Genomic DNA, 55,455 nt, shown 5'->3' with positions numbered 1-55,455 from the left:
AGGCGTCGATGGCGTGTTCCGAGGCGTCGACCCCGGGCGCGGCGGGCGCCGAGGCCGCCTGCTCGAACAGCCGGGCGCGTTCGACCTCGATATAGGTGACGGCCGATTCCACCAGCTCTTCACGGCTCGCGAAATGATAGAGCATCGCGCCCCGCGTCAGGTTCGCGGCGTCCGCGATCATGGCGTTGGTGGCGGCGTGATAGCCGACCTCTGCGAACAACCGCATGGCGGCGTCGAGGATGCGTGCTCGGGTACGCCGGGACTTCGGCGTCTCCTTCGCAGGATAGGTACGGGCGTCCATCGGGACCTGATTTTGGGGTGACCTGGGGAGGGTCGGCCTGGGAATCCCTTACCCCGAAAGGCCCCGCTTCGAAAGGGGCGCGATCGGTTTCATGAGACTGACATGCAATCAGCCTAACCGGCATGCGTTGGTTGCTCGCCATGAGGCCCTTGATGTCCGAATTCGGAATCCGGCGTTATCGCACCGTGTTCATTTCCGATGTCCATCTCGGGACCAAGGGGTGTCAGGCGGAGCTGCTGCTCGATTTCATCCGTCACATCGAGTGCGACCACCTGTTCCTGGTGGGCGACATCATTGACGGCTGGAAGCTGAAGTCGGGGTGGCACTGGCCGCAGAGCCACAACGACGTGGTCCAGAAGGTGCTGCGCATGGCCCGCAAGGGCGTGAACGTCACCTATGTCCCCGGCAACCATGACGAGGGCGCCCGCGAGTTCATCGGCGTCCACTTCGGCGGCGTGGTGGTGGCCCGCGACGTGATCCATGAAACCGCCGACGGCAAACGCTTCCTGGTTCTGCACGGCGACGAGTTCGACGGCGTGGTGCAGCACGCCCGCTGGCTGGCCTTCGTCGGCGACTATGCCTACCGGACGTTGATCGCGGTCAATACGATCTTCAACCGCGTCCGCCGGCGGCTGGGCTTCGGCTACTGGAGCCTCTCGGCCTTCCTGAAGACCCGGGTGAAAAACGCCCTGCAGTTCGTCGAGAACTTCGAGGCCGCCGTGGCCGACGAGGCCCGGCGGCGCGGTGTGGACGGGGTGATCTGCGGCCATATCCACAAGGCCGAGATGCGCGACATCGACGGCATCGCCTACATCAATGATGGCGACTGGGTGGAAAGCTGCACGGCGCTGGTGGAACACAGCGACGGCCGGCTGGAGATCCTGGAGTGGGCCAAGATCCGCTCCTGGTCGGCGATAGACCGGACCCTGCCGGATATGCTGCCCTCCCCTGCGGCGGCGGCGGCGTAACGGCGTTTTCTTGACAGCTCGCCCGAACTGACGACAGTGCCGCTGTCATGACCATGCCCCCCACGCGATACGTCTCCAATCTGCGCGATCGCCAGAAGGCCGAGACCCACGACCAGATCCTGCGCGCCGTGGCCACCCGGCTGGAGTCCGGCGGGCTGGAGGAGCTGAGCTTCGCCGAGATCGCCGCCGAGGCGAAGGTGGGCGAACGCACGGTCTATCGCCACTTCCCCACCCGCGAAGCCTTGATGGGCGCCTTTTGGGCCTGGCTGCAGACCCAGGCGCTCACCCCGCCCAGGCCGTCGCGCACCCGGGTCCGCGACGCCATCACCGCCCCGCGCGATAGCCTCAAGCCCATGCGCATCATGGTGGTGACCGACGCCTGGGAGCCGCAGGTGAACGGCGTGGTCCGCACCCTCACCCGCGTCATCAAGGAGATGCGGGAGATGGGCCACTCGGTCGAGGTGATCAGCCCCGACCAGTTCAAGACCTTCCCCCTGCCCACCTATGCCGAGATCAAGGTGGCCGTGGGCACCTACGAGCCGGTGCAGGAGCGTTTCAAGGCCTTCGAGCCCGAGGCCATCCACATCGCCACCGAGGGGCCCCTGGGCCTGGCGGCGCGCCGAATTTGCGTGGAATGGAAGCTGCCCTTCACCACCAGCTACCACACCCGGTTCCCGGAATATGTCTCGGCCCGCCTGCCGCTGCCCCTGGCCGCCGGCTACGCCTACATGAGGTGGTTCCACAAGCCGTCGGGCCGCCTGATGGTGGCCACGCCGACCATGCGCGACGAGCTGGAGCATCATGGCTTCCGCAACATCACCGCCTGGTCGCGCGGCGTCGACACCGAGGCCTTCCGCCCGCGGGGCGAGGGGGAACCCGACGTCTACGAGGGTCTCGCGCGGCCGGTCTTCCTGTCGGTGGGCCGGGTGGCGGTGGAGAAGAACATCGAGGCCTTCCTGGGCCTGGACCTGCCCGGCACCAAGGTGGTGGTGGGTGATGGCCCGCAGACCGAGGAGCTGAAGGCCAAGTACCCGGAGGTGGTGTTCCGCGGCTTCAAGATGGGCGAGGAACTGGCCGCCCACTTCGCCTGCGCCGACTGCTTTGTCTTCCCCTCGCTCACCGACACCTTCGGCCTGGTGATCCTGGAGGCCATGGGCGCCGGCACGCCCGTGGCGGCCTATCCGGCGCCGGGGCCTATCGACATCATCCCGGGCAGCAACGCCGGCGTCCTGGCCGGCAGCGCCACCGAGGGCCTGCGCGAGGCCTGTCTCGAAGCCCTGAAGCTGGACCGCAAAAAGGTCCGCGCCTTCGCAGAGGGCTTCTCCTGGCGCGCCTGCGCCGAGGACTTCGTGCGCAACCTCCAGCCCTACCCCGAGCCCGAGAAGACCCGGTTCTGGCGACGGCTGCGCCGTCTGGCGCGGGTGCGGCGGCGCAGGCCCGAGGCGGCCTGATCTAGGCCGAAGGCTTCAGGCGCACGATCTCGCCGTCCTCCTTGGTGAAGCTGTCGGGCTGATTTTCTAGGAGATCGAGCACGACCTCGGACGGTCGGCAGAGCTTCACCCCCTTGGGGGTGACGACGATCGGGCGGTTCACCACCACCGGATGATCGATCATCGCTTGGAGAATGGTCTCTTCCGGGACGTCTTGGCCAAGAAGCCCGAGTTCAGCGGCGGGCGTGCCCTTCTCGCGAATGAAAGCGCGGACCTGAGATCCGGCGCGATGAAACAGGTCAAGCAGCTGCGACCGCGTCCAGCCCGCGTCCAGATACTCCACCACCGTGGGCTCGTATCCAGCCGAGCGGATCATCGCCAGAGCGTTGCGGGACGTTCCGCACGCCGGATTGTGGAAGATGGTGATCGGGAAATCGTCGGTCACGGCCGTTTCGTCTCATTGAGAAGCCACCCGAACAGGAGGGCGGCAAGGGCCGCGCCAACAAGCTGAGCGGCGATGAATGCGGGGGCGGAGCTTGGCGCGATGCCCGCGAAGGTGTTGGACAGGCTGCGCGCCACGGTGACCGCCGGATTGGCGAAGGAGGTCGAGGCGGTGAACCAATAGGCCGAGGTGATGTAGAGCCCGACCATCATCGGCGTCGCCTCCGGCTTGAACCGGATCGATCCGAGTATGGTGGCGACAAGCCCGAAGGTTGCGACAGCCTCCGACAGAGCCTGGGCAGGGCCGTCGCGGAGCTTCTGGGAAAGTTGCAGCACCTGCTCCCCAAACATCAGATGGGCCACCCACGCGCCAGCGATCGCGCCGATCACCTGGACGGCGATGTAAGCGGTTGCGGAACTCCAACTCAGTTCCCGGCGTGCGGCGAACACCAGGGTCACGGCCGGATTGAAATGCGCACCGGAGAGCGGGCCAAACACCGTGATCAGCACGACAAGCCCGGCGCCGGTGGAGAGCGTGTTTCCCAGAAGGGCGATCGCATCATTGCCGCCCGCCAGCCGCTCTCCCATGATCCCGGAACCGATGACGATGGCCAACAGCAGGGCCGTGCCGAGCAGTTCGGCCACGAGCCGGCGAGAGATGCTGATGGGCTCCAGTGGCGGCTCCAGGCTGGCGTCAGTCATAGCGCGGTCTCGGTGTGCTCTCTCGGTTCGCCGGATCGGGGTGGCTCATCCAGCGCTCGGCTCGGGCGCACCTTGGGTCTTTCCGATCTGATCGAGGTGCTTTTGCAGCGAGAGGCTGTCGAGAGAGGTGATCGGTAGGTTCACGAAGATGCTGATCCGGTTGTTCAGCATCCGATATGCATCGGCAAAGGCGATAGTCTTCTCCGCATCCGAGCCCTCAACCGCCGCCGGGCCGGCAGGCCCCAATGGGCGCTCATCGGCTGGCCGGGCCAAATGGGGCAGACCTCCCCAGCGGCGTTGTCACAGACGGTGAAGACGAAATCGAGATCAGGCGCATCTGGATTGGTCGGGCGCGAGAACTCCTCCCAGGCTTTGGATCGCAGGTCGCCGGTCGGATAGTTCAGGCGCTGAAGCAGGGTGAGCGCGAAGGGGTTGACCTTGCCCGCCGGCATCGAGCCTGCCGAGTAGGCTTTGAATTTGCCGGCCCCGACGCGGTTCATGATCGATTCCGCGAGAATGGATCGGGCCGAATTCCCGGTGCAGAGAAACAGCACATTGAAGGGTTTGGTCGGATCAAGACGGGTCATGAGAGCGTCTCCAGGGCTTTGGTGTTCTCATTCGCGCAGCAGGCGGCTCGCTCCACGATCTCCGAGAGCGGACCGCAGATTTCCGGCGAGCCGTCGCAACAATCCTCCATGAGGAAGGCCAGCAGGCCACGCATGTTGTCGTAGTTGGCGGTGTAGATGATCGACCGACCGTCCCGCCGCGAATTGATCAGGCCTGCATGGCTGAGGATGTTCAGGTTGGCCGAGAGGGTGCTTGGCGACACCTCCATGCGCCGGGCGATGTCGCCGGCCGCTACGCCAGGCGCACCCGCCTGAACCAGCATGCGGAAGATCGAAAGCCTTCCCTCATGGCCGAGAGCGGAGAGGCTTGCGGTGGCGGACTTCAGTTCCATATTTCCAACCTAGTTGAAATATACGACGATTGAAAGAGATGGGCGCCGTGGCGACCCCGACAAGAGGACCGTTTTCAGAGTGACCGATTTGCCCGCCCTGCAGCCGCAGTTTCTTGACCTTCCTGATTGGCGAAAGCTGGAGCCGGCGCCGTCGCGCCATCCGCCACGAATTCTGCTGCTCTACGGCTCTCTGAGGGAGCGATCCTTCAGTCGGCTCCTGACCGAGGAAGCCGCGCGCATTCTCCAACAATTGGGCGCGGAGACCCGGATTTTCGATCCGCGCGACCTGCCCCTGCCCGACGCCGTATCGCCCGACCATCCCAAGGTGCAGGAGCTGCGCGCGCTCTCACTCTGGTCGGAGGGTCAGGTCTGGTGCAGCCCTGAGCGGCATGGGGCGATCACGGGTATCATGAAGGCGCAGATCGACTGGATCCCGCTGGAGATCGGCAGCGTCCGCCCGACCCAGGGCCGCACCCTGGCCGTGATGCAGGTGAGCGGGGGTTCGCAGTCGTTCAACGCAGTGAACACGCTGCGCTTGTTGGGCCGCTGGATGCGGATGATCACCATCCCGAACCAGTCCTCGGTGGCCAAGGCCTATCAGGAGTTCGACGAGGCCGGGCGCATGAAGCCTTCGGCCTATTATGACCGTGTGGTGGACGTCATGGAGGAACTTGTGAAGTTCACCCTCCTGACACGTGATCGCTCCGACTACCTCGTGGACCGCTACAGCGAGCGGAAGGCCGACGGCCGGGTTACGGCGGAGGTGTCGGCGATTCTGAGCGGCGCCCTGCAAGCGTCCGACGCCTAGAGCACGATGCGATCAGACAGAATCGTCTGATCGTTGAATCGTGCTCTAGATTCAATAGTTTAGAGCCTGATTCAGGCTTCGAGAGAAGCCATCAGGCTCTAGGCAATGAAGTTACCGCGACCCCCGAAGGGCTGAGGAGGCGTCCACGTTCCGCCTTGGCGCGATCACGCCAGGTTCCCCGGTGACGGAGCTATCGCGCTGGCGCTCAGGTCGAAAAAAAGGGCGGCGCCTTGCAGCGCCGCCCTTCGCTATTTCAGGACCGTGGTCAGGCCCTAGTACTTTACGCGCAGTTCCAGGCCGTAGGTACGGGGCGTATTGAGGTTGCCGTAGTCACCGATCGAGCCGCGGTTGGCGACGGAGACGCGGTAGACATAGGTCGTATCAAACAGGTTACGGCTCCAGACCGAAAGCGCCGCAGTCGCTCCGCTGCCACCGATATTGATGTCCGCCAAGGTCGCACTGGCGTTGACGATGAAGCTGGAGTCACCCTTCTGAGCGACGTTCTGGAACAGAACCGCGGTCGGGGAGGTGTCCGCAAACTCCGTCTGGAAGGAGTACTGGGCGTCGGCATAGTTGGCGTCGAGGTGGGTGCGGAGGGTCATTTCACCCACCGGCATTTCATAGTCGATATAGGCCGAGGCCGCGTTCGGGGGCGTATAGACCGCCTTCACGGGGAAGGGCACGCCAAGGGCGATGAAGTTGTTGCCGGCGAAGGGGAACGGAGCCGAAGGAATTTCCACGTCGGTATAGGCATAGGAGAAGCCGATGGTCATGGCTTCGGAGACCCTGGCGGTGATGTCGGCTTCAAAGCCCTTGATCTTGGACGTGCCCGACGAATTCTTGGTTTCCTCGGTGTGAGCGCCCTGGGTCGGACTTCCAGGCGTTGTATCAACGCTGTCGAAGTCGATCTGGGTGTTGTCACGATCCATGGCATAGGCGGCCAGGTTCACGCGAAGGCGACGGTCCAGAAGGTCCATCTTGGCGCCGAGCTCGTAAGCCTTGACCTCTTCGGCGTCGAAAGCCTGGAAGGTGGCCGAGCGGCTGTTGGCCCCACCCGCGCGGTAACCGGTGGAGTACTTCGCATACAGGCTGATGCCGTCAGCGGCGTCATAGGAGATGTTGATCAGCGGGTCGAAGCGGGACTTGTCGTAGGTGAACGGGAAGTTCGTCGCCTTGCCGGCGACGGTGTAGAGCGTGCCATCCCGCTTGTCCTTGGTGAAACGGCCACCGACCGTCACATGCAGGGCATCCATGGAGGGCGGCGTGTAGGTGCCCTGGCCGTAGATCGCGAAGCTGGTGGCGTCCGCGAAGCTGGCGCGCTGAATGAACCGCGTGCCGCGTTCCCAGCCAGCCGTGGTCGAACCGGCCTTTGAGGTGCCGTAGGGGTTGCGGATCACGTAGTTGGTGCCGTCGGCGTTCCAGGTGTTGGTCAGCGGCGTAGCGGCCGATTCCTTCACGTGTTCCTTGAAATAGTAGAGGCCCCCCACGTAGGTGAGATTGTCACCGAAGTTGCCGACGGCCTGGAATTCCTGGCTGAACTGGCGCTGATAGAGGTCCGACAGGCTGTAACGGCCGAAGTTGCCGTTGGGCGCGAAGACGTTGCGGGATTCGATGCCCGAGTTGTCCCACTGGTTGGTGCCGACGGCGCGGCCCGCGGTGATCGAGCGAAGCTCCAGGTCCGGAGAGACCTTGTACTTCATGATGAGCGAGGCGCCGCCCGTCTCGTCGATGCTGGGCTGTTGGATCGTGCCGATGTCGGACACGGACTGGCGATCGGTGTGGACCTTCACCAGGGGCGCAAGCGGGTTGATCGTGCCGGCGGGAGCGCTGGACGGGCCAGCCGTCACTTCGGCAAGGGTGCGAACGCGCTTGCCGTAGGGGTTGTAGCTGATCAGTTGGCTGAAAATCGGGGTGTTGGCGTCGTGAGCATAGTCGGCGGTGAGCTCAGCGCTGAAGGCGTCGGTGGGATTATAGAGCACCGAGATGCGGCCGCCCTGGCGATCATACTGACCCCAGCCGGCCTGGCCGCTCAGGGGGTTCTTGGTGATCGGCCCTTGATGCTGGATCAGGCCGTCAACCTTGACCGAGATGCCGTTGAACTCCTCGAAGTCCTGGTGGACTTCGGCGTTGTAGGACCCAAGGTTTCCGGCGCCCATGGAGAAACGACCGCCGAACTTGCCCGACGGGAGCTTCGTGACGATGTTCAGAGCGCCGCCTTCGGTGTTGCGGCCAAACAGCGTGCCCTGAGGACCGCGCAGAACTTCAATGCGCTCAAGGTCGAACAGGGCGGCGTTCAGGCCCTGCTGACGGCCGAGATAGACACCGTCGATATAGACGCCAACGCCCTGGTCGCGAGCGGTCTGGTTGGCGTCGAAGGGCACGATGCCCCGAATGCCGACGGTCAGAGCCGATTGACGGGCCTCAAAGGTGGCCACGCGCAGCGAGGGAATGGCGCCGTCCTGGAGGCTGAGCAGGCTGTCGGCGTGACGGTCGTCCATGGAGGCCGCGGTCACGACGGAGATCGCGATCGGCGTCTGCTGCAGATTGGTCTCGGTCTTGGTGGCCGTGACGGTGATTTCCTCCAGGGTCGGTCCCTGGTCAGCCGCTTCCGCAGCGAATGCGGGGGCCGCGATGACGGCTGCGAGACAGGTCCACGCCACGGTGGACATCAGATTTTTCATAGACTTATCCCCTTGATTTCTCGGCCGTCCGGACATGCTCACGGGCCGGCGCGGCCGGCCCGGAGGACGTCTCAGCGCCCGAGGGAGTTCTTAAGGTTGGATAATGACGGCAAGGACGCGGATTTGTGACAGTTCAGAATTGCCCAATACCTGTGGCAAACCGGCAATCCCTTCCCCTCACGGGGGAAAAAGGCCGGCAATCCGCGCCACCTGACACTATAGTCTGGACGGTCTGATCGCGGGCGAGCGCGGCAGGGGGAATCCCCGGCGCCTGAGCCTAGAGCAGGCGGGCGCGGATCGTCTGGCTGAGCATGTCGATCAAGGTGACCGCCACGACGATGACGATGGCGATGGCGGAGACCTGCGGATAGTTGAACCCGTTCAGGGATTCAAACAGGGTCTGGCCGATCCCGCCCGCCCCGATCAGGCCCAGCACGGTCGCCGAGCGGGAGTTGGATTCGAACCGGTAGAGCGCGTAGGAACTCCACAACGGCGCAACTTGTGGAATGACCCCCCAGATGACTTCCTGCAGGGGTGTGGCGCCGGTGGCGCGCACCCCCTCGACCGGTCCGCGGTCGATGGACTCCACGGCCTCGGAGAACAGCTTGGCCAGCACGCCGCCGGTGTTCAGCGCCAAAGCCATGACGCCGGCGAAGGGACCCAGGCCCACCGCGACGATGAACAGCAGGCCGATCACCAGGTCGGGGATCGAGCGCAGCAGGTTCATCAGCAGGCGCATGGGCTGCTGAATCCAGGACGGCGAGATGTTGCGGGCGCAGAGCAGGCCGAAGGGAATGGCCAGGAACACCGCCAGGCAGGTGCCCCAGAGCGCGATCTGCACCGTCAGCCACATCTGGGCGACGTAAAGCTTCCAGTTGGTGAAGTCGGGCCGCAGAAGGTCGCGGCCGAACTGCTGCATGTTCTCCGAATTGCTCCAGAGCATGGGCAGGCGGTTGATCTCCACCGGGCCGAAGCTGATGGCCAGGAAGACAATCACCCCGCCCCAGACCAGCAGGTCGGGCAGTCGCTGGGCCAGGGTGCGGCTCGGCGGCCGCAGGGCGAGATCCTTAAGAGTCATCAGACGTCCGGATTGACGGCGCGGCGCTGAGCGGCCTTGGCGCGGATGTCGTCATAGGCGGCCTGGGCCTTGGCGATCTTGGCGGCGTCGCCGCCATGCTTGGCGTCGGCCAGCGCCTCGGAAGCCTCCATCTCGCGGATCGGATCGAGGTAGCTGTCGTCGGCCGGGCGGAAGCCGCCATAGGCCAGGCCCTTGAGGACCTCGCGCTGCTTGTCGGCCTTGGGGCCGGTCCCGGTCCCATAGGTCAGGAAGAACTGGCGCAGCTTTTCGCGGATCGCGGGGTCCAGATCCTTGCGGGCGACGATGGAGGATTCCGGCAGGGGCGGAGAGCGCCAGATCACCTCGATCTTGGCGGCGACCTCGGGGTTCTCGCGGCCGGCGAAGACCAGGCCGACGGAATTGTTGGTGGCCACGTCCAGCACGCCATTGGCGACCGAGAAGACATTGGTCTGGTGGCTGGCGGAGCGAACACCCTTGAAGCACTCGGCCGGCACGATGCCGCGCGGCGAGAACAGATAGGTCATGGGCGCCAGCGTGCCGGAGGTCGACTTGGCGTCGCCGATCCCGAACGAGTAGCGCTTGCCGCACTTCAGCACGTCGTCCAGCGTGATGCCGCTGCCCTTCTTCACGATCAGCACGGACTCATAGGAGTCGACGCCGCCGGAATCGATGACCCGGCCCAGCACCTGGCCATCGGCGCGGCGCACAGCCTCCAGGGCCGGCAGGGCGGAGAACCAGCCCACCTGCACCTGATTGAAGCGCATGGCCTCGATCAGCGAGGTGTAGTTGGTGGCGAAGTAGGGCTTCACCTTGATGCCCAGCTGCTCGGACATGTCGTCCAGCATCGGCTGCCATAGGGGCTGCATCGAGGCCTGGTTCTCGGCCGACAGGATCGAGAAGGTCAGTTCCTTGGGCGGGCCGGCCTTCTGCGCGGGCTTCTCACCGCAGGCGGCCAGGGCCAGGGCCGCGGCTAGCGCGGTAAGAACATGGCGACGGATCATTTCGGCGCTCCTTCCCAGAAGGCGTCTTCGAATTCGGGACCGTAGATGTCGATCAGGCGGGCGCGGTCGAGGCCGTCGATCGGGCCGTCATAGACCACCTTGCCGGCCTTCAGGGCCACCACCCGTTTGCAGTAGCGCAGGGCGTAGTCGACCTGATGCAGGGTGACGACGACGGTGAGGCCGTCGGTGGCGTTGAGGTCGGCCAGCAGTTCCATGACCTTGCGGGCCGAAACAGGGTCGAGGGAGGCGACCGGCTCGTCGGCCAGGATGATCTTGGCCTTCTGCACCAGAGCGCGCGCGATGGCGCCGCGCTGCTGCTGGCCGCCCGAAAGGGTGTTGGCGCGCTGGGCGGCGTAGTCGGCGACGCCGACCCGGGCCAGCGCGGCCATGACCGCGTCCTTGGTCTCCTGCGGCCAAGCGCCGAAGGTGCCCCGCAGCATGGGGATGCGGCCCAGCGAACCGAGCGCCACATTTGTGAACAGAGTCAGCCGGCCCACCAGGTTGAACTGCTGGAAGATGAAGCCGACCCGGATGCGGGTCTCGCGCACCTTGCGGCTGATCTTGCCGCCGGACTGCACGGGACCGCCGAAGGCCTCGATCACGCCGGGGCCCTGGTCGATGGTCTGCAGCCCGCTGATGGAGCGCAGCAGGGTCGACTTGCCCGAACCCGAGGGCCCGATCAGGGCGATCATCTCGCCGCGGGAAACATTGAGGGACACGCCGTCGAGCGCCTTACGAGGGCCAAAGCTCTTCGAGGCGTTCCGTACGGACAGAACGGCGGCGTCAGACATGAATGCAGAAGCTTCCCAGGTTCGGCGCGGGCCAGGGCCGAAGATGCGTCATCGCCGACCGTCGCGACGACTTCATGACACGGCGCCCGCCGTCCGGTCTAGCGTCCGTTAACGCAGAGGTGAGCCTTGGGCGCGGGGAGCCAAGGAATGGGTAGGGAGCGGGCAAATCCATCCCCCGCCGACTGTCACAAAACTCGCAGCGCAACCCCCTCTGCAAGCCTTGGCCCGGTCAGGGTTTGCGCGCGATTTACCGCAGCGGAATCAAACCGCTTTACACAGGGGTGATATGCCCCTATTTCACCGCGCTCCGGCGGACCCGAAGTCCTCAAAAGCGCTGCTAACGCCGGCTAGGTTCAACAATCCAATGGGGGTTACGTGAATTGCACACGTATCACACACCCCTGGACCTGGTCCGTCAGCGGTCCCCCGAACGTCCTGTCGCAATAGCGCGACCGGACGCGGTGGCCACGGCGGCGCGCTGGTTCCAGGAAAATTTTCGCGGCGACGTCTTCTACGCAGTTAAGGCGAACCCTTCGCCATGGGTCATCGAGACCCTGGCGGCCAATGGGGTGACCTCCTTCGATGTGGCTTCGATCCCGGAGATCGAACTGGTCAGCCAGTTCGCGCCGGGCTCGCGCATGGCCTTCATGCATCCGGTCAAAAGCCGGTCGGCGATCTCCCAGGCCTATTTTGATCACGGCGTCCGCACCTTCGCGCTCGATACGCACGAAGAGCTGGCCAAGATCATGGACGCCACGGGCGGCGCCAAGGACCTGAACCTGATCGTCCGTCTGGCGGTCGCCGCCGAGGGCGCGGCCTATTCCCTGTCGGGCAAGTTCGGGGTCGACACCTTCGAGGCGCCGGGCCTGTTGCTCGCCGCCCGGCGGGCGACCCAGGATCTGATGGGCGTCTCCTTCCACGTCGGCAGCCAATGCATGCGTCCTACCGCCTACCAGGCGGCCATGACCCAGGCCTCCCGCGCCCTGGTCCGCGCCGGCGTCTTCGCCGACGTTGTGGACGTGGGCGGCGGCTTCCCGTCGGTCTATCCCGGCATGGTGCCCCCGGACCTGGCCGACTATGTCGACTCCATCGACCGCGGCTTCGCCGAAATGATGGTCCACGAGACCACCGAACTGTGGTGCGAACCCGGCCGGGCGCTGGTCGCCGAGGGCTCCTCGATCCTCACCAAGGTCGAGCTGCGCAAGGGCGACGCGCTCTATCTCAATGACGGCTCCTACGGCTCGCTGTTCGACGCCGCCCACACCAAGTGGCCTTTCCCGGTCAAGCTGATCCGCAACGAGGACGGCGAGGCCCGGGAGGTGGAAGGCGCCCTGAAGCCCTACCGCTTCTGGGGTCCGACCTGCGACAGCCTCGACCACATGCCGGGCCCCTTCTGGCTGCCGGAAGACATCCGCGAGGGTGACTATGTGGAGATCGGCATGTTGGGCGCCTATGGCGTGGCGATGAACACCCGCTTCAACGGGTTTGGCGACGCCGAGACCATCCAGGTCAACGACGCCCCCATGGCCTCCATGTTCGGCCTGGCCAAGCGTTCGATCTCGGTGCCGAAATCCGACACCGCCAACGTCGTGAAGCTGTCAAAGGCGCGCGGGAAGAAGCGCCGGCGGAAATAACTGTCGCGTTTACGTGTTGATGGTCCAGCCGGTCGCTCCGTCCCGGCTGGGCCCCTTCTCCATGGACGGGCGCTCAAACTCTCAAGGATCAAGAGAATGAACGCTGACGTTCAGAACACGAACCGCAAGGCCGAGCTGCTCTCGACCACCGTCGAGCACGTGGCCATCGACCAGTACGACGCCCGCCCGATCATCGACTCGATGCGGCAGATGAGCTTCACCAGCCGCGACACCGCGCGCGCCGCCGACATCCTGACCATGGCCCTGGAAGACGAGGGCTGCTCGACCTGGCTGACGCTGGCCGGCTCCACCAGCGCCGGCGGCTGCATGCACATCTACCGGGACATGCTGAAGTTCGGCCTGATCGACTGCGTGGTCTCCACCGGCGCCTCGATCGTCGACATGGATTTCTTCGAGGCCCTGGGCTTCAAGCACTACCAGTCCAAGCCCCAGGATCCGGTCGACGACCGCGACCTGCGCGCCCTCTATATCGACCGGATCTACGACACCTATATCGACGAGGAAGAGCTCCAGAACTGCGACGAGGTGATCTTCCAGCTCTGCAACATGCTGGAGCCGCGCCCCTATTCCAGCCGTGAGTTCATCTGGGAGATGGGCAAGTGGCTGGCCGACGGCAACGCCAAGAAGAAGGGCTCGCTGATCGAGACGGCCTATGAGCTGGACATTCCGATCTTCTGCCCGGCCTTCACCGACTCTTCCGCCGGCTTTGGCCTGGTGAAGCACCAGGTGGAGAACATGAAGGCGGGCAAGCCCTACCTGACCATCGACTCCGTGGCCGACTTCCGGGAGCTGACCGATGTGAAGATCGCGGCCGGCACCACCGGCCTGTTCATGGTGGGCGGCGGCGTCCCCAAGAACTTCGCCCAGGACACCGTGGTCTGCGCCGAAATCCTCGGCCACGAGGTCGACATGCACAAGTACGCCATCCAGATCACGGTGGCCGACGTGCGCGACGGGGCCTGCTCGTCCTCGACGCTCAAGGAGGCCTGCTCCTGGGGCAAGGTCGACGTCACCTGGGAACAGATGGTGTTCGCCGAGGCCAGCACCGTGGTGCCGCTGATCGCGTCCGACGCCTGGCACCGGGGCGCCTGGAAGACCCGCACCAAGCCCCGCTGGGCCAAGCTCTTCGAGAAGATCGCGAAGTAAGACCAAGATCGGCCGTCGTCGCGCGCGCGGTGACGGCCGTCACGGCCGCTGGTCGCCTATTCCCGGCGGCGCGCGCTCGTCGGACCCCACGCCGCTCAGGGCCATCATCACCCGGCCCATGTTCACCATGAGCGTCGCCGGATTGAGGCGGAAGGGCGGGGGCAGGAAGATCGCGATCCCGGCCGCCAGCAGCAGGGCCGGCGACAGCAGAACCAGGACGGGGAGCAACGGTAGCCAGGGGCTGAGCCGCCGCCGCTGACCGGGCTTTCGCACCCGCGGTACGATCCGCCAGCGCAGCAGTTCTGCCCGCGCGCGCATCAGCGCAAGCCTGCGCGGCGCCGTCTCGCGCGGCGGATTGGCCACCTCGGAGGGCGGGGCTGGGGTCGGAAGCGGATCCACCTGTCGGCCTTACGTTTCTCCGACCCTACCCCAGGACGCCCGGGCGACGCACTTCCAGAAGCGCCTCAGGCTTCGACATTGCGCCGTCATTGGGTATGCACATGATGGTCGACACATGAGGGACCGGAAATGCAGCGCATATTGATCGGACTGAGCCTGACGGCCGTCCTGGCCGCCACGGGCGTCGCCATCGCCCAGCCCGCCCCCGCGCCGGCGGCCGTCTCCGCGCCCGCCCCCAGGCCCCTGCCGTCCGGCTACCTGAACCCCCAGACCTGGCCGGACGCGGCACTCATCCTGCCGCCCGCGCCCGCCTCCGGCTCTGCCCGGGAGGCCCAGGACCAGGCGGTGTTCAAGGCCACCCGCGCCCTGGAGGGCGGTCCGCGCTGGTCGCTGGCCCAGAACGACGTGCCGTCCCTGCCCGCCAACATGCTGAAGGACTTCAGCTGCGCGGTGGGGACGCCGATGTCGCCGGAGGCCACGCCCAAGCTGATGGCCATGCTGTCGAAGATGGGAATCGACGCCAGCCGCGAGGTCTCCGCCGTCAAGGACGTCTTCAAGCGCCAGCGGCCCTACATCATCGCCGGGGACGGCAACATCTGCACGCCCAAGAGCGACTCCCTGGCCGCCAGCCCCGACTATCCCTCGGGCCACGCCACATGGGGCTGGGCCGTGGCCTTGTTCCTGGCGGAGATGGCGCCTGACCGCGCCACCCCGATCCTGGTGCGCGGCCGCGCCTTCGGGGAGAGCCGGGTGGTCTGCGGCGTCCACAGCGTCAGCGCCATCGAAGCCGGCCGGACCAATGGCGGCGCCCTGCTGGCCACCTGGCGCGGCAATCCGACCTTCCGCGCCGACATGGAGGGCGTGCGGGCCGAACTCGAGGCCCTGCGCAAGACCGGCGCGACGCCGGATGCGGCCATGTGCAAGGCCGAGGCGGAGCAAACCGCCAAGACCCCGTGGTAAGGCGAGGTCAGATCCCCGCGTACCACTCGTAACCGCGGTCTTCCCAGAAGCCGCCCTTGCCCGCGCCCAGGTGGGCGAAGTCGGCGACCGCCTCGATGCGCATGACGTACTTGGCGTGTTTATAGCCGAGATGCCGTTCGACCCGCAGCCGCAGGGGCGCACCGTGGGCCACGGGCAGGACGGCGCCGTTCATCTCGTAGGCCATGATGGTCTGCGGGTGGTAGGCGTCGATCAGGTCGATGCTTTCGTAATACCGCCCGGTGGGACCACCGCCGCCCAGACTGTCGGCGCAGTGGAAGACGATGTATCGGGCGCCCTCCTTCAGGCCGGCCATGTCCAGCAGGGGGCCCAGGCGCGCGCCCTTCCACTTGCCGATGCTGGACCAGCCCTCGACGCAGTCGTGGCGGGTGATCTGGGTGCGGGATTTCAGGGCGTGGATCTGGGCGAGGTCGAGGGAGAGCGGCCTGTCCACGAGGCCGTCCACCACCAGCCGATAGTCAGCGAAGCCGCTGGTCAGCAGCTTGCGGTATTCCGGATCGCCCGGACTGATGGAGCCGTTGGCGCGGAAGTCGCGGGAGATATCGGCCTCGGTGAACTCCTGGGCCAGGGCCTTGCGGCTGATCAGCAGGCGTTGGGCGCGCCGCGTCAGGCCCTCGGCGCTCTGCAGGGTGGCCTGGACATGGCTGTTGTCGTTGACCTTGTTGCAGGCCGTCAGCCAGAGGCCCGCGGCCCCGGCGGCCACGCCCTTCAGCCATCCGCGGCGGGTGTCGGCGCTCATTGGGCGTCTCCTTCGACGTCTATGGCGTAACGGCCGGTGATCATGGACCGCAGGTTGTTCCAGACCCCTGACAGCAGGACCATGGCGAGGTGAACCAGGACGAAGGCCGTGATCAGGCCTGCGCAGATGAAGTGGAGGGTGCGCGCCGACTGTCGCCCGCCGAACACCGCCGGCAGCCAGGGCTGGCCCGCGTCGACGGCCGGCGACATGGTCAGTCCCGTCAGCACCATCAGCGGCAGGATGATCAGCACGATGCCGCCATAGGCCAGCTTCTGCAGGGCGTTGTAGGACCGCGCCTCCTCGCCTTTCGGGAACTGCAGCCGGGCGTGGGTGATGATCTCGTGCCAGAGATTGCGCGGCGCCAAGTCGTCCTTGGTGGGCACCAGGTCGCGTCGGATATGGCCGCTGAGCGTATTGGCCGACAGATAGACCAGGCCGTTCAGCACGAAGAGCCAGGCGAAGAAGAAGTGCCAGTGCCGCCCGTCGGCCAGGCTGCGGTAGTTGGGCGCCGTGGCCCAGGCGGGAAAGCCACGCTTCTCACCGCCGGAAAACCCGAACAGGCCGGTGGTCTCCAGGGTCAGCGGACCCACCTTGGTCAGGCCGATCATCCGGTCGCCGCGCTCTTGCGAGGTCATCGAGACCCAAGGTTCGGCGAAGGTGGATTTCTTGCCCCAGTAGAGGGCCGGGTGGGCGTTGAAGATCTGCAGGCCGCTCATCAGCAGCAGGGTCAGGGACACGACATTGATCCAGTGGGTCACCCGGGTGACCACGCTGTGGCGGTAGACCAGCACCTTCATCGTCGGCGGCATATGGCGTTCCTCCCTGCAGCCTTCAGCTTCGCACAGGGCCGACACGTCGGCGAGATGCGCGCGACGACCCCGAGAGCTTGAGCGTAATGGGGAATTCGTCGCCCACCCCCTGTTGGTTACAGGGCGCCTCCCATAAGTTCGCCGCCGGTAAGCAAGGGATGGACGCGTGATCGAGGTCTGGGGCGGCGGGGTCAACACCTGGGAATGCGACGAGATGGGGCACCTGAACGTCCGGTTCTGGGTGGCCAAGTCCTTCGAGGGGCTCGCCGGCCTGGCCGCGCGGCTGGGCATGCCGCGCGCCTTCACCGCCGGGACCGAGTCGACCCTGGTGGTTCGAGAGCAGCATATCCGCTTCCTGCGCGAGGCCCGGGCCGGAGCCGGCCTGATCATGACCGGCGGGGTGGTGGAGATCGGCGAGACCGACGCCCGCCTGCTGCTGGTGATCCGTCACCTGTCGGGCGAGCCCGCCGCCAGCTTCCAGGTGGTGGTCTCCCACGTCACCAGCGCCGACCTGCGTCCCTTCCCCTGGCCCGCCCGCATCCGGGAAGCGGCGCAGGCCCTGCTGGTCGAGGTCCCGACCTTCGCCGCCGCGCGGGGGCTCGACCTGTCGCCGGTCGACGCCATGGCCAGCCACGCCAAGGCCCTGGAGCTGAACCTGACCCGCATCGGCCTGGGGGTAATCGCCCCTGCGGAGTGCGACGTGTTCGGCCGGATGAGAGGCGAGGTGTTCATCGGCCGGGTGTCGGACGGGGTGAACCGGCTGTTCGGCGAGACCCGGCCTGGGCCGGAGCCCCTGCCCGGCGCGGCCCCTGCAAACATCGGTGGGGCGGTTCTGGAATACCGGGTCCTGCACCTGGGCTGGCCGCGGGCCGGGGACTCCATCGAGCTACGGTCCGGATTCGCCGCGGTCGAGCCGCGCACCCGCCGCGTGATGCACTGGATGGTGGACCCGGTCAGCGGCCGGCCTTGGTGCAGCGCCGAGGCCGTGGTGATCAGCTTCGACCTCGACGCCCGCAAGGTGGTGGACATCAGCGCGGCGGCCCAGGAGGCCTACCGCGCCCAGCTCACCCCCGGCCTAAGGCTTTGACGCCGCGGTCCTGAGCGCGGTCTCCACCACCTCGGGCCGCTCCATGGGCAGGAAGTGGGTTGTCCCCGGCACGGTCTGCAGGGTGATCCGGCCCGAGGCGGTGAGCTCCGCCTCATGGCCCTCCACCCGGCAGGTGGAGCCATTCTCGGCGCGGAAGATGGTGATGGGCGCCGTCGACCGGGCGAAGGCGTCCCAGGTGTCGTGGGCCTGGGAGGTGAAGTTGGAGGCCTCCCACTCCGGCGCGCAGGTCAGCTCCACCTCGCCGTCGGGGCGCTCGCGGAAGCCGTCGGCGACGTAGTCGGCCAGCATGGCCGGCGTCCAGCTCTTGAAGGCGCCGCGGCCCGTATAGGCCTCGATGACCGCCGCGCGGCTGGGGAACACCGCCCGGCGGCGCAGGGCGCCCTGGACCAACGGCGATTCGATCGGTCCGCCGCCCGTATTGGCGGTGATCGCCTCAGGCGACAGGACAACGGGGTCGAACATCACCAGGCTCCTGACCCGTTGCGGCGCCTCGGCGCTGGCCAGGATGCTGGCGGTGCCGCCCATGGAGTGGCCGGCGAGCACCACATTCTTCAGGTCCAGCGCCTCCAGCAGGGCCAACAGGTCGTCTCGCAGGCCGTACCAGGAGGTGCGCCCCTCGATGTCCGGCGTCAGGCCCGAACGGCCATGACCGCGCTGGTCGATGGCCAGGATGTGGAAGTCGGCGGCCAGGGGGGCGAGGAGACTGGCATAGGTGCGTGCATTGAACCCGTTGGCGTGGGTGAAGACGATATCCACCGGCCGCTCGGCGGGCCCGAACTCCAGCGCCGACATCTCTCCGCCCCGGCTGGGCAGGTTGATCCGCACTGCGCGAGGCTCGCGCGCGACCGCAACAGTCATGGGTGTTCTCCTCCGACGGCTCCATATAGCGGCTGAAACGGGCCCGGCCACACCGAAGCCTTCACGCGAGCCGTGATCGCCAAATTGGGGAATTTCAAGAGGTTGAGGGCTTGGTGGTGAAAAGTGATCACGAGAGCGTGAATTAAAGTCTTGCCCTCGGCGCGAACCACGGCATATTCGTCTCTCGCGCTTGCGACGTTCCCATCCGGGGGCGAGTCGGGCGCGTCTTCACTCCGTTTCCTAGGGGACCAGCATGACCTCCGAACTCCTTCGCAAGCTCCTCGTCGCCGGCGCCGCCGTCGCCGCCCTCTCCGTCGCCGCCTGCGGCAAGCCCGCTGAAAAGGCCGACGCCGCCGCTGCTGAAGCGACCGACGCCGCCGCCACCGCGACCGACGCCGCCGCCACCGCCACGGACGCCGCCGCCGCCGCTTCGACCGACGCCGCTGCCGCTGCTCCGGCCGCCGACGCTGCGATGGCTCCCGCCGCCGCCGCCCCGGCCGCCGACGCCGCCATGGCGCCGGCCGCTCCCGAGAAGAAGTAAGACTTCTCGAGCGCACCGCGTTCTACGAAGGGCCGTCCCTCGGGGCGGTCCTTTTCTTTTCGCCTGATCAAGTTCTGGTGAAGCTGAGCCTTGCCCTCACCGAGAACCCAGGCATATTCCCCTCTGTTGGGGCCTTCCCGTCGGGGGGCGCCTCGTTGGGTGCTTTCAACAACTTATCTAAGGATCTGGGACATGACCTCCATCATTCGTAAGCTGCTCGTCGCCTCCGTCGCCGTCGCCGCCCTGTCGGCCGCCGCCTGCTCCAAGCCCGCCGAAAAGGCCGCTGAAGCCCCCGCCGCCGCCGAATCGGCCGCCACCGCTGCTGACGCCGCCGCCACCGCGACCGACGCCGCCGCCACCGCCGCCGGCGCCGCCGCCGACGCCGCCGCTGCTCCGGCCGCTGCTGACGCCGCCGCCATGGCTGCTGCTCCCGCCGCCGCCGCCGCCGCCGCCCCGGCCGCCGCCGCCGCCGAAGCCGCGAAGCACTAAGCTTCTCGACGCATCTGCGTTTACGAAGGGCCGTCCCCATCCGGGGGCGGCCCTTTTCGTTGCCCGGTCCCATGAGCGATCCAACCACGCCTTCACCGCTTGTCTGGGCCGATGACGGCCAGCCGCGCTCGCGGCTGTACGGAGATGTCTATTTCTCCACGGAGGATGGCCTGGCCGAGTCGCGCGCCGTCTTCCTGGCGGGCTGCGGCATGCCCCAGGCCTGGGCTGCCCGAGATCGGTTCGTCGTGGGAGAACTGGGCTTCGGCACCGGCCTTAACATCCTGGCTCTGCTGCACCTGTGGCGCACGAGCGCCAAGCCCGGCGCCCATCTGCACATCTTCAGCCTTGAGGCCCACCCTCTCCGTCCCGACGAGGCCCGCCGGGCGCTGGACGCCTGGCCGGAACTGGCCGATCTCGCGAAGTGGCTGACCGACCGCTGGCCAGGCCAGGCGCGGGGTTTCCACCGGATCGACCTGCCGGAGGTCTCCGCCACCCTGGACCTGGCGGTGATGGACGCCCACCAGGCCCTGGAGGGTTGGCAGGGTCAGGCCGACGCCTGGTTCCTCGACGGCTTCTCCCCGGCTCTCAATCCCGGCATGTGGGACGAGGCGCTGCTGGCCCTTGTCGCGGCGCGTTCGGCGCCCGGCGCACGGGCGGCGACCTTCACCGTGGCCGGCGCCGTGCGGCGCGGCCTGCAGGCGGCGGGCTTCACGGTGGAGAAGCGCCCGGGCCACGGCCGCAAGCGCGAGCGGCTGGAGGCCGTCCTGCCCGGCGAACCCGATCCGGCGCCCGCGCGGCGGGTGGCCATCGTCGGCGCGGGGATCGCCGGGGTCAGCGCGGCCCGCGCCCTGCGAGCGCTCGGCGGCGAGCCGCTGCTGATCGAGGCCGATCAGCCCGGGGCCGGCGCGTCGGGCAACCCCGCCGCCCTGGTGACCCCCCGGCTGGACGCCGCCCTCGGCCCCCTGGCCGCCCTGTTCGCCCAGGCCTACGCGCGCGCCGTGACTCTGTACGGCGGCGTCCCAGGCGCGATCGTGACCCGGGGCGTCCTGCAGTTGGCCGACGGCGACCGGGACCTGGCGCGGTTCGCCAAGATCGCAGCCGCCGACCTCTTCGAGCCCGGCGCCCTGATCCTCAGCGACGCCGAGGCGATCACGGCCCGGATGGGGGAAACCGCGCCGGCCGCTCTGGATCTCACCGGCGCCCTGGTTGTCGAACCCGCGGCCGTGCTCGCCGCCTGGTGCGGCGAGGTCAGGCGGGCCACCGTCGCGGCCGTGACCTGGCAGGACGACGTCTGGCGCCTGATCGGCGCTCAGGGCGAGACCATCGCGGAGGCTGAGGCGGTGATCCTCGCCACCGGCCACCAGACTCTGTGGCCCGAACCGGAGATCCGGCCCGTGCGCGGCCAGGCCAGCTGGACAATAGGTGGCGAGCAAGCCCCGGCCGCGGCCTGGGGGGGCTATGTCCTGCCGACCCGCGACGGCCTGCTGTTTGGCGCCACCCACGACCGCGACGATGTGGCGACCGACCTGCGGGCCGCCGACCACGACCGCAACCGCGCCGCCCTCGCCGCCGCCTTGCCAAGCCTCGCCGCGCGGATCGCCGACACGCCGCTGGAGGGCCGCGCCGCCATACGCGCCACCACCGCCGACCGCCTGCCCCTGGCGGGCGCGGCGCCGGGGGCCGAGCCGGGGCTCTTCCTGCTGGGCGGCTTCGGGTCTCGGGGGTTCAGCCTCGCCCCCCTGCTGGCCGAGCATGTGGCGGCCCTGGCGCTGGGCGCGCCGTCCCCCCTGCCGGCCAGCCTCTCCGAACTGGTTGATCCGGCGCGCTTCAGCCGGCGCGCGGCGCGGCGTGGCCGCAATTCCGTCCCGGGCGTTAACGCATAGTCGCCCAAGGGACGGCCGCTAGAGCATGATCGTTTTAGACGGCACCGCGTAGCGGTCCCGGCTGAAGCGTGAATCATGCTCTCGCTTAAATCTGGAGCCTGATTCACCGCATCGGCGGAATCGCGAAGCGATTCCACCTCAACGGATCAGGCTCTAGAGGACCCACACCATGACGCCCCACGCCCTTCTGCTGGCGACAGCCGCCCTGATCGCCCTGGCCGCCGGTCCGGCCGGCGCCGCGCCTGCGGCCAAGCCAGCCAAGGCCTGCTTTTCGGCGCGAAACGTCTCCAACTACGCGGTGGTCGACGACAGGACCCTAAACATTCGGGTTGGCGGGCGCGACGTCTATCAACTGGACCTGATGGGCGTCTGCCCCGATCTGCCCAGCCAGAATAGGATCGCCATCAAGTCACGCGGCGCGTCCTTCATCTGCTCGCCCCTGGACGCCACCATCATCGCCGGCGGCCCGTTCGGACGAACCGAGCGGTGCGAGGTGCGCGGGTTGCGCAAGCTGACCCCCGAGGAAATCGCGGCCCTGCCGTCCCGCGACCGTCCCTGACCCAAAAAAAGAGGGCGCCGTCCGGCTGGACGACGCCCTTCAGTTGCGTTGGCAGGTCCGGCGGCGGGATGTCGGCCGCCGCCGGGCTGGCCTGGACTAGAAGTTCTTCTTCAGGCCGACCTTGAAGACGCGGCCCAGCGGGTTCCCGTTGGTGACGTCGTAGTTGTAGAAGCTCTGGGCGAAGGGCGGGTCCGTATCGAGCAGGTTCTGCACGCTCAGATTGACCGTCGTTTCCCAGGGCAGTTTGATCTGCAGGTTCACGTCGTGCTGGAAGTAGTCATCCAGCTTGCCGACGCTCTGATAGACGCCGGTGGCGTAGTTGTAGCGGCAGTCGGCGGTAGCGCCGGCGCCCGCGTCACCCACACAAACGGGCGAGGCGATGGTGGTGCCTTCGCGATACAGCAGTTGGTAACGCAGGTTCCAGTTCTCACCCGCCACATTGACGAAGGCCGAGGCGCGGGTCTTGGGGAACGAGTAGAACTCGCCCGACAGGTCGTGCTTGCCGGCCCGGTCCAGCGCCGGGGCGATCGTGATCGAGGGATCTTCAAACAGGGTGGTGGCGCCGCGCTTGTATTCCTTGGTCAGAGTGGCTTCGGCGCCCACGGTGACCTTGGTGTCGAACAAGTCCATGCCGAAGAAGTTGTCGAACTCGTACTGGCCGCGCAGGTCATAGCCCGAGGTCTTGGTATCCTGACCGTTGACGATCTTGATGGTCGCCTGGAGCATGTTGGCGCCGCTGCAGACGCCGCCGATGAAGACGAAGCGCGCCGCGAAGGCGGGCTTGGCGCAGTTGGCGGCGTTGATCGCCCCGACCAGTTGAGCCGCGTCCTCGACGATCAGTTCCTTCTTGAAGTCGAAGGTCCAGTAGTCGACGGAGGCGCTGAAGCCGCCGGCGCTGATCAGGACACCGAGGTTGCCGGTGGTCGCGGTTTCGGGCTCGAGGAAGGGGTTGTTCTCCGTCACCACGGCGCGATAGGAGCCCGAGACTTGGCGGACGCCCTTGGTGCTGCCGGGCGTCAGGGCCGCCTGGCCCGGGGCACGGAAGGTGGTGCCCGCCGAGCCGCGGAAGGCCAGCCAGTCCATGGCCTGCCAGCGCGCGGAAATCCGCGGGTTGGTGGTGGAGCCGACATTGCCGCCGAAGTTCTCGTAGCGAACCGCCCCGCTGACCTCAAGGGTGTCGAGGACCGGCAGCTTGACTTCGGCGAAGGTCGCGCCGACGCGACGGTCAACATCGAAGTCCTTCTGGGCGCCGAAGAAGACGAAGGGACCCACCGGATTGGGGCAAAGGCCCTGTTGTCCATCGATGGAGTCGACGCAGGGGGTGGCCTGCACGTCACCGAGATCGGACCAGTCTTCCTGGCTGCGATCGAAGCGATACTGCACCCCGGCCGCCCAGGCGATGTTGCCGCCGGCCAGCGCGATGGCGGTTTCCTTATTCACCACCGCGTCGAACACCAGGATCTGGTTGGTGTTGACGTTGGTGTACTTGCCGTACAGCCAGGCCTTCATCTCAGGGTCATTGGCGACCGAAGCGACGTAGTACGGGTTGGTGTTCCCGTTGATGGCGCTGGTGGCGATGCCATTGCTGAAGGGGTTCAGATACTTGCAGTTTCCAACCCCGGGGGTGCCGGTGGTGTAGTTGCAGTTCGCGCCGCCCAGGCCGTTGAAGGCCCGCTGGATGCGGTTCACCAACAGGTCGTTGGTGGTGGCGATGCCCTTGTTCTCCATGAAGGTCAGGGCGGTGTCCCAGCCGATGCCGTCCAGGAGACCGCCTTCGAACCGACCGTTCAGGCCGGCGGACACCCGATACTGGGTCTGCTCGACCTGCTGGTGGTCGGCGCCGTCCGGATTGAGCGGATGGCCCTCGACGCCGATCAGCCGCCAGCTGGTCTGGCTGGTGGTGACGCCCGCGGCCATGCCGGCGCACTGGGCCGCGGTGAGCGGCGCGGCGCAGTTGGTGCGCAGGGCGATCAGGCCGGGGTTGCTGGCCGGGACGAAGAAGCGCGTCTGGTTGTTGAAGCCCGGCGCCACGAGAGCGCCGGAGGTGTTGGCGGTGGGGAACTGGGTGGTGAGGTTGGCGGGCGAGATGCGCTGATCAGGAACATCGTTGCGGTTCCAGGCGACTTCGGCGTGGAACCTGGTCTTGTCGGACAGGTCGAAGTTGACCTCGCCGTAGAGCTGATAGTGATGCTCTTCGTTCACCAGGTCGTTGAAGTTGCTGAACTGGTAGCGGCACAGCGCGCCGCCGCTGGCCACCGGCTTGAGGCCGCCGGACAGTTCCTGGGAGCCAAGCACATTACAGCCGTTGTCGCGGAACAGCGGGCCGCCGGTAGCCGTGCCGTAGGAGCCCGGGCTCGCCGAGCCGGACCAGCCGCCGTAGAACACCGACTCGAACGGGCGGACCGCGAAATCGCGATCCTGGGCGTCCAGGCGACCGCGTGCGCGGTAGCCGACGGTGATCAGGGCGTTGCCGTTGTCGAACACCTTGCCGTAGGCGAGGCTGGCGTCGTAGTCGCCGTCGGAGTCCTTGATGAAGGCGTAGTTGCCGTTGAACTCGAAACCGTCGAGGTCCTTGCGGGTGATGAAGTTCACCACCCCGGCCACGGCGTCGGAGCCGTAGGTGGCGGCCGCGCCGTCCTTCAGGATCTCGATACGGCCGATGGCGGCCGTCGGCATGAAGTTCAGGTCCTGGCCGCCGCCCTGGAAGGCCGCCGCGGTGGTGTCGGCGAGGCGTCGACCGTTCATCAGCACCAGGGTGCGCGACGAGCCGAGGCCGCGAAGGTTGATGGACGCGGTGCCGGCGCCGCCGTTGTAGCGGTTGCTTTCGCCAAGCGAGGACTGCGCCGCGGTCAGGGTCTTGACCAACTGCACGACGCTAGGGGCGCCCTGCTTGGCCAGTTCCTGCACACCGATCACGTCGACCGGCTGAGCGGCCTTTTCCGATGTTCCGGCGATGAATGAGCCGGTGACCACGACCTCTTCGACCGTGGTCGCTGCGGGCTGCGCGGTCTGGGCGGAGGCTGCGCCTGCCGCGCCGATGGCGAGCGCCAGGGACAGCATGGAGCCGCCGCAGAAATATCTGCTTTTAAAAATCAACTTGGTTTCCCCCTCAAGGAACGCCCTTTTTGCGGTGGGCGAATTTTGACTCTTGTGAAGGAACGATCATCCAACGGAGGACTGCGCGGCGCTAGAAATTTTTCGGGCGGGAAACATAACGCCGTTACGTGTTGCAGCGCACTGTGCAGCCCCGGAATTGGCGATTTTTGGCCGGCTTCTCTGAAACAGAGGGTTGTGCACTTGGCGAGGCCCGGAGGCGCGGTCGTTCCCCGGAATTTGCCGCCAAGAATGGGTTCCTGCGTTTTTGGATACCAACGATATCCCATCTTAGCGTGCAAATTGAGCGCGGCCGTCGACGCGTGGGCGGAGGGCGGGTGCGCCGCAGCATTGGCGGGCCGCCGCGGTGTTGCATCAAAGACGCGCCGGGCCGGAGAAGTGAAAGGCAGGGCGCCGCTACGGAACATGACGCCCCCGTCAACCACGCCGATCGGCACGGAGGGCGACTCAGCCGCCGGCTGGGGAAGCCCTCTCGCCGACCCAAAAGAAAACGCCGCCCTCGTGAGAGGACGGCGTTCCTTCGTTCGCTGGGCGGGGGCCGATGGCCCCAGACCGGGTCTTAGAAGCGCTTCTTCACACCCACCGACCACACACGGCCAAGCGGATTTCCGCTGCCCGGGTCGTAGTTGTACTGGGTGCCGATCGCGAAGGGCGGATCCTTGTCGAGGAGGTTCATCACCGAAAGGGTCAGCGCCGTGTCCCAAGGCAGTTCGGCCCGGTAGGTCAGGTCGGTCTGCCAGTATTCGGCGATCTTGGTCGTCGACTTCACCGCCGCGGCGATGTTGATCGAGTTGGGCTCGATCTGCGTCGTCGAGGAAACGTGCCGAACCTGGAGGCGCAGGTTCTGGCCGCCCATCGCCCAGTTCATATAGGCGTTGGCCCGCAGGCGGTTGTAGCCGGTGAAGATGGAGGCGCGATAGGTGCCCGCCCGCTTCGAGACGCCATCGGCGACCTTGTAGCCTTCGATGGAGTAGGACTCGTCGTCGTAGCTCAGCAGATAGGTGCCGTCGAAGCCGGTGGTCAGGTCGCCCCCCAACAGTTCGCCGACCGCCAGGTTGGCCTGGAAGTCGATGCCGTCGGTCTTCACCTTGCCACCGTTGATGTACTGGGTGCGGTAGGAGAGAACCGACCCACGGCCGCCCGAGCAGCCGGCGGGGTCGAAGGTGAACCGCGCGGCCAGGGCCGCGACGCCGCAGTTGTTGGCCACGCCGGGCTGGATCCGATTGCCGGCCGGGGTGGTCGGGAACATCAGGTTCAGCAGGTCAAGCGTGGCTTCCGAGGTCAGCTGATCCTGGAAGTCAAAGCTCCAGTAATCGACGGTGGCGTCGAAGCCACCGATCTTGACCACGGCGCCGACGCTGTAGGTGAGCGCGGTTTCCGGAGACAGGCCGGGGTTGCCGAAGAGGTCGTTGGCCCGGTAGGTGCCAGAGGCGTTGGTGAGGTTCCGCGCGAAGTTCGTCGTAGTCGTGGTCGCGGCCGGAGCCCGGTAGGTGGTGGAGACCGAACCGCGCAGGGCGAGCCAGTCCAGAGCCTGCCAACGCAGGGCCGCCTTCGGATTGAAGGTGTCGCCCTGGCCTTGGTAGTACTCGTAGCGGCCGGCGACGGACCCTTCGAGGCTGTCGGTGATCGGCAGCCGCACTTCGAAGAAGCCCGAGCCGATCTTCCGCTCCACGTCATAGGGACGCAGGTTGGCGTTGAACAGGAACGGGCCATTGGCCGTCGTCGGGCAGTACGGCGAACCGTCGCCGTAAGGCGGGCTGTCGACGCACGGCGTGGCGTTGGCGTCATAGGCGGTGTCGGGATCCTGGATCTGACGGTCGTAGCGGAACTGACCGCCGGCCGCCCAGGAGATGTTGTCCGAACCCCAGAGCTTGAACGGGCTCTCGCCGTTGAAGACGAGGTCAGCGACGAACAGCTTGGTGGAGATCTCGTTGCGCTGTTCTTCCTCCATCCAGTCGAAGACGGCGGCGCGGTTGGCGACGGCGTCGTTCAGGCCGGCGATCGTCGAGGAACTGGCCACATAGTAGGGGTTGGCCGGGACGTTCGAGGTGCTTTGCGCAATCGCGTTGGTGAAGGGGTTGAAGTAGAAGCAGCCCAGGGCCGCGTTGCCGGCGTTGGTGGTGAAGTTCACCGTTTCCGTCGCGGTGCACTGGTCGGCGGCGCCGGCCCGGCTGCCGTAGCCGCGAAGGCCGAGTTGCAGGCGGTTCACCGAAGTGTCCTGCAGGTTGTAGTTAAAGTCCTGCTCCTGGTAGGTCAGGCTCGCATCCCAGCCGATGCCGTTCTCGAACTTGCCCTTGAACCCGCCCGCGACGCGGAAGGTGTCGGTCTTGTACGAATAGTGGCTGTGACGGTCGGAGGTGTAGGGGTTGCCCGCGAAGCCGACAGGACGCCAGGCGGTCTGGCTGCCGGTCACGCCATAGAGGGCGGCGTTGGTCGCTCCGGCTTGAGCGGTCGCGAGACCGGTGGCGCAGGAGGCGGCGTCCACGCCATAGGGCAGTACCGGACCTGCGCAGCTGGCCGAACCGATCTGACCCAGCAGGGCGATGAGGCCGGGGTTGGTGTTGGGGATGTAGAACCGCGACTGTTCGCCGGTGCCGGCCGCCGGATAGGGCGAGACGCCGCCGCCGGCAGAGGCGCCGGAGGCGAGGATGGGCGCCGGGAACTGGTTGGGACCGGTGATGGCCCAGCTCTGGTTGGGCGTGTCGTGCGAGGCGTAGAGGACCTCGACATTACCTTCGATGTTGTCGGTGATGTCGACGTTCAGCTTGCCGTAGAGCTGGAAGTGATTTTCGTCTTCAACCAGGTTGTCGAAACTCGTGTACTGGAAGTTGCACGAGGTGGCGCTGACGATGGTGGTGGTCAGGATGTAGGGCGCGCCGCCATTGGCCGCGCAGCCGATGTCCGGCAGGGCGCCGCCGAAACTTGCGGCGGTGAAGCCGGTGTTGGGCGAACCGACCGGAGGCGTCGTGGCGACGTTGTACTGGCCGGGGTTCCCGGTGCCAGCCCAGCCGCCCAGCGGATTTTCGAGGTAGCCGCTCGTCCCGGTGCGCAGGGCCCAGTCGCGTTCCTTGACCGACATTTCCGAACGGTGGCGATAGCCGCCGGTCAGCAGCAGGTTGGCGCGATCACCCTTGTAACCGTAGGCGATGCTGCCTTCGTAGTCGCCGGCCGAGCCCTTGATGCCCTGGTAGTTGGCGTTGAGCTCGAAGCCCTGCAGATCGTTGCGGGTGATGAAGTTGACCACGCCGCCGATGGCGTCGGAACCGTAGGTGGCCGCCGCGCCGTCCTTCAGGACTTCCACGCGGCCGATGGCGGCGGTGGGCAGCAGGTTGATGTCCACCGAGGCGATGGCCTGCGGCGAGTTCGGCAGGCGCCGGCCGTTGAACAGCACCAGGGTCCGAGAGCCGGTGACGGCGGAGTTCAGGTTGCGAAGGTTGATGGTGGCCGCGCCTGAGCCGGAGCCGAAGCGGTTGTTCTCACCGATCACCGCGCCGGACGACGGGATGGTCTTGATGAACTGAACCATGCTGGGCGAGCCGCGGTTCGCGAGCTCCTTGGCCCCGATCACGTCGACGGGCAGAGCCGCGTCTTCGGGCGTGCCCGCGATGAACGAGCCGGTGACCACGACTTCTTCAACCGTGGCGGCCCCGTCCTGCGCAGCGGCGTTTCCAGCGAGCCCCATGGTCAGGGCGACGGCCAGAATCGATCCACCGCAGAAATATCTGCTTTTTGACATCTATGTTTCCTTTCCCCCTCCAACGGCCTGCGCCCGGTTTGAAATGCCCGGGAGCCATGCGGCCGTAGAGTGATGCAATCATCGGGCGTCTCGTCAGCGAGCGCCAGGGGTCGGTTTGGAATGTTTCCAGTTCGAAATGGTCGCCTGGAGCCGCTAAGATTTTGACATAACTGGCAAATATAATGTCCCGCAACATACCCGCAGTTGAAAAAACCCAAATCTGGACGTCGTAAATATTTAGACATCTGGTTTTAAACACAATTTTTGCGGGTAGGTTTTAGATAACAAGGTTCGCATCGTGCCGGTTTTTCGAAAAAACCGGCCAGTCGGTCGGTTGGTGGTGTCGGGGGCAAAAAAGGCAGTGTTGCAACACCGCCGCACCTTTTGGAAAAAGGCGTCACGGCGGAAACGCCACCTGACGCGGCGTCACCAGTCGGCGGCTTTCAGCCGGAATTGCAGGTGAGAATCGCCGGCCCTCAGACCCGCGGCGCGGCGCCTGTCAGCTCTGGGGAATGTCTGGGGGAACGGATGGTGGACGTGACAGGGATTGAACCTGTGACCCCCTCGATGTCAACGAGGTGCTCTCCCGCTGAGCTACACGTCCAGACCGTCAGGTCTCCCTTTCGGGAGCGGAGGCGGCGGTATAATGGAGCGCCGTTTCCGGCGCAAGCGCGGCCTTTAGGCTGCGGCCATCATGCGCTCGACCTCGGTGACGATCTCGCGCAGGTGGATGGGCTTGGACAGCACCTTGGCGCCGGGGGGGGCGCTCTCGCCGGCGGCCAGGGCCACGGCGGCGAAACCGGTGATGAACATGATGCGCAGGCCCGGATGCTTGGCGGCGGCCAGGCGGGCCACCTCGATGCCGTCCATGCCGGGCATGACGATGTCGGTGAGCAGCAGGTCCCAGTCCTGGTCGAGAACGGCCGCGGCCTCCTCGCCGTCGGCGCAGGCGGTCACGTCGTAACCGGCGCGCTCCAGGGCGCGGCTGAGGAAGCCACGCAGGGAATCGTCATCTTCGGCCAACAGGATCCGGGGCATGGGTGTTCCGCGCGAGTGGTCTAGAGGCCATACCATAGTGGGTGAGATGTAAACTCGCGATGAACCATCTCGAACGCGCCGCGCTGATCGTTTGACCGCCCGCGGGCGACGCCGTCATATGACCTTCAATGACCGCCTGTGAGCCCCTTGTCGCCGAGGACGCCGCGCCCAAGCCGGCGCCGGCCTTCGACATCTGGCGCGCAGGCCTTGAGGGTCAGCCGGCGCCCACGCCCCTGGTCTTCGCCTCCCCCCATTCGGGCCGGCTTTACCCCGCCGACATGATGGCGGCCACGGCGCTGGACGCCCTCGCCATCCGCCGCTCCGAGGACGCCTTCGTCGACGAGCTGATCGCGGCGGGTCCTGGCCTAGGCGCCACGGTGATCGCCGCCCGCCTCGCGCGCGCCTATATAGACGTCAACCGCGAAGCCTTTGAACTTGACCCGGCCATGTTCGCCGACGAGCTGCCCGACTTCGCCCGTGGCCGCTCGGCGCGGGTGGCGGCGGGCCTGGGCGCCATCGCAAGGGTGGTGTCCGAGGGGCAGGAGATCTACGCCCGGAAGCTGACCTTCGCGGAGGCCAGAGCCCGCATCGAACTGGCCCACGCCCCCTATCACGCCGCCCTGGCCCGTCTGTTGGGAGAGGCCCACGCCGGCCACGGCTTTGCGATCCTGGTGGACTGGCATTCCATGCCGGCCGCCGCGGCCAGGTCCAGCGGCGGCGCCTGCGACATGGTGCTGGGGGACCGGTTCGGCGCGGCCTGCGCGCCTGTGGTGACCCATAAGGTGGAGCGGGCCTTGGAGGCGATGGGCTACCGGGTCGCCCGCAACGCCCCCTATGCCGGCGGCTACACCACCGAACACTACGGCCGCCCGGCGCGGCGGACCCACGCCCTGCAGATCGAGATCAGCCGCGGGCTCTATCTGGATGAGGCGCGCCTGGAGCCCACCGAGGGGTTCGCCAAGCTCAAGAGTGATCTGCAGCAGCTCACCGCCATGCTGGCGGGGACTGACTGGAGCGGCCTGAAGACCGTGTAGGGCGGCCGCGAGCCGCTGTTTCTTTCCCCACCTTCGCGCGCCCAGGCGTCCGGCCAAAAAAAAGCCGGACCCGAGGGCCCGGCAGTTCATTAGGGAGGAAACGCCCAGGAAGGGCAGAGGCGACATGGCCGCCTCACAGGAATGAAAGTAAAGTGCGGCGCACAATTCTTCAAGGAAGAAAGCGCTGACATTGTAAGTTTTTTTGTCGCACTCGGATTTTACCGTTAAAATTCAATGATATGAAATTTGGCAATGTGGGGTATATGACTTGCTGCATTGCACAACAGCTCACCCACATGGTCGACGCCCGCGACGAGATTGCGCTGGCGGAAGCCCCCGCGCTCGCTTACAAGCCCCGCGCCCTTCCCGAGATAAGAATTAAATGTCGCTTCGCAACATCGCCATCATCGCCCACGTCGACCATGGCAAGACCACGCTCGTCGATCAGCTGCTCGCCCAGTCCGGCGTCTTCCGCGCCAACGAGGCGACGGTCGAGCGCGCGATGGACTCCAACGACCAGGAGCGCGAGCGCGGGATCACCATCCTGGCCAAGTGCACCAGCGTGCTGTGGCATGGCGAGGCGGGCGACACCCGCATCAACATCATCGACACCCCCGGCCACGCCGACTTCGGCGGCGAGGTCGAGCGGATCCTGGGGATGGTGGACGGCTGCGTCATCCTGGTGGACGCCGAAGAGGGCGTCATGCCCCAGACCAAGTTCGTCCTGGGCAAGGCCCTGAAGATGGGCCTCAAGCCGATCCTCTGCCTCAACAAGGTCGACCGGCCCCACGCCGATCCCGACCGCATCCTGAACGACGCCTTCGACCTGTTCGCCGCCATGGGCGCGACGGACGAGCAACTGGACTTCCCGCACATCTACGCCTCTGGCAAGAACGGCTGGGCGACGCTGGACCTGGCCAAGCCCAACGACAACCTGGCGCCCCTGTTCGACCTGATCGTGCGCCACGTGCCCGAGCCGGCCGTGGTCGAGAACAAGGATAAGCCCTTCCAGATCCTGTCGGTGCTGATCGAGAACGACCCCTTCCTGGGCCGCCTGCTGACCGGCCGCATCCAGTCGGGCAAGGCCACGCCCGGCATGGCGATCCACGCCCTGTCCCTGGACGGCACGGAAATCGAACGCGGCCGCATCACCAAGGTGCTGGCCTTCCGCGGCCTGAAGCGCCAGCCGATCGAGGACGCCGAAGCCGGCGACATCGTCGCCATCGCCGGCCTGTCGAAGGCCACCGTGGCCGACACTCTGTGCGCCATGGAGGTCAGCGACGCCCTTCCGGCCCAGCCGATCGACCCGCCCACCATCTCCATGACGGTCTCGGTGAACAACAGCCCGCTGGCCGGCCGTGAAGGCGACAAGGTGCAGAGCCGCGTGATCGCCGCGCGCCTGCTGAAGGAGGCCCAGTCCAACGTCGCCATCCGGGTGACCGAGACCTCCGACAAGGACGCCTATGAGGTCGCCGGTCGCGGCGAACTGCAGCTGGGCGTGCTGATCGAGAGCATGCGACGCGAGGGCTTCGAACTGTCGATCAGCCGTCCCCGCGTGGTGTTCCAGACCGACCCGGAGACGGGCGATCGCCTGGAGCCGATCGAGGATGTGATGATCGACGTCGACGACGAGTTCACCGGCATCGTCATCGAAAAGCTTTCGGCCCGCCGCGCCGAGCTCAAGGACATGGGCCCGTCCGGCGCCGGCAAGACCCGCATCAGCCTGATGAGCCCGTCACGCTCGCTCATCGGCTACCAGGGCGAGTTCCTCACCGACACCCGGGGGTCAGGCGTACTGAACCGCGTGTTCAGCCACTACGATGTCTACAAGGGCGCCATCGACGCGGGCCGCAAGGGCGTGCTGGTCTCCAACTCCGACGGCGAGACGACCGACTTCGCCTTGTGGAACCTCGAGGACCGCGGCTTCATGTTCGTGGGCGGCGGCGAAAAGACCTACCAGGGCATGATCATCGGGGAGAACTCGCGCGCCGACGACCTGGACGTCAACCCGATGAAGGCCAAGGCGCTCAACAACATCCGCGCATCCGGCAAGGACGAGGCCGTGCGCCTGACGCCGCCGCGCCGGATGACCCTGGAGCAGGCCATCGCCTATATCGAGGAAGACGAACTGGTCGAGGTGACGCCGAAGTCGATCCGCCTGCGCAAGCAGGTCCTGAACCCGAGCCTCCGCAAGCGCCGCGCCAAAGAAGAGTAGCCTCTCGGTGGCGCGCGATCCGGTCGAGCTTTCCGGTGCGGATCGCCAGGGCGCGCGCGAGCGCGCCTTCCGCCTGTTGGCCGGCACGGTCGCGGCCCTGTTCCTGGCCTTCGCCACCCTGGGCGGGGTCTTTCTCTGGTACGACAGCTCGGCCAACTGGGTCAGCCACACCCACCAGGTGCGGACCGGCATCAGCAATGTCCTGCAGGCCCTGACCGACGCCGAGTCGGCCCAGCGTGGCTATGTGCTCACCGGCGACCGGATGTTTGTCGACCAGTTGGCCCAGGCCCGCGCCCGGGCGCAGACCGAACTCGCCGACGTCGCAACCTTGACCAAGGACAATCCCGGCCAGCAGACGCGCCTGGCGACCCTGCGGGGGCAGATGGCCATCCGCCTGCAGATCATCGACAAGACCGTGGCCGCCCGCGCCGCCGGCGCGCCGGTGGCCGCCATCCGCATCATTCGCGAGGGCCGGGGCATCGCCGCCATGATCGAGATCCGCCGCCTGGTGGCGCAGCTGGACCTCACCGAGGCGCGCCTTGAGGCCCAGCGCGCCGAGCGCGCCGCGGCGGTCCGCGCCCTGGTGCTGGTGGCCCTGGTGGCCTTCGCCGCCCTGCTGGCCCTGCTGTTCGCCAGGGCCATGCGCGACCTCAATCTCGACCGCGAGGTGGAGGCCGACACCGCCGAGCGCCTGCGCGCCCTGCTGGCCGACCGCACCCTCCTGCTGGACGAGGTGAACCACCGGGTGAAGAACTCGCTGCAGCAGATCGCCAGCGTCGTGCGCCTGCAATCTCGCGCCGTGGTCCATCCCGAGGCCAAGGAGGCCTTGGACAACACCCTGAGCCGCATCATGGCGGTGGGCCGGGTGCATGAGCAGCTCTACAAGAGCGGCGCCCAGATCGACCGCTTCGACGCCGGCGCCTATACCGAGGCCCTGGCCCGCGAGTTGGTGGAGGCCATGGGCCGTGACGAGATCGAACTGGTGACCGCGGTGGAGCCGATTTCGCTCGACGTGCGGCAGGCGGCGCCTTTGGCGCTGATCCTGAACGAGTTGGTTACCAATTCCCTGAAATATGGTTGTCCGGAGAACCAGACGTGCCGCATACAGGTGACGTTCGGAACCGACGGGGACGACTATCGTTTGCGTGTGTCCGACAACGGGGACGGCCTGCCCAAGGGCTTTGATCCGAAGAAAACCAAGAGCTTGGGCATGAGGGCGATCGATGCGCTGACCCGACAGCTCGGGGGGCGCTTCGAAATCGAAGACGTGGATCGCGGCGCGAGTTTTGCAGTCGTCTTCCCGAGGAGTACCGTATGACCATGCGAATTATGGTGGTTGAAGACGACGCCCTGATTGCTCTCGACATCTGCGGTCTGCTGGAAGACCTGGGCCACGAGGTGATCGCCGAGGCCGCCGACGCCGGCGCCGCCTGGGACCTGGCCGAGGACGACAAGCCCGACCTCGCCCTGGTGGATATCCGCCTGGCCAAGAACACCGACGGCGGCAAGCTCGCCCAGAAACTCTATGATCAGCTGGGCGTCCGCTCGCTGTTCGTCTCCGGCTCCATCACCGACGAGTTCCGCAAGGCCATGGCCGCCATCAACCCCATCGGGTTCCTGGGCAAGCCCGTGACCCGCCGCACCCTGGGCGACGCCCTGGCCGCCGTCCACTAGCCCCTAGAACGCCAACTCCATGAAGACGTCGGCCCTCGCATAGGGGGTGGGCCGGGGCGGCAGCTCCACGAACCCCGCGGCGCTATAGACCACCAGCGCCGGCGCTTCCAGGCCTGCGCGTGACGAGGTTCGAAGGCTGCATGGCTGGCGCCTTGGCGCGGAAGCTGTGCTAGGCAAATCCCCGCTCAGGAGCGCGCCATGGCCCACCCCGTCTACGCCAACCTTCCGACCACCGTGTTCGAGGAGATGTCGGGCCTCGCCCGGGAACTGGGCGCCATCAACCTGGGCCAGGGCTTCCCCGATGACCCCGGCCCCCTGGCGATCCGCCAGAAGGCGGCTGAGGAGGTTCTGAACGGCTACAACCAGTACCCGCCCATGGCCGGCCTGCCGGGGCTGCGGCAGGCCGTGGCGGGGCACTATGGCCGCACCCAGGGCCTGGACCTGGACTGGAAGACCGAGGTCACCATCACCTCGGGCGCCACCGAGGCCCTGGCCGCGACCTTCCTGGCGCTGGTCCAGCCGGGCGACGAGGTGGTGGTGTTCCAGCCGGTCTATGACGCCTACCTGCCGCTGATCCGCCGGGCCGGCGGCATCCCCCGGCTGGTGCGGCTGGAGCCGCCCCACTGGCGGTTCAGCCGCGCCATGCTGGAGGCCGCCTTCACCGACAAGACCCGGTTCGTGGTGCTGAACAACCCGATCAATCCGGCCGGCGTCGTCCTGCCCCGGGAGGACCTGGAGCTGCTGGCGGAGTTCTGCCTGGCCCACGACGCCATCGCCATCTGCGACGAGGTCTGGGAGCAGGTGGTGTTCGATGGGGCCGCCCACATCCCCTTGATGTCGCTGCCGAATATGCGCGCCCGCACGGTGAAGATCGGCTCGGCGGGGAAGATGTTCGGGCTTACCGGCTGGAAGGTGGGCTTCCTCTGCGCGGCGCCCGAACTGACCCACGCCCTGGCCCGCGCCCACCAGTTCCTGACCTTCACCACGCCGCCCAACCTGCAGGCCGCGGTAGCCTTCGGGCTGGACAATCCCGGCGACTGGTTCACCGCCATGCCGACCGGCCTTGCGCGGTCGCGAGACCGGCTGGCGGCGGGGCTGACGGCGGAAGGGTTCAAGGTGCTGGCCAGCCAGGGGACCTACTTCCTCAATGTCGACCTGGCCGCCTCCGGCGTCAGCGAGCCCGACCGGGTCTTCGCGCTGCGGGCGGTGACGGAGGCCGGCGTCGCGGCCATCCCGGTCTCGGCGCTCTATGAGCAGGACCCGGTCACCAGCATCCTGCGGCTCTGCTTCTCGAAGGGCGACGCGACCCTGGACGGGGGGATCGAGCGGCTGGCCAAGGCGCGGGAGCTGTCGCGGAAGGCCGCCGGATAGCCAACATGTTGGTGGCCGCGGATGGAGGAAAACGCACCTGCGCGCCGCCCGCCGCCAGCCCTTGCCCCGCCTGGGTTTTCTGGCCCGCGGAGTGACCGACATGCGCCGACATGTGGGGGTTAGGGTCCCCCTCAATCCCCCTGGAAGCGGCCCGGGCGTTTCTCGAAGAAGGCCGCGACGCCCTCGCGGAAGTCGGCCGAGCGGCTGGTGAGCAGGTACTGGTCGCGGTCCATGAAGGTGGCGGCCGCCGCGCCGCCGGCCACCGCAGCGTTGACCGCCTCCTTGGTCATGCGCACCGGCAGGGGCGGCAGGGCCGCCAGCTTGGCGGCCCAGGCCCGCGCCACGGCCAGGGCCTCGCCGGCCGGCGCCACCTCGTCGCAGAACCCCCAGTCCAGGCAGGTGGCCGCGTCGGTGGCCTCGCCGAACATCACGAAGCGCTTGGCCCGGGCTGGCCCCACCAGGGCCGTGATGCGCGGCAGGCTGCGCCAGCTCATGTTTATGCCGAGCGGAACCTCTGGCAGCCGCAGATAGGCGCCGGCCCCCAGGATCCGGAAGTCGCAGGCCACGGCGAGCGCGCAGCCGCCGCCGATGCAGAACCCCTCGATGGCCACCAGGGTCACCGCCTCGATGGCCTCCCAGGCCTCGCACATGTCGGGGCCGGCCATCCCCGCCTCGCGGGTTTCCAGCAGGGTGGGCCTGCGCCGCTCGCCCTGGGCGGCGAGGTCGGCGCCGGCGGAGAAATAGCTCTCAGACCCGGTGAGGATGACGGCTGTGAGGTCGCTGCGCCGCCGCACCGCGCGGGCGAAATCGGTCAGCTCGGTCATCAGGGCGGTGTTGAGCGCGTTGCGGGCGGCGGGACGGTTCAGGGCCACCTGCGCCACCGCGCCCTCGCGGCGGACGCTCAGGTGCTCCCAGGCGTGGGCGAATGGATCCATGGCGGCGCTCCCCTTTGGGCGAGGATCGCGCGGGGCGGCGGGGCGCGCAAGGCGCGGCGCGGGGGGGGCTGGGCGGCCTTAAGGCGCAGTGGGAAGATGATAGGCCACGCTGGCGCCCGGCCCGACGGGAATCTCCAGGGCGACCCAGGCGGCCGTCAGGGCGACCCCGCCCAGATAGAAGGCGGCGGCCAAGGGCAGGGTCAGCGCCAGCAGGGATCCCAGGCGGAAGTCCGGCGCCCAGCGGCGCGCGAATGTGAAGGTCAGAACGAAATAGGGATTCAAGGGCGAGATGAGATTGGTCACGGTGTCGCCCAGGCGATAGGCCGCGGTTGTCATTTCCGGCGACACGCCCAGCAACATCATCATCGGCGTGGCGACCGGCGACATCGCCGTCCACTTGGCTGAGCCGGAGGCGATCAGAAAATCGAGCCAGGCCGACATGGTGGCCAGCAGCGGCAGCAGGAGGGCTGGAGGCGCGTGCAGGGCCCGAAGTTGCTGCGCGCCGAGGATGGCGGCGATCGGCCCCAGATTGGACCAGGTGAACATCGCCACGAAGTGGGCGGCAAAGAAGATCAGCACCAGATAGGGCAGCATGCCCTCCAGTCCCTTGACCATCATCTCCACCACGTCGCGATGGGATTTGATGGACCCGGTCGAGGCGCCATAGGCCCAGCCCGTCGCGGCGAAGAGCAGAAACAGTCCGGCGGGCAGGCTGCGAAAGAACGGCAAGAGCCGCTGACTGCCCGTGGCCGCGACGTCGAGGAAGGGCGAGTATCCCGGCCAGAACGTCAGGGCCGCAAACCCCCCGATCACCGCCAGGGCCGCCAGACCGGCCATCCGCAGGCCGCGGCGCTCGCTGACCGTGACAACCGTGGCCGCCAGTTCGCCGCGGGTGACGCCCCCGGTCCAGGGTCCCAGGCGCGGCGCCAGCACCTTTTCGACGATGACCCAGGCCAGCCCGGTGAACAGCACGGCCACGGCGATACTGAACCACCAGTTTCCCAGGGGATTCATCGTCCAGTCCGGCACGATCAGCCGGGCCCCGATCTCGGTGATGCCAAAGATCAGGACGTCATACTGACCCGGGATCAGATTGCCCGACAGCCCGACCGCCGCGCCGGAAAACCCCACCACCAGGCCCAGGACCGGGTGGCGACCCGCGCTGGCATAGATGACAGCGGCCAGCGGCACATAGACCAGATAGCCCGCATCGATCGCGTGGGTCGTCAGCATGCCGATGAGGAAGACAATGGGGGTCAGATAGTGTTTCGGAACCCCCGCCAAACTGCTGCGCAGGAGGGATGAAAACAGGCCGCTGCGCTCGGCGATCCCCGCCCCCAGCATGATGGTCAGAGCCAGGCCGAGCGGCGTGAAGCTCGTATAGGTCTTCGGCATCTCCATGAAGAGCTTCTGGATATTGGCCTGGGAGAGCAGGCTCTGTGCAAAGAGCGTTTCGCCAGACACCGGATTGACGGCGGTCCAACCCGCGGCGGCCCCGAAAACCGAGACCCCCACCAGAACGCCGATGATGCCGATGAAGATGAACACCGGATCCGGCAGGGCGTTGCCCAACCGCTCCACGGTGTCGAGAAACTTGCCGGAACCCGCGTTTCGCTCCTGAACCTCAGCCATGGCCAATCCAATCATCGCTCGAAAGGCGTGTCGAGCGGTGCGCGGTGGGGTAGAGGCCGACCGGATCGATCTGGCGCGGAACGAGGCGGTCCCGGCCACCCATGATCTCCGTGGCGGAGGCTGCTCGCGGCCGCGAGGTTGGCGACATCTGGGCTCAAGCGGAGATCATGGGTCCCCGGGACAAGCCCGGGGATGACGATGGTGGTGGGGCGCCTTGGCCCCTGTGATCAGGCCCTCTCCGCGTCCCTCACCACAGGCTCGCCGCCGCCCGCGCGGGCCACGCGGCGTCGTAGTCGGCCCCGCCCTGCACGCCCGAACTCGCCGCGCTCAGCATCTGGCCGGCGCTGGGCAACCGCGCCGGGTCCACCTGCTTGGCGCGGTTCCACAGGTCGGCCCGGATCACCGCCCGCGCGCACTGGAAAAAGACGGTGTCGATGGTGATCACGATCACGCAGCGGGGCGGCTTGCTCTCCATGCGGAAGGTCTCCAGCAGATCGGCGTCCGTCCGCAGTTCCGCCCGCCCGTTCACCCGCAGGGTCGAGCCCGAGCCGGGGATCAGGAACAGCAACGCCACGCGGGGATCACGCACGATATTGCGCAGGGAGTCGGCCCGGTTGTTGCCCCGCCGGTCGGGCATCAGCAGGGTCCTCGCGTCGGCGATCCGCACCACCTCGCCGGCGTCTCCGCGCGGCGAGCAATCCAGGCCCTCGGGCCCCACCGTCGCGAGCGCCGCGAAGGGCGAGGCCTCGATCACCGCGCGGTACTCGGCGTTCAGGTGATCCAGCTCCTTGAGGGTGGAGGTTGGGCCGGGCTGGCCGTAGAGGGCTTCCAGGTCTTCGATCGTGGTCAGGACGGGCATGTGTGAGCTTTCATCACCAGGTGGTCACCATGGACCTGTCTCAGAGCCAATAGAATTGACTAAGCCGCCGCCATCGGTGAGAATTTCTCACAGATGCGCCAGCTTCCGCCCCTCTCGGCCCTCCGGTCCTTCGACGCCACCGCCCGCCTGGGTTCGGTGACCCGCGCCGCCGAGGAGCTCTCCCGCACCCATGGCGCGGTCAGCCGCCAGATCCGTAGCCTGCAGGACCACCTGGGCGTCCCCCTGTTCGACAAGGCCGGCGCCGGTCTGCGCCTGAACGCGCAGGGCCAAGCCCTGCAGGCGGTGGTGTCCGAGGCCCTGGACCGCCTGGAACAGGGCTGGCGGCGCGTACGCGACGAGGCCCGCGGTCCCGGCGTCCATGTGGCCTGCAGCGCCACCTTCGCCACCCGCTGGCTGGCCCCGCGCCTGGCCGACTTCTACCGCGCCCATCCGGAGATCCGCGTCCGCCTCTCCATGACCTCGGCCCGGGAGATGCGCGACGAAGGCGCCGACCTGGTGATCGCCTGGGACTGGAAGGCCTTCCCCGCCGCCGACCAGGCCCGCGCCATTCCGCTGGCGCCGGTGGCCTTCGGTCCGGTCTGCGCGCCGGGCTATCCGATCGATGACGTGCTGGGCGCCGACATCGTCGTGCCCTGCCGCATCGCCCACGACTTCACCTCCAGCGCCTGGGACCAGTGGCGCGACGCGACGGGCCGCCGGGTCGCCGGAGCCACCGAAATCAGCTTCCCCCACACCCACCTCTGCATCGAGGCGGCCCTCACCGGGCTGGGCGTCGCCCTGGTGGAGCAGCGGCTGATCGCCGCCGAACTGGCCGACGGCCGCCTGCGCGCGCCCTGCGGCTTCGCGCCCTTTCCGCAAGGCTTGGTGGCTATTCCCTCCGGAGAGCGCTACCAGTCGGCGTCTGCTGGCCTTTTCATCGATTGGCTGGCCACGGCGCTTACCGCCGGCTGACCGTTGCACATCGGACGGACAGCCATTTGGGCCCTCGCTAGTCCTAGCTCGGGGGGTGCGCTCATGGAAAACGACATGGTCGGAACTGTCCTCGCTCGGCTGCGCGCCGCCACTGCTGAAGCACACCAGCGCCTGGAAGCTCGCCTCGACCTGGTCGAGCGCATCGCGATCCCGGACGAACGCCGCCGGCTGGTGGAGCGCTATCACGCCCTGCATGTCGGGGCCGAGGCGGGGATGGCCCCGCTGCTCGCCGGCATTGTCGGCCTGGGCTATGCCGGCCGTCGCCGCACGGTGGAACTGGCCAGCGATCTGGCCGTCGTCGGCGGCCAGCCCCAGAGCGGACGCCGCATCGCCGCCCCCGCCAACGCCGCCGAGGCCCTTGGCCGTCTCTACGTCCTGGAGGCTGCGACCCAGGACGCGAAGGCCGTCGCCCGCCAGGTCACCGCCCGCGGCCAGAATATGAGGGGTCTATCCTTCCTCGACCCCTATGGCGCGGAGACCGGTGAACGCTGGCGCAAGTTCGTGCTGGTCCTTGAGCGCGAGGCCGCGGTCTCGGAAAAGGCCGGAGACGACATTGTGCGCGGCGCTGTGGCGGGCTTCGCCCAGGCCGAACGCTGGTTGTGCGACACCGCCCCGGCCCTGTCCGGCGCCCCGGTCGCTATGCCGGCCTGACATCAGGGGTGCGCGGCGTCGCTGTGTGTGAGAGCGTGCCGCCAGGAGGATCGCCCATGACCACCCCCTGGCTGGAAGACGCCCGCGCGCTTCAATCCAAGACCGTCGCCTTCCGGCGCGACATCCACCAGCACCCGGAGCTGGGCCTGAACCTGCCCCGAACGACGGCGGCGGTGCGCACCGCCCTGCAGGGCCTGGATGTCGACATCGTCCAGGGAACCTCCAACTCCGGCCTGATCGTGACCTTGAAGGGCGACCCGGCCGGCGCCACCATCCTGCTGCGCGGCGACATGGACGCCCTGCCCATGGACGAGGACACCGACGTGCCCTTCAAGTCGCGGATTCCGGGCGCCATGCACGCCTGCGGTCACGACGCCCACACTGCGATGCTGGTCTCCGCCGTCCACCTGATGCACGCCCACCGCGACCGCCTGGCCGGCACCGTGAAGTTCATGTTCCAGCCGGGAGAGGAGGGCGACTTCGGCGCCCGCCACATGATCGAGGACGGCCTGCTGGACCTGGCGCCGGCCCCCACCGCCGCCTTCGCCATCCACATCAGCCCCAATATCCCGAGTGGGGTGATCGCGAGCAAGCCTGGCGCCTTCATGGCTGCGCCCGACCAGATCGCCATCTCGATCAAGGGCCAGGGCGGCCACGCCTCCACGCCCCACCTGGCCCGCGACCCGATCCCGGTGGCCGCCGAGATGGTCATGGCGCTGCAGGCCCTCGTGGCCCGGCGCATCGACGCCTTCGATCCCGTGGTCCTGACCATCGCCAAGATCGAGGCCGGCACCACCCACAACGTCATCCCCGAGAGCGCCCACATGCTGGGCACCCTGCGCTCCTTCTCCGAACGCGCGCGCGCCAAGGCCCACGAGGGCATCCGCCGCATCGTCACCAAGATCGCCGAGGCCCACGAGATGGAGGGCCATGTGGAGATCACCGCCGGCTACCCCGTCACCGTCAACAACGCCGCCTTTGTCGAGCGGGTGAGGGGCGTCACCAGCGCCTTGCTCGGCGAGAAGGGCTATCGCGACATGCCAAGCCCGGTGATGGGGGCCGAGGACTGGTCCTATGTGCTCCAGCGCCTGCCGGGCTGCATGGTCTTCCTCGGAGTCGCCCCACCCGAGGTGAAGCCCGCCCACGCCCACAGTTGCCATTCCAACCGCATGGTCATGGACGAGGACGCCATGGCCCACGGCGTGGCCCTGCACGCCGCCATCGCCGAGGAGTACCTGGCGAGCGCCCGCTAGAGGCCCTTCAGCCAGGGGATCAGCCGGGCGTTCACCTCTTCGGGCCGTTCCTGCTGGGTCCAGTGACCGCAGCCCTCCAGGATGTCGGCGCCGCGCAGGTCGGTCATCTCCTCGCCCATGATCGCCAGCAGGTCGCCGCGGCCCAGCATGGACAGCACCAGGTCGCGCTCCCCGCCGATGAACAGCGACGGCTGCTCGATCTTGCGGCCCTCGAATTTCGACAGGTACTCGAAGTCCCGCTGGTGGTTGCGGTAGCGGCTGAGCGGCCCGAAGAACCCCGAGCCCGCGAACTCCGCGGCGTAATAGTCCAGGTCGGCCTCGGTCAGCCAGGCGGGGAAGGGATCGGGGTCCACCAGCCCGTCGAGCAGGCTCTGGCCGTGGACCTTGTCGTTGGGCCAGGTCCCGTCCGGGGCGTCGCCGCTGATGGCGTAGTAGAACTTGCGAATGCTCATGCGCGGATCGGCCTCCAGCTCGGCCTCGGGCGGCCCCACGTCCTGGAACCAGGCCTGGTAGAAGAACTTGCCGCGCTGCGTGAACACCTTGTCCACCAGGTCCATGAAGCTCGCCCGCGGCACGCCGGTATAGGGCACCGACAGGCCGGCCACGGCGCGGACCTTGTCGGGGCGGATCAGGGCCGAATTCCAGACGATGGGCGCCCCCCAGTCGTGGCCCACCAGCACCGCCTTCTCGCCCGGCGTCAGGTGTTCGATGAGGGCCGCGACGTCGCCCACCATGTGCTCCATGTCATAGGCCGCGATGTCGGCGGGCTTGCCCGAGCCGCCATAGCCGCGCACGTCGATGGCGCAGGCGGTGAAGCCGGCGGCCGCGATCGGCCCCATCTGGTGGCGCCAGCTGTACCAGCTCTCCGGAAAGCCGTGGACCAGGACCACCAGGGGGCCCGATCCCTCCATGGCGACGCGCAGCGAGATGTCGGGCAGGTCGAGGGTGCGGAACTCGGGCATGGCGTGTCCTCCTGAACCGTCACGCTAGGCGCATGACGGGGCGGCCGCCAAACGCAAAAAAGCCCGCCGGGGAGGGCGGGCTTTTCGGCTGTGGCTTCCTGACTGGGGAGGAAGGAGGGGCCTCAGCGGGCGGCGAGCACCGAGCGGCCGTAGGCGGCGATCTGGCTGCGTTGCGACTGGGTCAGGTTGTCCATCGCCTCGGCGCGGACCGCCTCGACGCAGCCGTCGGTGTTGACGATGCGGGTCCCGACACCCTGGCGCTGGGCGGCGCACATGGTGTTGGCGATCTTGTCGAGGCGCTGCTCGAAGGCCGCGACGCCGGCGGCCGAGGAGAGGTCGCCGACCTTCAGGGTCATGGGGGCGGCGTGGGCGGCGGTGGTCAAGGCGAGCATGGGGATGGCGGCCAGGGCGAGCGTGGCGGCCGAAGCGATCTTGCTGGTGAGCTTGGACATGTGGGGTTCCCTCTAGGTCTTCGATGTGGTGGGCGGCGACACGCCGCCGATGACTGCTGAGATAGACCCCTGCTTCGCCGATGTCCCGTGAAGTTCAAGTAATGACAGAGATTTAAGATCATTACGGAAAGTACATATTAGTGACAAATGTCACGTTACTTAACGCACGGTAACAAATGGCGCAGGGGTGTAACGGGCGTGCTGAAACCCATGATCGTCATGGCCGGGCTTGTCCCGGCCACCCATGATCTCCGTGGACCAGCAAGGATCAGCGGCGACGTCGCGCGCCCTGCGGCAGGGCGGAGATCATGGATCCCCGGGACAGGCCCGGGGATGACGGTCGATGTGCGAACGCAAAGAAGCCCGCCGGTGAGGGCGGGCTTCCAGGCTGTGGCCTCCTGACTGGGGAGGAAGGAGGGGCCTCAGCGAACGGCGAGTTCCGACACGCCGCTGGCGGCGATCTGGCTGCGCTGGGTGGCGCTCAGCTTGCCGATGGCCTCGGCGCGGACCGCCTCGCGGCAGCCGTCGGTCTTCACCATCCGGGCGCCGACGCCCTGGGTGAGGTCGTGGCAGACATTGGTGGCGACCTTGTCGATGCGTTGTTCGAAGGCGGCGACCCCAGCGGCGGTGGAGAGGTCGCCGACGCTCACGGCCATCGGGGCGGCGTGGGCGGCGGTGGTCAGGGCCAGCATCGGAATGGCGGCCAGGGCCAGGGAAGCGATGCCGGAAACGGTCTGGGTCAGCTTGAACATGGTGGGGTCCCTCTAGGTCTCGAATGTGTGTGGCTGCGTTGCGCCGCCGATGACTTCGAGATACGAGGGTCGACTTCGTAAGTCTTGTGAATACCAGGTAATGACAGAGATTTAAGGGAATTACCAAACCTACATACATGACACGCGAGTAACAGTACTTAACGAGCGTGTAATGTTCCGGCGGCCCGGCCGGATGGGGTCACACTGAACTCTCAATTGATCGTCATGGCCGGGCTTGTCCCGGCCACCCATGATCTCCGTGGCGCCGCAAGAAACCGCGACAACGCCGTGCGCCCTGCGGCGAGTCGGAGATCATGGGTCCCCGGGACAAGCCCGGGGATGACGATCCTGAATTGGATAGGCCTATCGACCCCTCGTCCGGCCCTGCTCCCAAGGGTCTCCCGCCGGGATGAGCGGAGTTACGGATTCACCGCCAGCCAGATCACGTGCCGCGCGCCGCGCTTGCCGCCGCCGGCGCGGACGCCGACCACCTCCACGGCGAACCCCGCCTGTTTCAGCCGCCGGGTGAAGGCCTCGCTGGCCGCGGAGGACCACACCGCCAGCACGCCGCCCTTGCTCAGGGCCGCGCGCGCCGCCGCCAGCCCCTGGCGGTCGTACAGCGCGTCATTGCCCTTGCGGCTCAGCCCCTCGGGCCCATTGTCCACGTCCAGCAGGATGGCGTCATAGGCCTTGGCCCCGGCGCGGATCGCCAGCCCCACGTCGCCCAGCGCCACACTGACCCGTGGGTCCTCCAGGCAGCCGGCCGACAGGTGCGCCATCGGCCCCCGGGCCCAGTCCACCACCTGCGGGACCAGTTCCCCCACCACGACCTTGGCCTTGGGCCCCAGGGCCGCGAGCGCCGCCCTCAGGGTGAAGCCCATGCCATAGCCGCCGATCAGCACGCGGGCGGCGGCTCCCACGCGGGCGATGGCCAGGGTGGCCAGGGCCGCCTCCGATCCGCTCAGCCGGCTGTTCATCAGCTCGATGGCGCCGGACATGATCGAGTACTCGGCGCCCCGCCGCATCAGCCGCAGTTCGCCGCCGTCGTCGGGGACGCTCGCGGTGTCCAGGTGTTCCCAGGGGATCATGGCGTCTCTTTAGCTCAGCGGCACGTAACCTCGCCAGCCGCCGCGCGAACTGATCTGATAGCCGCCCAAGGAGCCCGCCATGACCCGCCTGCTGCTCACCGCCGCCGCCCTCGCCAGTCTCGCCGGCGCCGCCCAGGCCCAGACCAGCCTGACCTCGGCGGTGTTCTCAGCCCCCCGCGTCTCCATCGCCCCGGAGGTCGCACAGGCCCACGCCCTGCGACAGGCGGGCATCGCCAAGACGTCGGTGGACCACAGCTTCGCACGGACAGCCACGGCCTCCCTGGGCTTCCTCTGCGGCCTGCAGCCCCGTGCCGACGAGGCCATCGGCTCGGCCCACGGCTTCGACAGCCAGGGCCGCTTCCTCGGCGCCAAGCTCAGCTTCGCGTTCCGCTGATGGAGATCCGCGTCCTGAAGGCGGGCGACGAGGCCCTGCTCATGGCCGCCGTCGACCACCTGGCCGAGGAAGGCCCGCTGACCCAGCAAGCGGCCACCCGCCACCTGGCCGACACCGACCTGGTGAGCGTCGTCGCCCTGGAGGATCAGGTCCCGGTCGGCTTCGTCTATGGCCACGTCCTGCGCCGCTTCGAGAAGACCAGCTTCTTCATCTACGCCGTCGACGTCGACGAGGCCTTCCAGCGGCGGGGGATCGCCAAAGCCATGCTGGGCGCCCTCTCCGACCTCGGGCGCAAGGGCCGCTGGGACGAGATGTTTGTCTTCACCAACGCCTCCAACACGCCCGCCATGGCCCTCTACGCCAGCGCCGGCGGCGTCCGCCCCAACCCCGACGACGTGATGTTCGACTTCGAGGGCTAGCCCCGCCGCGACGCTATGCAACGCAGTGCAGTATTGCGTGTTACATCAGACATAATCCGCCCGATCTCGGGCGAAGACCTCCGCGATAATCTGTCTGGGTAAGGCTTGCGCCTCGCGAGTCTCCAGTTGTTTTGAAGGGCGCCCCATGGCGGCCCAACCCCCGCACTATTCCGAAGAAGCCGCGCTCAGCCTCACCCTGGCCATCGTGGCCGCCTCGCCCGGCCCGCTGCTGCTGCTGGATGGCGATCTCAACATCGTCGCCGCCAGCCAGTCGTTCAGCGAGGTCTTCGAGATCGACGCGGGCGCAGCCGTCGGCGGTCCCCTGTCGGGCCTCGGCGCCGGCGAGTGGGACGTTCCCCGCATCAGGTCCCTGCTGGACGCCACCGCCTCGGGCGCGGCGCGGATCGAGGCCTACGAACTGGATCTCCACCGGCCCGGCCGGCCGCCGCGCAACCTGATCCTCCACGCCCAGCGGCTGGTCTATCTGGACCTGGAGAACCAGCGCCTGCTGATGTCGGTGATCGACGTCACCGAGGCGCGCGCCGACCAGAAGCTGAAGGATGACGCCCTGGCGCAGAACCTGGTGCTGCTGGCCGAGGTCCGCCACCGGGTCGCCAACAGCCTGCAGATCATCGCCAGCGTCCTCTTACAGAACGCCCGCAAGACGCAGTCGGAGGAGACCCGCGGCCACCTGAAGGACGCCCACAACCGGGTCATGTCGGTGGCTGCCCTGGAACGCCAGCTCAGCGAGTCCACCGACCAGGACGTGCAGCTCCAGACCTATTTCGTCAGCCTCTGCGACAGCATCGCCGCCTCGATGATCGCCGACACCGACCAGATCTCGCTGATCGTCACGGGTGATGGCGGCCTGGTCTCGGCGCGGGTCTCCGTCAGCCTCGGCCTCATCGTCACCGAGCTGGTGATCAACGCTCTCAAGTACGCCTTCCCGGAGGGCCGCCGGGGCAGGATCGTGGTCGACTGCCAGGTGCGCGGCCCCAACTGGAGCCTCAGCGTCACCGACAACGGGGTCGGCCTGCCGGCCAACCCCAGCCAGATCCGCACCGGCCTGGGGACCAGCATCGTCCAGGCCCTCGCCCGGCAGCTTGACGCCACGGTTGAGACGGGTCCCGCCCACCCCGGGACCCGCGTCGCCATCACCCACACCCAGATCGCCCTGGTCGGCGACGGCCCCGCGGCGTCTCGCGGCGATCACGCCGCCACCGGCGCCTGAAGAAAGCCACGCCATGGACACCCCCCCCACCCTGCTGATCGTCGAGGACGAGATCCTCACGGCCATCTCACTCCAGACAGGCCTGGAGGACGCCGGCTACCAGGTCATGGACCTCACCAGCCGCCCGGGAGAGGCGCTGGCCGCGGCCCGGGCGCGCAAGCCCGACCTCGCCCTGGTGAACATCAAGCTCTACGGCAGCAATGACGGCATCGCGCTCGCCTCCGAACTCAAGACCCTGGACGTCCCGGTGCTGTTCATCAGCGGCCAGCCCGACCGCGCCGTCTCCGCCCGCTCGGCGGCGGTGGGCTCCCTGCCCAAGCCCTACAGCGTCGACGACATGGTCGCCGCCGTCGGCTACCTGCTGGCGCGCCTCGCCGGCGACGCCACCCAGCCCCGCCCCCAGGACCTCGAAGTCTTCGACGAGGATCTGCCGGAGGCGGTGTAGGCGCGCCCCAAGCCAAAGCCCCTTGATCGTCATGGCCGAGCTTGTCCCGGCCACCCATGATCTCCGTGGCTCAGCAAAGATTCGCTGCGGCCTCGCGCGATCTGCGGATGGGCGGAGATCATGGGTCCCCGGGACAAGCCCGGGGATGACGAATGGGTCGGATGGGCCGTCGCTCTACCCGCGCGGCATCCGGCCCGGACGCTCCGGTCCCAATCGCGCCCGCCCTCAGCCCCCACCCGCGCAAGGGACGATCCGCGCATAGGGCCAGCCCAAGGCCCCGTCCTGGGCGTCGAGGCAGACCCGCGCGCCGAGCGGGGCCGCGTCATAGATCGGTCGGTCCACCCACAGGCCGTTGAACAGCCGCGGCTGGGCCTCATCGGTCCGCAGGCTCAGCCTTGGCGTGGGCCCGCGGGCGCCGAGCCGCCGCGCCGTCACCTCGGCCGACACCCGGGCCGGACCATCGCCGTCCAGCCTCTGGTTGGCCAGGACGAGGCCGCCCCAGATCCCGAAGGTCAGCACCCCGGCCATCGCCGCCACGGTCGGCCACGGCATGCCCCGGTCGGCGCGCCAGGCCAGTAGGGCGCATCCCGCCGCGAGGCCGGCGGCCACTAGCAGCATGGCCCCCCAGGCCGGAGAGGCGAGGTCGGCCTGCGCCCGGTAGGCCAGGCCGAAACAGGGGCCCAGCCACAGCAGGGGCGCGATCTCCGAAGGCCCGGCGCTCGCCGGCCGGCCCAGGGTCAGCACACCCCGGGCCGCCAGGATCGCCGCCGCGACGGGCGTCAGGCCCGCCGCCAGCAGCAGCAGTCCCGGGGGCTCGCGCCACAGATAGAGCAGGGCGAAGAGCGCCAGGCCCACGCCGTTGCCGGCGTCGGCCCAGCCGATCTTCTTGGCCCAGCCCATCACCGCCTAGGCTCGCGGCATCCGGTAAAGCCCGCAGATCTTGTTGCCGTCCGGATCGCGCAGATATGCCAGGTACAGCCCCGAACCCTCGCGCTCGCCGGGCGGCGCCTCGATGGCCGTGCCGCCATTGGCGACGCCGGCCGCATGCCAGGCGTCGGCCTGTTCGGGCGACTCACAGGCAAACCCGATGGTCCCGCCATTGGGCGCCGAGGCCGGCTCGCCATCGATGGGCTTGGTCACCGAGAACACCCCGGTCTTGGTGCGGTAGAAGATCCTGCGCCCGCCATCGATGGCGCCCGCCGGCACCCCCAGCGTCCCCAGCACGGCGTCATAGAAGGTCTTGGCCCGCTCGACGTCGTTGGTCCCGATCATGATGTGCGAAAACATGGTGTCCTCCCGTTGGTGTGTTGTTGCCAGTTTCATAGGGCCCACGACCCGTCCGTGACAACGGCCCCCTAATTCCTCCCCCACCGGGGGAGGGGGACCGCGAAGCGGTGGAGGGGGCTAGGGCCGTGCCGCTCCAAGGGCCCAAACCCCCTCCGTCTCGCGGCCTTCAGCCCCGATCCACCTCCCCCGACTCGCGCTGCGCGCTGGGGGAGGAATTCACTGAGCCCTTGCCTCGCCTGCGCAACCGGGGAGGCAAGGGCGTATGCCTCGATCCTGAATTGCGCTCACGCTCAATAAATTCTGTCGTTACAATAAATGCCGACAGGCCACGCGCCGCGGATGAGGACGGGCAATGCCAGGGAACAAGAAAACGCCCATCTGGACTGATCCGGACGACGCGCCCGAACTGACCGACGAGTTCTTCGAGCGCGCCGCGCTGATGGAGGGCGACCGGGTCCTGCGTCCCGCCCAGGGCACGCTCACCAAGCGCGGCCGTCCGAAGCTCGAAAACCCCAAGCGTCAGATCACCCTCCGCCTCGACAGTGATCTCATCGACCGCCTGCGGGAGTCGGGCCCCGGCTGGCAGAGCCGGATCAACGAGATCCTGCGCAAGGCCGTTTAACTCTCCGAACCGGCCTGCGCCTGGGGAGGACACCCGGCCTGCCCAATTGGCGTGATCTGCGATATCTCTGACATTTCGCCACGGCCCTGTGCCCCCTAGGCTGCCTGGGAACCTCAAGGAACGACGCGAATGGAATATCTGGTGGGGGCGGGCCTTGGCCTGGCGGTCGGCGTCATGGCCACCTTCGTGGGCTTTGACCGCGGACGGGCCTTCTATCCGGTGGTCCTGATCGTGGTCGCCTCCTATCACGACCTCTTCGCCGTCATGGGCGGGTCGTTGCCGGCGCTGGGGTTCGAGACCCTGGGCCTGGCCGCCTTCTGGGGCGTGGCGGTGCTGGGCTTCCGGACCAATCTCTGGTGGATCGTCGCGGCCCTGGCCGCCCACGGGGTCCTGGACCTGTTCCACGCCCGCCTGGTGGACAATCCCGGCGTCCCGTCCTGGTGGCCGGCCTTCTGCCTCACCTACGACCTCACCGCCGCCGCCTGGCTGGCCCGGCGCCTGCTGCGGACCCGCCGCGTCGCCACCCCAGGCCACGGCGTCCTCGCCGCCGCCCTGGCCGCCGGCGCCCTGTTCGGAACCGCCGCCAGCGCCGCGCCCGCCGCTGTCGAGGCCGACGGCCACGCGGTCGCCTATCAGGTCCAGGGCCAGGGCCGCCCGGTCCTGGTGCTGATCTCCGGCCTGGGGGACGGCATGGCCTCGTTCCGTGAGGTGGCGCCGGACCTCGCCGCCCACGCCACCGTCATCCTCTACGACCGCGCCGGCTATGGCGGCAGCGGCGCCCCCACCGGCCCTCGCGACGCCGCGGCCGTGGACCGCGAGCTCCAGGCCCTGCTGGCGGCGTCAGGTGTCGCCGGCCCCTATGTCCTGGCCGGCCATTCGATCGGCGGCCTCTATGCGGAGTATATCGCAGCCCACCATCCGGACGAGGTCGCCGGCCTGATCCTGGAGGAGTCCCGCCCCGCCGGTTTCACCCGCCGCTGCCAGGCCGCCGGCCTGTCCATGTGCGTCGCCACCCCGGCCATGATGACCTTCGCCCCCAAGGGCGCCCAGGCCGAGGTCGCCGCCCTTGACGCCAGCGTCGCCCAGGTCGAGGCGCTCGTCCCCGTCGTCGGGAAGCCCGTCCTGGTGCTGTCGCGCGCCCCGGGCGCCAAGCCCTTCGACCGCCTCTGGACGCAGGCCCAGTCCGACCTCGCCGGCCGCTATCGCGGCGCCGTCCACCGCACCGCCCCGGCCGGCGGCCACTATGTCCACCGCGACCAACGGGCCTGGTTCGTGGCACAGGTCACCGGGTTCCTGGCGGCGGTTCCCTAGCCGAGCCTTCTCCACAGCCCGTCATCCCGGCTGCGCCGCAGCGGAGAACCGGGACCGCGAAGCGGCGCGAAGCAGCCACCCAGGGGCCACAGGCCCCGCCTTCGTCATGGCGCGCACCGTCCCAACCAGGCAAGGTCCTGCAACGGGGGAGCGCGTGTGGCGGACCAGGCTAAGATCGGCACAGACTGGCAGGATCAGGAACTGGACCTGATCCTCGAAGATTATTTCGCCATGCTTCGCGCCGAGATGCGCGGCGAGCCCTATGTGAAATCCCACCACAGCGCCGCGCTGATGGCTCGGATCGGTCGAACCCATCGGTCCGTCGAGTTCAAGCACATGAACATCTCGGCGGTCCTCCAGGAGCTCGGGCGCCCCACCATCCGCGGCTACAAGGCCAAGGCCAACTATCAGGGCGCCTTGCTCGCCGCCGTCGAGCGCCACCTGTCGGCGCATCCCGAGTTCGACCTGGACTTCAAGCCGCGGCTCGCCAGCCTCAGAGAGGACGCGGCCCTGTACGAGGAGCCGCCTCCGGCGCGCTCCGACGCGGTCTGGGCGCGGAACCCCGACATGGCGCGTCTGGTCCGCAAGTTCGATCCCGCGGCCCGCGACGCCCGCAACCGCGCGCTCGGTCTGGCCGGCGAGGAACTGGTGCTCGGCGCGGAACGGCGGAAATTGCAGAGCCTGGATCGGCCCGACCTGGCCCGCAAAGTCCGCTGGGTCTCCCAGGAGGAGGGCGACGGCGCGGGCTATGACATCCTGTCCTTCGATCCCGCCGGCGGGGAGCGGCTTATCGAGGTCAAGACCACGACCGGCACACGGACGACGCCCTTCTACCTGACGCGCAACGAACACGACCTCTCCGGCGAACGCCCCGACGTCTTCCGTCTCTACCGGCTGTTCGAGTTCCGGGAAGCGCCGCGTCTGTTCAAACTCAGACCGCCGCTGGAGGATAAGGTGCAGCTAAGTCCAGAAGTCTATCGCGCGTCATTTTGAAGAACTCGGGGGCCGTGGGCGCCTAACTCCGGCGCCAAATCGCGACCGAGGTTGAAAGAATAAGTAGGGGGGAGAATGGCTCGCTTGGGAAGAACCAGAGCACTCGCGCTTGGTGTGTCTCTCTTTTTGGCCGGAACTGTATTCGGATGCGCTGTCGCGCCGGACGTCGTTTCGATGGCGCCATACAAGATTTCGAAATGCGATCCGACAGGTCAGATATGCGTGGGGGACCACGTCGACGCTCCGGATTTTCGGCTTCTCGAGGAAAACCTCGGCGGTCTGAAGGACGGGTACTGCGGGTACCGCGAAGCGGGGAGGGTTGACGGGCGGCCTCTGGGTCCTCTCGAACTTGTCCGACTTGGGTGCAATGAGAACAGGATGGTGGCCTCGTTCGACAACGGCCGGCATCGGGTCACGCTCTGGATTGACGAGGGTTCAATTCGAACCATCCAGGTTGGTCCGCGAAAGACCTTTGAGCTCTGATCCAGAAGCGGGCGCACCTACCCTTGACGCCACGTCGCGCCGTCCCGCAAATGCCAGCCCATAAAACCAAACATCTGTTTTAGGGAGTTGCGCTCATGGGTGAGCTGTTTGATCTGACCGGCAAGGTCGCCGTCATCACCGGGTCCTCGCGCGGGATCGGCAAGGCCATCGCGCAGCGCATGGCCGAGCACGGCGCCAAGGTGGTGATCTCCTCGCGCAAGGCCGGGCCCTGCGACGAGGTGGCCGCCGAGATAAACGCCAAGCACCCGGGCGCGGCCATCGCCATCCCCGCCAGCATCTCGTCGAAGGACGACCTGCAGCGGCTGGTGGACGAGACCCGCAAGGCCTTCGGCAAGATCGACATCGTGGTCTGCAACGCCGCGTCGAACCCCTATTACGGGCCGATGAGCGGCATTCCCGACGACGCCTTCCGCAAGATCCTCGAGAACAACATCATCGCCAACAACTGGCTGATCAACATGACCAGTGAGGAGATGAAGGCCAATAAGGACGGGGCGATCATCATCATCTCGTCGGTCGGGGGTTTGCGCGGCACCTCGGTGATCGGCGCCTACGCCATCTCCAAGGCCGCCGACATGCAGCTGGCCCGCAACCTCGCCCAGGAACTGTCGCCCCACAATATCCGGGTCAACTGCATCGCGCCGGGCCTGGTGAAGACCGACTTCGCCAAGGCCCTGTGGGACACCCCGGCCGGCGAGGCCCGCGCCAGCTCCGGCACCCCCCTGCGCCGCCTGGGCGAACCCGACGACATCGCCGGCGCCGCGGTGTTCCTGGCGTCGAAGGCCGGCTCCTGGATGACCGGCCAGACCGTGGTCATCGACGGCGGCTCCACCTCCTGATCCCTCTAGCGCCTCCCCCAGCGCGAAGCGCGGTTCGGGGGAGGTGGATTTGAGCGTCGCGAAGAGACGGAGGGGGCTGGGGCCTCGCCCTCAGTCCCCCGCCTCCACCATGGCGAACGTCTTGGCCCCCATGGCCAGCAGCCGCGGATCATTGACCCGGCCGGCGTCGGTCAGGACCACGGCGTAGTTCACCGCCCAGCCGGCGGCCCGGGCCCAGGTGGCGTCGGAGGCGCCGTAGGCGGCCATGGCGGCGTGGCGCGAGGCGATGTCGGGCAGCAGCATCCAGAGGCTGGAGAGGTCGGTGGCGCGGTCGCCCTGGCACAGGTCGCCCCAGTCGATGAAGGCGGTCAGCTGGCCGTCCTGCGACAGCACGTTGCAGGCGTGGGGGTCGCCGTGCAGCCAGGTCGCCTCGACGTCGAGGGGGGCGGCCAGGGCGCGGGCCCAGACCTCACGGATACGCGGGGTGATCAAATTGGTCTCAGCCGCCAACCGGTCGATGCGGGGCGTGAGGTAGTCCAGACGATCGTTCAGCGGCACGCCACGATGCGGATTGTGCGGCGCGTCGGTGGGCGCCGGCTGGTGCAGGGCCTTGAGGAAGCCGGCCAGCACCGGCGCCTGGTCGGCGGTGAGCGGGTCGAGGTGCGCCGGGCCGCCCGGCATCCAGGGCAGGATGCTCCAGGGCCAGGGATAACCCTCGCCCGCCACGCCGAGCCGCAGGGGCGCGGGGATCGGCAGGGGCAGGTCCGGCAGGGTCGGCAGCCACCGCTGCTCGTTCGCGATCAGCTCGACGCCAGCCAGCCGTCGCGGCATCCGCACGGTCATGTCGTCCCCCAGCCGGAACATGTCGTTGTCCCAGCCCGAGGCGACGCGACGGATGGACAGGTGAGCGAGGTCTGGATGCTGGGCGGCCAGCAGGGCGCGGACCAGGGCCTCGCCGATCTCGATCTCGGCCGGCGGCACGCCAACGGCGGTGTTGAGAGGCGCGCTCACCGGGGTGACTCCGTGGAAAAGCTGGTGTATCGCGGTTTCTGTCATGTCCCGCACCGCCGCCCAAGCCTGGTATTTTAGCTTTCCGACGCCCCTGGCGGAGGAAGGACTTGGCGTGACGTGACAGCGTCCTAGACAAGCCCCCACCCACCGCCAGTCACCCTGGCGGTTTTTTTATGCCCGCCACGGTGACCTCCCCGACCCGGAGATCCCCATGTCCAGCACCGACGACCTTCGCATCACCAGCCTCACCGAGCTCAGCCCGCCGTCCCAGGTGATGGCCGAGTTCGTCCGCACGCCTGCCGCCAGCGTGACGGTCA

The 55,455-nt window shown here is 67.7% G+C and carries 54 protein-coding genes, 1 tRNA gene and 1 pseudogene (2 of these 56 running past the window's edge); 29 read left to right on the top strand and 27 right to left on the bottom strand.

Going from position 1 to position 55,455, the window contains the following annotated elements; all coding sequences use genetic code 11:
* On the bottom strand, positions 1-301 hold the beginning of the coding sequence (locus tag JKL49_RS03240) for a TetR/AcrR family transcriptional regulator (protein ID WP_249778013.1). It extends 335 nt beyond the left edge of the window; the window shows 301 of its 636 coding nt (coding positions 1-301); it begins with the start codon at positions 299-301; the stop codon falls past the left edge of the window.
* Between the two features lie 149 nt (positions 302-450).
* On the opposite strand from JKL49_RS03240, the gene JKL49_RS03235 reads away from it, so the two are divergent.
* From JKL49_RS03235 to JKL49_RS03230, 3 genes and pseudogenes are all read left to right on the top strand, one after another.
* Entirely contained in the window at positions 451-1,269 is an 819-nt protein-coding gene (locus JKL49_RS03235) for a UDP-2,3-diacylglucosamine diphosphatase (protein ID WP_430700831.1), read from the top strand.
* Between the two features lie 47 nt (positions 1,270-1,316).
* Positions 1,317-1,511 (top strand): annotated as a pseudogene (locus JKL49_RS21160) (TetR/AcrR family transcriptional regulator); the annotation flags it as partial.
* Positions 1,512-1,622: 111 nt separating this feature from the next.
* Complete coding sequence (locus tag JKL49_RS03230) at positions 1,623-2,720, top strand: glycosyltransferase family 4 protein (protein WP_249778148.1); 1,098 nt, start codon at positions 1,623-1,625, stop codon at positions 2,718-2,720.
* Between the two features lies 1 nt (position 2,721).
* Here JKL49_RS03230 and arsC read toward each other — a convergent pair whose 3' ends face one another.
* From arsC to JKL49_RS03210, 4 genes are all read right to left on the bottom strand, one after another.
* Positions 2,722-3,144 carry an arsenate reductase (glutaredoxin) gene (gene arsC / locus JKL49_RS03225; RefSeq protein WP_215338273.1) on the bottom strand — a complete coding sequence of 141 codons (423 nt, stop codon included), beginning with the start codon at positions 3,142-3,144 and terminating at the stop codon, positions 2,722-2,724.
* Positions 3,141-3,842, bottom strand: coding sequence for an MIP/aquaporin family protein (locus JKL49_RS03220; protein ID WP_215338272.1), 702 nt, complete (start codon positions 3,840-3,842; stop codon positions 3,141-3,143). The genes arsC and JKL49_RS03220 overlap by 4 nt, the downstream gene beginning before the upstream one ends.
* Before the next feature lie 164 nt (positions 3,843-4,006).
* Positions 4,007-4,429, bottom strand: a complete 423-nt coding sequence (locus JKL49_RS03215) for an arsenate reductase ArsC (protein WP_430700659.1) — start codon at positions 4,427-4,429, stop codon at positions 4,007-4,009.
* Positions 4,426-4,800: an ArsR/SmtB family transcription factor gene (locus JKL49_RS03210; protein ID WP_215338271.1), complete on the bottom strand. Its 375-nt coding sequence runs from the start codon at positions 4,798-4,800 to the stop codon at positions 4,426-4,428. Before JKL49_RS03210 ends, JKL49_RS03215 begins: the two co-directional genes overlap by 4 nt.
* Before the next feature lie 79 nt (positions 4,801-4,879).
* Here JKL49_RS03210 and arsH point away from each other — a divergent pair, with 79 nt between their 5' ends.
* Positions 4,880-5,608: an arsenical resistance protein ArsH gene (arsH, locus tag JKL49_RS03205; RefSeq protein ID WP_215338270.1), complete on the top strand. Its 729-nt coding sequence runs from the start codon at positions 4,880-4,882 to the stop codon at positions 5,606-5,608.
* Positions 5,609-5,880: 272 nt separating this feature from the next.
* Here the strand turns inward: arsH and JKL49_RS03200 are convergent, their stop codons facing one another.
* The 4 genes from JKL49_RS03200 to phnC all read right to left on the bottom strand — a co-directional run bounded on the left by JKL49_RS03200 (position 5,881) and on the right by phnC (position 11,159).
* Positions 5,881-8,289: a TonB-dependent receptor gene (locus JKL49_RS03200; protein ID WP_215338269.1), complete on the bottom strand. Its 2,409-nt coding sequence runs from the start codon at positions 8,287-8,289 to the stop codon at positions 5,881-5,883.
* A 277-nt stretch (positions 8,290-8,566) separates the two neighbouring features.
* A complete protein-coding gene (gene phnE / locus JKL49_RS03195) occupies positions 8,567-9,367 on the bottom strand; it encodes a phosphonate ABC transporter, permease protein PhnE (protein WP_215338268.1) in 801 nt (266 codons plus the stop codon).
* Positions 9,367-10,368, bottom strand: coding sequence for a phosphate/phosphite/phosphonate ABC transporter substrate-binding protein (gene phnD / locus JKL49_RS03190; RefSeq protein WP_215338267.1), 1,002 nt, complete (start codon positions 10,366-10,368; stop codon positions 9,367-9,369). The genes phnE and phnD overlap by 1 nt, the downstream gene beginning before the upstream one ends.
* Complete coding sequence (gene phnC / locus JKL49_RS03185) at positions 10,365-11,159, bottom strand: phosphonate ABC transporter ATP-binding protein (RefSeq protein WP_215338266.1); 795 nt, start codon at positions 11,157-11,159, stop codon at positions 10,365-10,367. The genes phnD and phnC overlap by 4 nt, the downstream gene beginning before the upstream one ends.
* Positions 11,160-11,539: 380 nt before the next feature.
* On the opposite strand from phnC, the gene JKL49_RS03180 reads away from it, so the two are divergent.
* Together JKL49_RS03180 and JKL49_RS03175 are read left to right on the top strand one after the other, a co-directional pair.
* Positions 11,540-12,793 carry a type III PLP-dependent enzyme gene (locus JKL49_RS03180; protein WP_215338265.1) on the top strand — a complete coding sequence of 418 codons (1,254 nt, stop codon included), beginning with the start codon at positions 11,540-11,542 and terminating at the stop codon, positions 12,791-12,793.
* A 96-nt stretch (positions 12,794-12,889) separates the two neighbouring features.
* The gene (locus JKL49_RS03175; RefSeq protein ID WP_215338264.1) at positions 12,890-13,960 is read left to right on the top strand and encodes a 1,9-bis(guanidino)-5-aza-nonane synthase; all 1,071 of its coding nucleotides are present in this window, start codon (positions 12,890-12,892) and stop codon (positions 13,958-13,960) included.
* Between the two features lie 39 nt (positions 13,961-13,999).
* Here the strand turns inward: JKL49_RS03175 and JKL49_RS03170 are convergent, their stop codons facing one another.
* On the bottom strand, positions 14,000-14,359 hold the full coding sequence (locus JKL49_RS03170; protein ID WP_215338263.1) for a hypothetical protein: 360 nt from the start codon (positions 14,357-14,359) through the stop codon (positions 14,000-14,002).
* 129 nt (positions 14,360-14,488) lie between these two features.
* Between JKL49_RS03170 and JKL49_RS03165 the strand changes: the two genes are divergently transcribed.
* Positions 14,489-15,319 (top strand): acid phosphatase, encoded by an 831-nt coding sequence (locus JKL49_RS03165; RefSeq protein WP_215338262.1) that lies wholly within the window; start codon positions 14,489-14,491, stop codon positions 15,317-15,319.
* Positions 15,320-15,326: 7 nt separating this feature from the next.
* On the opposite strand, the gene JKL49_RS03160 is transcribed toward JKL49_RS03165, so the two are convergent.
* Entirely contained in the window at positions 15,327-16,097 is a 771-nt protein-coding gene (locus JKL49_RS03160) for a molybdopterin-dependent oxidoreductase (RefSeq protein WP_215338261.1), read from the bottom strand.
* The gene (locus JKL49_RS03155; RefSeq protein ID WP_215338260.1) at positions 16,094-16,906 is read right to left on the bottom strand and encodes a cytochrome b/b6 domain-containing protein; all 813 of its coding nucleotides are present in this window, start codon (positions 16,904-16,906) and stop codon (positions 16,094-16,096) included. Before JKL49_RS03155 ends, JKL49_RS03160 begins: the two co-directional genes overlap by 4 nt.
* Before the next feature lie 166 nt (positions 16,907-17,072).
* On the opposite strand from JKL49_RS03155, the gene JKL49_RS03150 reads away from it, so the two are divergent.
* The gene (locus JKL49_RS03150; protein WP_215338259.1) at positions 17,073-17,993 is read left to right on the top strand and encodes a thioesterase family protein; all 921 of its coding nucleotides are present in this window, start codon (positions 17,073-17,075) and stop codon (positions 17,991-17,993) included.
* Here the strand turns inward: JKL49_RS03150 and JKL49_RS03145 are convergent.
* Complete coding sequence (locus tag JKL49_RS03145; protein ID WP_215338258.1) at positions 17,982-18,872, bottom strand: alpha/beta fold hydrolase; 891 nt, start codon at positions 18,870-18,872, stop codon at positions 17,982-17,984. The two genes, JKL49_RS03150 and JKL49_RS03145, sit on opposite strands and share 12 nt — an antisense overlap.
* A gap of 253 nt (positions 18,873-19,125) precedes the next feature.
* Between JKL49_RS03145 and JKL49_RS03140 the strand changes: the two genes are divergently transcribed.
* The 4 genes from JKL49_RS03140 (at position 19,126) to JKL49_RS03125 (ending at position 22,344) form a co-directional block, all read left to right on the top strand.
* Positions 19,126-19,413 (top strand): hypothetical protein, encoded by a 288-nt coding sequence (locus JKL49_RS03140; RefSeq protein WP_215338257.1) that lies wholly within the window; start codon positions 19,126-19,128, stop codon positions 19,411-19,413.
* A 192-nt stretch (positions 19,414-19,605) separates the two neighbouring features.
* Positions 19,606-19,902 carry a hypothetical protein gene (locus JKL49_RS03135; protein ID WP_215338256.1) on the top strand — a complete coding sequence of 99 codons (297 nt, stop codon included), beginning with the start codon at positions 19,606-19,608 and terminating at the stop codon, positions 19,900-19,902.
* A gap of 71 nt (positions 19,903-19,973) precedes the next feature.
* Positions 19,974-21,785 carry a tRNA (5-methylaminomethyl-2-thiouridine)(34)-methyltransferase MnmC2 gene (mnmC2, locus tag JKL49_RS03130; protein WP_215338255.1) on the top strand — a complete coding sequence of 604 codons (1,812 nt, stop codon included), beginning with the start codon at positions 19,974-19,976 and terminating at the stop codon, positions 21,783-21,785.
* Between the two features lie 169 nt (positions 21,786-21,954).
* Positions 21,955-22,344, top strand: coding sequence for a DUF6491 family protein (locus JKL49_RS03125; protein ID WP_215338254.1), 390 nt, complete (start codon positions 21,955-21,957; stop codon positions 22,342-22,344).
* 96 nt (positions 22,345-22,440) lie between these two features.
* Here JKL49_RS03125 and JKL49_RS03120 read toward each other — a convergent pair whose 3' ends face one another.
* From JKL49_RS03120 to cpdR, 4 genes are all read right to left on the bottom strand, one after another.
* Positions 22,441-25,440: a TonB-dependent receptor plug domain-containing protein gene (locus tag JKL49_RS03120; RefSeq protein WP_215338253.1), complete on the bottom strand. Its 3,000-nt coding sequence runs from the start codon at positions 25,438-25,440 to the stop codon at positions 22,441-22,443.
* A 577-nt stretch (positions 25,441-26,017) separates the two neighbouring features.
* Positions 26,018-29,194, bottom strand: a complete 3,177-nt coding sequence (locus JKL49_RS03115; RefSeq protein ID WP_215338252.1) for a TonB-dependent receptor — start codon at positions 29,192-29,194, stop codon at positions 26,018-26,020.
* Between the two features lie 529 nt (positions 29,195-29,723).
* A tRNA-Val gene (locus JKL49_RS03110) sits at positions 29,724-29,798 on the bottom strand.
* A 74-nt stretch (positions 29,799-29,872) separates the two neighbouring features.
* On the bottom strand, positions 29,873-30,232 hold the full coding sequence (gene cpdR, locus JKL49_RS03105) for a cell cycle two-component system response regulator CpdR (protein WP_215338251.1): 360 nt from the start codon (positions 30,230-30,232) through the stop codon (positions 29,873-29,875).
* A 128-nt stretch (positions 30,233-30,360) separates the two neighbouring features.
* On the opposite strand from cpdR, the gene JKL49_RS03100 reads away from it, so the two are divergent.
* The 5 genes from JKL49_RS03100 to JKL49_RS03080 all read left to right on the top strand — a co-directional run bounded on the left by JKL49_RS03100 (position 30,361) and on the right by JKL49_RS03080 (position 36,526).
* A complete protein-coding gene (locus JKL49_RS03100) occupies positions 30,361-31,266 on the top strand; it encodes an N-formylglutamate amidohydrolase (protein WP_215338250.1) in 906 nt (301 codons plus the stop codon).
* A 382-nt stretch (positions 31,267-31,648) separates the two neighbouring features.
* Complete coding sequence (typA, locus tag JKL49_RS03095; RefSeq protein ID WP_215338249.1) at positions 31,649-33,481, top strand: translational GTPase TypA; 1,833 nt, start codon at positions 31,649-31,651, stop codon at positions 33,479-33,481.
* A 7-nt stretch (positions 33,482-33,488) separates the two neighbouring features.
* The gene (locus JKL49_RS03090; protein ID WP_215338248.1) at positions 33,489-34,799 is read left to right on the top strand and encodes a sensor histidine kinase; all 1,311 of its coding nucleotides are present in this window, start codon (positions 33,489-33,491) and stop codon (positions 34,797-34,799) included.
* Positions 34,796-35,155 (top strand): response regulator, encoded by a 360-nt coding sequence (locus JKL49_RS03085; protein WP_215338247.1) that lies wholly within the window; start codon positions 34,796-34,798, stop codon positions 35,153-35,155. The genes JKL49_RS03090 and JKL49_RS03085 overlap by 4 nt, the downstream gene beginning before the upstream one ends.
* 198 nt (positions 35,156-35,353) lie before the next feature.
* A complete protein-coding gene (locus JKL49_RS03080; protein ID WP_215338246.1) occupies positions 35,354-36,526 on the top strand; it encodes an aminotransferase in 1,173 nt (390 codons plus the stop codon).
* Between the two features lie 131 nt (positions 36,527-36,657).
* Here JKL49_RS03080 and JKL49_RS03075 read toward each other — a convergent pair whose 3' ends face one another.
* The 3 genes from JKL49_RS03075 to JKL49_RS03065 all read right to left on the bottom strand — a co-directional run bounded on the left by JKL49_RS03075 (position 36,658) and on the right by JKL49_RS03065 (position 39,952).
* On the bottom strand, positions 36,658-37,461 hold the full coding sequence (locus JKL49_RS03075; RefSeq protein WP_215338245.1) for an enoyl-CoA hydratase/isomerase family protein: 804 nt from the start codon (positions 37,459-37,461) through the stop codon (positions 36,658-36,660).
* A gap of 78 nt (positions 37,462-37,539) precedes the next feature.
* Positions 37,540-39,093 carry an AbgT family transporter gene (locus JKL49_RS03070; RefSeq protein ID WP_215338244.1) on the bottom strand — a complete coding sequence of 518 codons (1,554 nt, stop codon included), beginning with the start codon at positions 39,091-39,093 and terminating at the stop codon, positions 37,540-37,542.
* Positions 39,094-39,340: 247 nt separating this feature from the next.
* Positions 39,341-39,952, bottom strand: a complete 612-nt coding sequence (locus tag JKL49_RS03065; RefSeq protein ID WP_215338243.1) for a pyridoxamine 5'-phosphate oxidase family protein — start codon at positions 39,950-39,952, stop codon at positions 39,341-39,343.
* A gap of 93 nt (positions 39,953-40,045) precedes the next feature.
* On the opposite strand from JKL49_RS03065, the gene JKL49_RS03060 reads away from it, so the two are divergent.
* The 3 genes from JKL49_RS03060 (at position 40,046) to JKL49_RS03050 (ending at position 42,849) form a co-directional block, all read left to right on the top strand.
* Positions 40,046-40,924, top strand: a complete 879-nt coding sequence (locus JKL49_RS03060) for a LysR substrate-binding domain-containing protein (protein WP_215338242.1) — start codon at positions 40,046-40,048, stop codon at positions 40,922-40,924.
* Positions 40,925-40,999: 75 nt separating this feature from the next.
* A complete protein-coding gene (locus tag JKL49_RS03055) occupies positions 41,000-41,596 on the top strand; it encodes a biliverdin-producing heme oxygenase (protein ID WP_215338241.1) in 597 nt (198 codons plus the stop codon).
* Between the two features lie 56 nt (positions 41,597-41,652).
* Positions 41,653-42,849 carry a M20 metallopeptidase family protein gene (locus JKL49_RS03050; RefSeq protein WP_215338240.1) on the top strand — a complete coding sequence of 399 codons (1,197 nt, stop codon included), beginning with the start codon at positions 41,653-41,655 and terminating at the stop codon, positions 42,847-42,849.
* Here JKL49_RS03050 and JKL49_RS03045 read toward each other — a convergent pair.
* From JKL49_RS03045 to JKL49_RS03030, 4 genes are all read right to left on the bottom strand, one after another.
* A complete protein-coding gene (locus JKL49_RS03045) occupies positions 42,846-43,811 on the bottom strand; it encodes an alpha/beta fold hydrolase (protein ID WP_215338239.1) in 966 nt (321 codons plus the stop codon). The genes JKL49_RS03050 and JKL49_RS03045 overlap by 4 nt on opposite strands.
* 122 nt (positions 43,812-43,933) lie before the next feature.
* Entirely contained in the window at positions 43,934-44,263 is a 330-nt protein-coding gene (locus JKL49_RS03040; RefSeq protein ID WP_215338238.1) for a UrcA family protein, read from the bottom strand.
* A gap of 422 nt (positions 44,264-44,685) precedes the next feature.
* Positions 44,686-45,015, bottom strand: coding sequence for a UrcA family protein (locus tag JKL49_RS03035; RefSeq protein WP_215338237.1), 330 nt, complete (start codon positions 45,013-45,015; stop codon positions 44,686-44,688).
* Between the two features lie 419 nt (positions 45,016-45,434).
* Positions 45,435-46,103: a spermine/spermidine synthase domain-containing protein gene (locus JKL49_RS03030; protein ID WP_215338236.1), complete on the bottom strand. Its 669-nt coding sequence runs from the start codon at positions 46,101-46,103 to the stop codon at positions 45,435-45,437.
* 79 nt (positions 46,104-46,182) lie between these two features.
* Between JKL49_RS03030 and JKL49_RS03025 the strand changes: the two genes are divergently transcribed.
* The 4 genes from JKL49_RS03025 (at position 46,183) to JKL49_RS03010 (ending at position 48,592) form a co-directional block, all read left to right on the top strand.
* Positions 46,183-46,497, top strand: a complete 315-nt coding sequence (locus JKL49_RS03025; protein ID WP_215338235.1) for a hypothetical protein — start codon at positions 46,183-46,185, stop codon at positions 46,495-46,497.
* The gene (locus tag JKL49_RS03020) at positions 46,497-46,916 is read left to right on the top strand and encodes a GNAT family N-acetyltransferase (protein ID WP_215338234.1); all 420 of its coding nucleotides are present in this window, start codon (positions 46,497-46,499) and stop codon (positions 46,914-46,916) included. The genes JKL49_RS03025 and JKL49_RS03020 overlap by 1 nt, the downstream gene beginning before the upstream one ends.
* 145 nt (positions 46,917-47,061) lie before the next feature.
* On the top strand, positions 47,062-48,147 hold the full coding sequence (locus JKL49_RS03015; RefSeq protein ID WP_215338233.1) for a sensor histidine kinase: 1,086 nt from the start codon (positions 47,062-47,064) through the stop codon (positions 48,145-48,147).
* Between the two features lie 13 nt (positions 48,148-48,160).
* Positions 48,161-48,592, top strand: a complete 432-nt coding sequence (locus tag JKL49_RS03010) for a response regulator (protein ID WP_215338232.1) — start codon at positions 48,161-48,163, stop codon at positions 48,590-48,592.
* A 225-nt stretch (positions 48,593-48,817) separates the two neighbouring features.
* Here JKL49_RS03010 and JKL49_RS03005 read toward each other — a convergent pair whose 3' ends face one another.
* Positions 48,818-49,492 (bottom strand): hypothetical protein, encoded by a 675-nt coding sequence (locus JKL49_RS03005; protein ID WP_215338231.1) that lies wholly within the window; start codon positions 49,490-49,492, stop codon positions 48,818-48,820.
* A 6-nt stretch (positions 49,493-49,498) separates the two neighbouring features.
* Entirely contained in the window at positions 49,499-49,879 is a 381-nt protein-coding gene (locus JKL49_RS03000; RefSeq protein ID WP_215338230.1) for a VOC family protein, read from the bottom strand.
* A 376-nt stretch (positions 49,880-50,255) separates the two neighbouring features.
* Between JKL49_RS03000 and JKL49_RS02995 the strand changes: the two genes are divergently transcribed.
* From JKL49_RS02995 to JKL49_RS02980, 4 genes are all read left to right on the top strand, one after another.
* Positions 50,256-50,501, top strand: a complete 246-nt coding sequence (locus JKL49_RS02995) for a BrnA antitoxin family protein (protein WP_430700830.1) — start codon at positions 50,256-50,258, stop codon at positions 50,499-50,501.
* A 129-nt stretch (positions 50,502-50,630) separates the two neighbouring features.
* Complete coding sequence (locus JKL49_RS02990; RefSeq protein WP_215338228.1) at positions 50,631-51,812, top strand: alpha/beta fold hydrolase; 1,182 nt, start codon at positions 50,631-50,633, stop codon at positions 51,810-51,812.
* Positions 51,813-51,968: 156 nt separating this feature from the next.
* Positions 51,969-52,805 carry a protein NO VEIN domain-containing protein gene (locus JKL49_RS02985; protein WP_215338227.1) on the top strand — a complete coding sequence of 279 codons (837 nt, stop codon included), beginning with the start codon at positions 51,969-51,971 and terminating at the stop codon, positions 52,803-52,805.
* Positions 52,806-53,383: 578 nt separating this feature from the next.
* Complete coding sequence (locus tag JKL49_RS02980) at positions 53,384-54,148, top strand: SDR family oxidoreductase (RefSeq protein WP_215338226.1); 765 nt, start codon at positions 53,384-53,386, stop codon at positions 54,146-54,148.
* A gap of 90 nt (positions 54,149-54,238) precedes the next feature.
* Here the strand turns inward: JKL49_RS02980 and JKL49_RS02975 are convergent, their stop codons facing one another.
* Positions 54,239-55,138 carry an aminoglycoside phosphotransferase family protein gene (locus JKL49_RS02975; RefSeq protein WP_215338225.1) on the bottom strand — a complete coding sequence of 300 codons (900 nt, stop codon included), beginning with the start codon at positions 55,136-55,138 and terminating at the stop codon, positions 54,239-54,241.
* Between the two features lie 211 nt (positions 55,139-55,349).
* Here JKL49_RS02975 and JKL49_RS02970 point away from each other — a divergent pair, with 211 nt between their 5' ends.
* Positions 55,350-55,455 carry the 5' portion of a 3-deoxy-7-phosphoheptulonate synthase gene (locus JKL49_RS02970; RefSeq protein ID WP_215338224.1) on the top strand. It continues 980 nt past the right edge of the window, so 106 of the gene's 1,086 nt are visible here — the first part of the coding sequence; it begins with the start codon at positions 55,350-55,352; the stop codon falls past the right edge of the window.

It is taken from the genome of Phenylobacterium glaciei (genome assembly GCF_016772415.1).
GTDB classification, from domain to species: domain Bacteria; phylum Pseudomonadota; class Alphaproteobacteria; order Caulobacterales; family Caulobacteraceae; genus Phenylobacterium; species Phenylobacterium glaciei.
This window is presented reverse-complemented; position numbering and strand designations above follow the sequence as displayed.

Excerpts from the sequence above, each read along its gene's own strand:
- JKL49_RS03080 (WP_215338246.1), top strand. The coding sequence starts at position 35,354 with ATGGCCCACCCCGTCTACGCCAACCTTCCGACCACCGTGTTCGAGGAG.
- JKL49_RS03165 (WP_215338262.1), top strand. The coding sequence starts at position 14,489 with ATGCAGCGCATATTGATCGGACTGAGCCTGACGGCCGTCCTGGCCGCC.
- JKL49_RS03000 (WP_215338230.1), bottom strand. The coding sequence starts at position 49,879 with ATGTTTTCGCACATCATGATCGGGACCAACGACGTCGAGCGGGCCAAG.
- typA (WP_215338249.1), top strand. The coding sequence starts at position 31,649 with ATGTCGCTTCGCAACATCGCCATCATCGCCCACGTCGACCATGGCAAG.
- JKL49_RS03055 (WP_215338241.1), top strand. The coding sequence starts at position 41,000 with ATGGTCGGAACTGTCCTCGCTCGGCTGCGCGCCGCCACTGCTGAAGCA.
- JKL49_RS03050 (WP_215338240.1), top strand. The coding sequence starts at position 41,653 with ATGACCACCCCCTGGCTGGAAGACGCCCGCGCGCTTCAATCCAAGACC.
- phnD (WP_215338267.1), bottom strand. The coding sequence starts at position 10,368 with ATGATCCGTCGCCATGTTCTTACCGCGCTAGCCGCGGCCCTGGCCCTG.
- JKL49_RS03045 (WP_215338239.1), bottom strand. The coding sequence starts at position 43,811 with ATGCCCGAGTTCCGCACCCTCGACCTGCCCGACATCTCGCTGCGCGTC.
- JKL49_RS03005 (WP_215338231.1), bottom strand. The coding sequence starts at position 49,492 with ATGGGCTGGGCCAAGAAGATCGGCTGGGCCGACGCCGGCAACGGCGTG.
- JKL49_RS03175 (WP_215338264.1), top strand. The coding sequence starts at position 12,890 with ATGAACGCTGACGTTCAGAACACGAACCGCAAGGCCGAGCTGCTCTCG.
- JKL49_RS03030 (WP_215338236.1), bottom strand. The coding sequence starts at position 46,103 with ATGATCCCCTGGGAACACCTGGACACCGCGAGCGTCCCCGACGACGGC.
- JKL49_RS03035 (WP_215338237.1), bottom strand. The coding sequence starts at position 45,015 with ATGTTCAAGCTGACCCAGACCGTTTCCGGCATCGCTTCCCTGGCCCTG.
- JKL49_RS03145 (WP_215338258.1), bottom strand. The coding sequence starts at position 18,872 with ATGACTGTTGCGGTCGCGCGCGAGCCTCGCGCAGTGCGGATCAACCTG.
- JKL49_RS03220 (WP_215338272.1), bottom strand. The coding sequence starts at position 3,842 with ATGACTGACGCCAGCCTGGAGCCGCCACTGGAGCCCATCAGCATCTCT.
- JKL49_RS02980 (WP_215338226.1), top strand. The coding sequence starts at position 53,384 with ATGGGTGAGCTGTTTGATCTGACCGGCAAGGTCGCCGTCATCACCGGG.
- JKL49_RS03210 (WP_215338271.1), bottom strand. The coding sequence starts at position 4,800 with ATGGAACTGAAGTCCGCCACCGCAAGCCTCTCCGCTCTCGGCCATGAG.
- JKL49_RS03135 (WP_215338256.1), top strand. The coding sequence starts at position 19,606 with ATGACCTCCATCATTCGTAAGCTGCTCGTCGCCTCCGTCGCCGTCGCC.
- JKL49_RS03085 (WP_215338247.1), top strand. The coding sequence starts at position 34,796 with ATGACCATGCGAATTATGGTGGTTGAAGACGACGCCCTGATTGCTCTC.
- JKL49_RS03075 (WP_215338245.1), bottom strand. The coding sequence starts at position 37,461 with ATGGATCCATTCGCCCACGCCTGGGAGCACCTGAGCGTCCGCCGCGAG.
- JKL49_RS03020 (WP_215338234.1), top strand. The coding sequence starts at position 46,497 with ATGGAGATCCGCGTCCTGAAGGCGGGCGACGAGGCCCTGCTCATGGCC.
- JKL49_RS03230 (WP_249778148.1), top strand. The coding sequence starts at position 1,623 with ATGCGCATCATGGTGGTGACCGACGCCTGGGAGCCGCAGGTGAACGGC.
- JKL49_RS03160 (WP_215338261.1), bottom strand. The coding sequence starts at position 16,097 with ATGAGCGCCGACACCCGCCGCGGATGGCTGAAGGGCGTGGCCGCCGGG.
- JKL49_RS03125 (WP_215338254.1), top strand. The coding sequence starts at position 21,955 with ATGACGCCCCACGCCCTTCTGCTGGCGACAGCCGCCCTGATCGCCCTG.
- JKL49_RS03100 (WP_215338250.1), top strand. The coding sequence starts at position 30,361 with ATGACCGCCTGTGAGCCCCTTGTCGCCGAGGACGCCGCGCCCAAGCCG.
- JKL49_RS03070 (WP_215338244.1), bottom strand. The coding sequence starts at position 39,093 with ATGGCTGAGGTTCAGGAGCGAAACGCGGGTTCCGGCAAGTTTCTCGAC.
- JKL49_RS03215 (WP_430700659.1), bottom strand. The coding sequence starts at position 4,429 with ATGACCCGTCTTGATCCGACCAAACCCTTCAATGTGCTGTTTCTCTGC.
- JKL49_RS03140 (WP_215338257.1), top strand. The coding sequence starts at position 19,126 with ATGACCTCCGAACTCCTTCGCAAGCTCCTCGTCGCCGGCGCCGCCGTC.
- JKL49_RS03115 (WP_215338252.1), bottom strand. The coding sequence starts at position 29,194 with ATGTCAAAAAGCAGATATTTCTGCGGTGGATCGATTCTGGCCGTCGCC.
- JKL49_RS02990 (WP_215338228.1), top strand. The coding sequence starts at position 50,631 with ATGGAATATCTGGTGGGGGCGGGCCTTGGCCTGGCGGTCGGCGTCATG.
- JKL49_RS03065 (WP_215338243.1), bottom strand. The coding sequence starts at position 39,952 with ATGCCCGTCCTGACCACGATCGAAGACCTGGAAGCCCTCTACGGCCAG.
- phnE (WP_215338268.1), bottom strand. The coding sequence starts at position 9,367 with ATGACTCTTAAGGATCTCGCCCTGCGGCCGCCGAGCCGCACCCTGGCC.
- cpdR (WP_215338251.1), bottom strand. The coding sequence starts at position 30,232 with ATGCCCCGGATCCTGTTGGCCGAAGATGACGATTCCCTGCGTGGCTTC.
- JKL49_RS03010 (WP_215338232.1), top strand. The coding sequence starts at position 48,161 with ATGGACACCCCCCCCACCCTGCTGATCGTCGAGGACGAGATCCTCACG.
- phnC (WP_215338266.1), bottom strand. The coding sequence starts at position 11,159 with ATGTCTGACGCCGCCGTTCTGTCCGTACGGAACGCCTCGAAGAGCTTT.
- JKL49_RS03200 (WP_215338269.1), bottom strand. The coding sequence starts at position 8,289 with ATGAAAAATCTGATGTCCACCGTGGCGTGGACCTGTCTCGCAGCCGTC.
- JKL49_RS03025 (WP_215338235.1), top strand. The coding sequence starts at position 46,183 with ATGACCCGCCTGCTGCTCACCGCCGCCGCCCTCGCCAGTCTCGCCGGC.
- JKL49_RS03040 (WP_215338238.1), bottom strand. The coding sequence starts at position 44,263 with ATGTCCAAGCTCACCAGCAAGATCGCTTCGGCCGCCACGCTCGCCCTG.
- JKL49_RS03015 (WP_215338233.1), top strand. The coding sequence starts at position 47,062 with ATGGCGGCCCAACCCCCGCACTATTCCGAAGAAGCCGCGCTCAGCCTC.
- JKL49_RS03155 (WP_215338260.1), bottom strand. The coding sequence starts at position 16,906 with ATGCCGCCGACGATGAAGGTGCTGGTCTACCGCCACAGCGTGGTCACC.
- mnmC2 (WP_215338255.1), top strand. The coding sequence starts at position 19,974 with ATGAGCGATCCAACCACGCCTTCACCGCTTGTCTGGGCCGATGACGGC.
- JKL49_RS03060 (WP_215338242.1), top strand. The coding sequence starts at position 40,046 with ATGCGCCAGCTTCCGCCCCTCTCGGCCCTCCGGTCCTTCGACGCCACC.